At 36.9% G+C, this 57,671-nt stretch carries 48 protein-coding genes, 1 tRNA gene and 1 pseudogene (1 of these 50 running past the window's edge); 23 read left to right on the top strand and 27 right to left on the bottom strand.

Annotated elements, in window-relative coordinates; all coding sequences use genetic code 11:
* Nucleotides 1-62 precede the first annotated feature (62 nt).
* Nucleotides 63-452, bottom strand: a complete 390-nt coding sequence (locus tag FFO06_RS12235) for a hypothetical protein (protein WP_201275452.1) — start codon at nt 450-452, stop codon at nt 63-65.
* Between the two features lie 683 nt (nt 453-1,135).
* On the opposite strand from FFO06_RS12235, the gene FFO06_RS12240 reads away from it, so the two are divergent.
* Entirely contained in the window at nt 1,136-2,488 is a 1,353-nt protein-coding gene (locus tag FFO06_RS12240) for a PT domain-containing protein (protein ID WP_137908291.1), read from the top strand.
* Nucleotides 2,489-2,596: 108 nt separating this feature from the next.
* Here FFO06_RS12240 and FFO06_RS12245 read toward each other — a convergent pair whose 3' ends face one another.
* The 3 genes from FFO06_RS12245 to opgC all read right to left on the bottom strand — a co-directional run bounded on the left by FFO06_RS12245 (nt 2,597) and on the right by opgC (nt 6,668).
* The gene (locus FFO06_RS12245; protein WP_137908332.1) at nt 2,597-3,985 is read right to left on the bottom strand and encodes a DUF3131 domain-containing protein; all 1,389 of its coding nucleotides are present in this window, start codon (nt 3,983-3,985) and stop codon (nt 2,597-2,599) included.
* A 224-nt stretch (nt 3,986-4,209) separates the two neighbouring features.
* Nucleotides 4,210-5,517, bottom strand: coding sequence for a DUF3131 domain-containing protein (locus tag FFO06_RS12250; protein ID WP_137908292.1), 1,308 nt, complete (start codon nt 5,515-5,517; stop codon nt 4,210-4,212).
* A gap of 2 nt (nt 5,518-5,519) precedes the next feature.
* Nucleotides 5,520-6,668: an OpgC domain-containing protein gene (gene opgC / locus FFO06_RS12255; RefSeq protein WP_137908293.1), complete on the bottom strand. Its 1,149-nt coding sequence runs from the start codon at nt 6,666-6,668 to the stop codon at nt 5,520-5,522.
* Nucleotides 6,669-7,171: 503 nt separating this feature from the next.
* On the opposite strand from opgC, the gene FFO06_RS12260 reads away from it, so the two are divergent.
* On the top strand, nt 7,172-10,945 hold the full coding sequence (locus FFO06_RS12260) for a response regulator (RefSeq protein WP_137908294.1): 3,774 nt from the start codon (nt 7,172-7,174) through the stop codon (nt 10,943-10,945).
* 140 nt (nt 10,946-11,085) lie between these two features.
* Here FFO06_RS12260 and aroF read toward each other — a convergent pair whose 3' ends face one another.
* From aroF to FFO06_RS12305, 9 genes are all read right to left on the bottom strand, one after another.
* Nucleotides 11,086-12,135, bottom strand: coding sequence for a 3-deoxy-7-phosphoheptulonate synthase (gene aroF / locus FFO06_RS12265; RefSeq protein ID WP_137908295.1), 1,050 nt, complete (start codon nt 12,133-12,135; stop codon nt 11,086-11,088).
* A gap of 175 nt (nt 12,136-12,310) precedes the next feature.
* Nucleotides 12,311-15,103 carry an Eco57I restriction-modification methylase domain-containing protein gene (locus FFO06_RS12270; protein ID WP_162501195.1) on the bottom strand — a complete coding sequence of 931 codons (2,793 nt, stop codon included), beginning with the start codon at nt 15,101-15,103 and terminating at the stop codon, nt 12,311-12,313.
* A gap of 51 nt (nt 15,104-15,154) precedes the next feature.
* Nucleotides 15,155-15,568, bottom strand: a complete 414-nt coding sequence (locus FFO06_RS12275; protein WP_137908297.1) for a type II toxin-antitoxin system VapC family toxin — start codon at nt 15,566-15,568, stop codon at nt 15,155-15,157.
* A complete protein-coding gene (locus FFO06_RS12280) occupies nt 15,559-15,825 on the bottom strand; it encodes a hypothetical protein (RefSeq protein ID WP_137908298.1) in 267 nt (88 codons plus the stop codon). Before FFO06_RS12280 ends, FFO06_RS12275 begins: the two co-directional genes overlap by 10 nt.
* Nucleotides 15,826-16,012: 187 nt before the next feature.
* Complete coding sequence (locus tag FFO06_RS12285) at nt 16,013-19,285, bottom strand: Eco57I restriction-modification methylase domain-containing protein (protein ID WP_137908299.1); 3,273 nt, start codon at nt 19,283-19,285, stop codon at nt 16,013-16,015.
* Between the two features lie 153 nt (nt 19,286-19,438).
* Entirely contained in the window at nt 19,439-20,020 is a 582-nt protein-coding gene (locus tag FFO06_RS12290) for a Uma2 family endonuclease (RefSeq protein ID WP_137908300.1), read from the bottom strand.
* Nucleotides 20,021-20,236: 216 nt separating this feature from the next.
* Complete coding sequence (locus tag FFO06_RS12295) at nt 20,237-20,710, bottom strand: PAM68 family protein (RefSeq protein ID WP_137908301.1); 474 nt, start codon at nt 20,708-20,710, stop codon at nt 20,237-20,239.
* A 12-nt stretch (nt 20,711-20,722) separates the two neighbouring features.
* Nucleotides 20,723-20,992, bottom strand: coding sequence for a 30S ribosomal protein S15 (rpsO, locus tag FFO06_RS12300; protein WP_028082300.1), 270 nt, complete (start codon nt 20,990-20,992; stop codon nt 20,723-20,725).
* Nucleotides 20,993-21,126: 134 nt separating this feature from the next.
* The gene (locus FFO06_RS12305) at nt 21,127-21,603 is read right to left on the bottom strand and encodes a hypothetical protein (protein WP_137908302.1); all 477 of its coding nucleotides are present in this window, start codon (nt 21,601-21,603) and stop codon (nt 21,127-21,129) included.
* Nucleotides 21,604-21,773: 170 nt separating this feature from the next.
* Here FFO06_RS12305 and FFO06_RS12310 point away from each other — a divergent pair, with 170 nt between their 5' ends.
* Nucleotides 21,774-23,039, top strand: a complete 1,266-nt coding sequence (locus tag FFO06_RS12310) for a hypothetical protein (protein WP_137908303.1) — start codon at nt 21,774-21,776, stop codon at nt 23,037-23,039.
* A gap of 102 nt (nt 23,040-23,141) precedes the next feature.
* Here FFO06_RS12310 and FFO06_RS12315 read toward each other — a convergent pair whose 3' ends face one another.
* Nucleotides 23,142-24,287 carry a SpoIID/LytB domain-containing protein gene (locus FFO06_RS12315; protein ID WP_137908304.1) on the bottom strand — a complete coding sequence of 382 codons (1,146 nt, stop codon included), beginning with the start codon at nt 24,285-24,287 and terminating at the stop codon, nt 23,142-23,144.
* A gap of 96 nt (nt 24,288-24,383) precedes the next feature.
* Nucleotides 24,384-24,455: transfer RNA gene (locus FFO06_RS12320), tRNA-Gln, on the bottom strand.
* 430 nt (nt 24,456-24,885) lie between these two features.
* Here FFO06_RS12320 and FFO06_RS12325 point away from each other — a divergent pair.
* Nucleotides 24,886-26,232, top strand: coding sequence for an ammonium transporter (locus FFO06_RS12325; protein WP_370743736.1), 1,347 nt, complete (start codon nt 24,886-24,888; stop codon nt 26,230-26,232).
* A gap of 208 nt (nt 26,233-26,440) precedes the next feature.
* Nucleotides 26,441-27,649, top strand: a complete 1,209-nt coding sequence (locus FFO06_RS12330) for a 4-hydroxy-3-methylbut-2-enyl diphosphate reductase (protein ID WP_137908306.1) — start codon at nt 26,441-26,443, stop codon at nt 27,647-27,649.
* A gap of 102 nt (nt 27,650-27,751) precedes the next feature.
* Here FFO06_RS12330 and FFO06_RS12335 read toward each other — a convergent pair.
* Nucleotides 27,752-27,898, bottom strand: a pseudogene (locus FFO06_RS12335) (zinc ribbon domain-containing protein); the annotation flags it as partial.
* An 807-nt stretch (nt 27,899-28,705) separates the two neighbouring features.
* Between FFO06_RS12335 and FFO06_RS12340 the strand changes: the two are divergent.
* The gene (locus FFO06_RS12340) at nt 28,706-29,605 is read left to right on the top strand and encodes a response regulator transcription factor (protein ID WP_137908307.1); all 900 of its coding nucleotides are present in this window, start codon (nt 28,706-28,708) and stop codon (nt 29,603-29,605) included.
* Between the two features lie 8 nt (nt 29,606-29,613).
* Here FFO06_RS12340 and FFO06_RS12345 read toward each other — a convergent pair whose 3' ends face one another.
* The 4 genes from FFO06_RS12345 to hpnI all read right to left on the bottom strand — a co-directional run bounded on the left by FFO06_RS12345 (nt 29,614) and on the right by hpnI (nt 33,246).
* Entirely contained in the window at nt 29,614-29,937 is a 324-nt protein-coding gene (locus tag FFO06_RS12345; RefSeq protein WP_137908308.1) for a DUF3082 domain-containing protein, read from the bottom strand.
* Between the two features lie 140 nt (nt 29,938-30,077).
* Nucleotides 30,078-31,022: a 4-(cytidine 5'-diphospho)-2-C-methyl-D-erythritol kinase gene (gene ispE, locus FFO06_RS12350; protein WP_137908309.1), complete on the bottom strand. Its 945-nt coding sequence runs from the start codon at nt 31,020-31,022 to the stop codon at nt 30,078-30,080.
* Between the two features lie 127 nt (nt 31,023-31,149).
* Nucleotides 31,150-31,965, bottom strand: coding sequence for a 16S rRNA (adenine(1518)-N(6)/adenine(1519)-N(6))-dimethyltransferase RsmA (gene rsmA / locus FFO06_RS12355; protein ID WP_137908310.1), 816 nt, complete (start codon nt 31,963-31,965; stop codon nt 31,150-31,152).
* A gap of 159 nt (nt 31,966-32,124) precedes the next feature.
* Nucleotides 32,125-33,246, bottom strand: a complete 1,122-nt coding sequence (hpnI, locus tag FFO06_RS12360) for a bacteriohopanetetrol glucosamine biosynthesis glycosyltransferase HpnI (RefSeq protein WP_137908311.1) — start codon at nt 33,244-33,246, stop codon at nt 32,125-32,127.
* A 37-nt stretch (nt 33,247-33,283) separates the two neighbouring features.
* On the opposite strand from hpnI, the gene FFO06_RS12365 reads away from it, so the two are divergent.
* Both FFO06_RS12365 and FFO06_RS12370 read left to right on the top strand, forming a co-directional pair.
* On the top strand, nt 33,284-34,912 hold the full coding sequence (locus FFO06_RS12365) for a cyclic peptide export ABC transporter (RefSeq protein ID WP_137908312.1): 1,629 nt from the start codon (nt 33,284-33,286) through the stop codon (nt 34,910-34,912).
* Nucleotides 34,913-34,992: 80 nt separating this feature from the next.
* Nucleotides 34,993-35,376 (top strand): DUF2237 family protein, encoded by a 384-nt coding sequence (locus FFO06_RS12370; protein ID WP_137908313.1) that lies wholly within the window; start codon nt 34,993-34,995, stop codon nt 35,374-35,376.
* A 150-nt stretch (nt 35,377-35,526) separates the two neighbouring features.
* On the opposite strand, the gene FFO06_RS12375 is transcribed toward FFO06_RS12370, so the two are convergent.
* From FFO06_RS12375 to FFO06_RS12390, 4 genes are all read right to left on the bottom strand, one after another.
* Nucleotides 35,527-36,561: a molecular chaperone DnaJ gene (locus FFO06_RS12375; RefSeq protein WP_137908314.1), complete on the bottom strand. Its 1,035-nt coding sequence runs from the start codon at nt 36,559-36,561 to the stop codon at nt 35,527-35,529.
* A gap of 104 nt (nt 36,562-36,665) precedes the next feature.
* Nucleotides 36,666-37,514, bottom strand: coding sequence for a hopanoid biosynthesis-associated protein HpnK (gene hpnK, locus FFO06_RS12380; RefSeq protein WP_236097136.1), 849 nt, complete (start codon nt 37,512-37,514; stop codon nt 36,666-36,668).
* A 132-nt stretch (nt 37,515-37,646) separates the two neighbouring features.
* Nucleotides 37,647-39,080, bottom strand: a complete 1,434-nt coding sequence (hpnJ, locus tag FFO06_RS12385; RefSeq protein ID WP_137908315.1) for a hopanoid biosynthesis associated radical SAM protein HpnJ — start codon at nt 39,078-39,080, stop codon at nt 37,647-37,649.
* A 44-nt stretch (nt 39,081-39,124) separates the two neighbouring features.
* Nucleotides 39,125-39,955: a squalene/phytoene synthase family protein gene (locus FFO06_RS12390; RefSeq protein WP_137908316.1), complete on the bottom strand. Its 831-nt coding sequence runs from the start codon at nt 39,953-39,955 to the stop codon at nt 39,125-39,127.
* 710 nt (nt 39,956-40,665) lie between these two features.
* On the opposite strand from FFO06_RS12390, the gene FFO06_RS12395 reads away from it, so the two are divergent.
* The 5 genes from FFO06_RS12395 (at nt 40,666) to FFO06_RS12415 (ending at nt 45,649) form a co-directional block, all read left to right on the top strand.
* Nucleotides 40,666-41,349, top strand: a complete 684-nt coding sequence (locus tag FFO06_RS12395) for a LabA-like NYN domain-containing protein (RefSeq protein WP_137908317.1) — start codon at nt 40,666-40,668, stop codon at nt 41,347-41,349.
* Between the two features lie 298 nt (nt 41,350-41,647).
* Complete coding sequence (locus FFO06_RS12400; RefSeq protein ID WP_137908318.1) at nt 41,648-41,971, top strand: hypothetical protein; 324 nt, start codon at nt 41,648-41,650, stop codon at nt 41,969-41,971.
* A gap of 189 nt (nt 41,972-42,160) precedes the next feature.
* Complete coding sequence (locus FFO06_RS12405) at nt 42,161-42,676, top strand: sterol desaturase family protein (protein ID WP_137908319.1); 516 nt, start codon at nt 42,161-42,163, stop codon at nt 42,674-42,676.
* 101 nt (nt 42,677-42,777) lie between these two features.
* Nucleotides 42,778-44,865, top strand: coding sequence for an S-layer homology domain-containing protein (locus FFO06_RS12410; RefSeq protein ID WP_137908320.1), 2,088 nt, complete (start codon nt 42,778-42,780; stop codon nt 44,863-44,865).
* A 127-nt stretch (nt 44,866-44,992) separates the two neighbouring features.
* The gene (locus tag FFO06_RS12415) at nt 44,993-45,649 is read left to right on the top strand and encodes a hypothetical protein (protein ID WP_137908321.1); all 657 of its coding nucleotides are present in this window, start codon (nt 44,993-44,995) and stop codon (nt 45,647-45,649) included.
* Nucleotides 45,650-45,732: 83 nt separating this feature from the next.
* Here FFO06_RS12415 and FFO06_RS12420 read toward each other — a convergent pair whose 3' ends face one another.
* On the bottom strand, nt 45,733-47,295 hold the full coding sequence (locus FFO06_RS12420) for a DUF1565 domain-containing protein (RefSeq protein WP_137908322.1): 1,563 nt from the start codon (nt 47,293-47,295) through the stop codon (nt 45,733-45,735).
* A 392-nt stretch (nt 47,296-47,687) separates the two neighbouring features.
* Between FFO06_RS12420 and FFO06_RS12425 the strand changes: the two genes are divergently transcribed.
* Both FFO06_RS12425 and thiS read left to right on the top strand, forming a co-directional pair.
* The gene (locus FFO06_RS12425) at nt 47,688-48,737 is read left to right on the top strand and encodes a thiamine phosphate synthase (RefSeq protein ID WP_190372352.1); all 1,050 of its coding nucleotides are present in this window, start codon (nt 47,688-47,690) and stop codon (nt 48,735-48,737) included.
* 10 nt (nt 48,738-48,747) lie between these two features.
* Nucleotides 48,748-48,960, top strand: a complete 213-nt coding sequence (gene thiS, locus FFO06_RS12430; RefSeq protein WP_137908324.1) for a sulfur carrier protein ThiS — start codon at nt 48,748-48,750, stop codon at nt 48,958-48,960.
* On the opposite strand, the gene FFO06_RS12435 is transcribed toward thiS, so the two are convergent.
* Entirely contained in the window at nt 48,957-50,192 is a 1,236-nt protein-coding gene (locus tag FFO06_RS12435; RefSeq protein ID WP_137908325.1) for a glycosyltransferase family 4 protein, read from the bottom strand. The two genes, thiS and FFO06_RS12435, sit on opposite strands and share 4 nt — an antisense overlap.
* A 1,263-nt stretch (nt 50,193-51,455) precedes the next feature.
* Here FFO06_RS12435 and FFO06_RS12440 point away from each other — a divergent pair.
* Genes FFO06_RS12440 through FFO06_RS21545 form a run of 3 tightly spaced genes read left to right on the top strand, consistent with a single transcriptional unit; the run spans nt 51,456 to nt 53,058 of the window.
* Nucleotides 51,456-52,418 carry a DUF1517 domain-containing protein gene (locus FFO06_RS12440; protein ID WP_137908326.1) on the top strand — a complete coding sequence of 321 codons (963 nt, stop codon included), beginning with the start codon at nt 51,456-51,458 and terminating at the stop codon, nt 52,416-52,418.
* A 39-nt stretch (nt 52,419-52,457) separates the two neighbouring features.
* Complete coding sequence (locus tag FFO06_RS22675; RefSeq protein WP_409333610.1) at nt 52,458-52,703, top strand: DUF6888 family protein; 246 nt, start codon at nt 52,458-52,460, stop codon at nt 52,701-52,703.
* Complete coding sequence (locus FFO06_RS21545) at nt 52,693-53,058, top strand: DUF6887 family protein (RefSeq protein ID WP_190372341.1); 366 nt, start codon at nt 52,693-52,695, stop codon at nt 53,056-53,058. Before FFO06_RS22675 ends, FFO06_RS21545 begins: the two co-directional genes overlap by 11 nt.
* A gap of 33 nt (nt 53,059-53,091) precedes the next feature.
* Here the strand turns inward: FFO06_RS21545 and panB are convergent, their stop codons facing one another.
* Nucleotides 53,092-53,865 carry a 3-methyl-2-oxobutanoate hydroxymethyltransferase gene (panB, locus tag FFO06_RS12455; RefSeq protein WP_137908327.1) on the bottom strand — a complete coding sequence of 258 codons (774 nt, stop codon included), beginning with the start codon at nt 53,863-53,865 and terminating at the stop codon, nt 53,092-53,094.
* A gap of 937 nt (nt 53,866-54,802) precedes the next feature.
* On the opposite strand from panB, the gene FFO06_RS12460 reads away from it, so the two are divergent.
* From FFO06_RS12460 to FFO06_RS12480, 5 genes are all read left to right on the top strand, one after another.
* On the top strand, nt 54,803-56,233 hold the full coding sequence (locus FFO06_RS12460) for a form I ribulose bisphosphate carboxylase large subunit (RefSeq protein WP_028090545.1): 1,431 nt from the start codon (nt 54,803-54,805) through the stop codon (nt 56,231-56,233).
* Between the two features lie 70 nt (nt 56,234-56,303).
* Nucleotides 56,304-56,711 (top strand): RuBisCO chaperone RbcX, encoded by a 408-nt coding sequence (rcbX, locus tag FFO06_RS12465; RefSeq protein ID WP_137908328.1) that lies wholly within the window; start codon nt 56,304-56,306, stop codon nt 56,709-56,711.
* 45 nt (nt 56,712-56,756) lie between these two features.
* On the top strand, nt 56,757-57,086 hold the full coding sequence (locus FFO06_RS12470; protein WP_028082366.1) for a ribulose bisphosphate carboxylase small subunit: 330 nt from the start codon (nt 56,757-56,759) through the stop codon (nt 57,084-57,086).
* 147 nt (nt 57,087-57,233) lie between these two features.
* A complete protein-coding gene (locus tag FFO06_RS12475; RefSeq protein ID WP_137908329.1) occupies nt 57,234-57,479 on the top strand; it encodes a type II toxin-antitoxin system Phd/YefM family antitoxin in 246 nt (81 codons plus the stop codon).
* On the top strand, nt 57,476-57,671 hold the beginning of the coding sequence (locus tag FFO06_RS12480) for a type II toxin-antitoxin system VapC family toxin (protein WP_137908330.1). The gene runs 206 nt beyond the window's last position; 196 of the gene's 402 nt are visible here — the first part of the coding sequence; its start codon is at nt 57,476-57,478; its stop codon lies off the right edge, out of view. The genes FFO06_RS12475 and FFO06_RS12480 overlap by 4 nt, the downstream gene beginning before the upstream one ends.

Below are 57,671 nucleotides of genomic sequence, written 5' to 3' on the forward strand. Positions count from 1 at the left end.
TCACACCACCCCCCTTTTAATGATATGTATTCTCATTAAGCTTATTTCTCTTTAATTGATCGTTAGTTATTATGTACTACTATCTCTGCTTTTTTGATCTGTGACAGTTCAGGGTGCGGAATGTGGGATTCAATGGAACGGTTATTCTTTTGAAACTTTGGATATCCTTTCTTTCCAGGAGTTTTAGCTTGACAATTATCAAAAAATCTTTTAATTGCGAATGCGGCTCTTTCGGCTGCTGCTTGTCTAGCCATAGAATTTAATTTATCCGCAAAATCAAATTCATTAGCCAAAACAGCAGTATATTTGTTTAAGTCGTAAGGTTTCACACCTTGATTGTCCATCCAAAACCGTAGACACTTATTCCGAATGAATTGGGTTATTCGTATACCTTCGTTAATATTTTGAAACTGTTGTTTCGTGCCTTTGGCTTTAAATTCTAAAACAATCATAAGAATACCCGGCAAGTGGGAAACTCAGTGGCTTTAGCCCTGAGAGGGAAACGGCACGAGCGGTTTTAACCGCTGTGAATCTTAAAATTGAAACCAGATTTTTGATTGGAATCTGGAAACCAACTCCCTTGCGGGGTAATGTTAGCTTCGACCTGTTATAAGAGCTTGTTAGGCTGGCAACACTGTTTCTGTTACCTTAAAACTGTTTAATTGCCAGCGACAGAGCAGGGAACTAGCTACGCATTCCAGGGTGTCGTGACTCAAATAACGGCTACCATGAGAGTAAACTCAGGGTGGTCTGGTCAGTACGGCTTGCTTGATTACTCTTGCAAGCCCAGTCCCTTTAGGGCTGGGTTACTGACGGTATTTTTCCTTTTCGACTTGATACCAATTTAATCTAACTTAGGGAATTAGTAAACCCTAATTAACAAAAATCAAACTACACTCTGCATGATTAAGTTATACTTAATATCACTTAGAGTCTGTTTAATTTTTGTCTCGCCTTATATCCCCGTCTTATGAAGAACGGGGTATTACGGCGATTTTTGATAAATTGGCAAAGGTATTAATATGAGGTATTAATATGAAAATATTCATTCTCTTCCCTTACGTAACTGTTTTGTAAGATGTTACTCTCAGTGAACTTGCTACAACGAATACTATATTTATTTTTTCCAATAAGTATGATCACTAGTTCCGGTATTAAGTCTGTATCTGCTGCTCCTATTCAACTAGATGAAAATTGGGGTTCAGTCTCACTTGTGATAGAACCCGTTCCTGTGGTTGATAATGTACCAAATTCACGCCAAAATAACGGGGATATTACAGAAACAGATTCCTCTATTTTTTTCCCACTACATAAAAACTTGAACTCATTTCCAGAATTAACCGCACAAATTACAAATTTTGGTATTTTAGAAAACTTAAACATAGTTTTTGACAGCAGCTTTCTTCCTCAGAATTTGCAGTCAATACCAATATTAATTGCTGCACCTGAAAACTTCAATCCTCAGCTAAGGTTAACTTCCCAACAAGTATCTCCTCCGCAAAGACAACCAACTCCTACAGTACAACCAACTTCACAACCAACTCCTACAGTACAATCAACTTCACAACCAACTCCTACTACACCTGTGCAGCCAGCGTTTGTTTTGGAAAGTATCCAAACAGGGTTTCGTACGGACATGAATAGTTCCCAGCAGAAGAATCAAATTATTGAACCAGTCTTTCAATTCCGGTTATTCAATGGAGAGAAAATTAAATTGAAAACTGCCTTTAATAAGTTGAGTCAAACGAAATTTACATCTCTTACTAATATTCCCCTTCAGTTCGGATGGGAAGGCAAAACAGGTAAATATACTCTAAAATTAGGAGCAGGAATTGATCTATTTAATCGCTTACCAATGGCTCTCAATTTCAATGCTCAGATAGATAGACCAATTGCTGTTAAACTCAATCCAGATTATAGCCTCAAGTCAGGTTTATTTTTATCAGCAGTCGTAGAACAAGGTCTTTATAAAACTAGTGTGAAAACACTGGAAAATCAAATTACAGCTATACGCTCTGGTTTCAATACTTTTTGGCAAATTGACCCTAATACTAGCTTTTTTGGCTCCTATCGTGTGGGTTTATATAATGATGGTAATTTTGAGCAACAGATTTTTAATCGCTTGGAACATAAGTGGGGTGAATTTTGGTTTGCTGGTAATGTTTTCGCTTGGAAGTATACAAGCGATCGCCAAGAAAGTAGTGGCTATTTTTCTCCAGAATCTTCTCTAGTTTATAACGGTGAAATCGGATGGGGAAAAAACATTTTTCCTTTTTTAAATTGTCGCTTAAATACCACCTTGGGAAGACAAAGAGTTAATGGTAGTAAAAGTGGAGGTACTGGCTATCAAACTCGCTGTACAGTCAAAATATCACCAAATATAGCTTTAGATTTAGGTTATAGTTTAGGTAAGTCTCACAATCTCATGACTGGGGAAAGTCTGTATAATAATCAGACATTAACAGGCCAATTACAGATAAAATTTTGACCTGTTTTTTTACTGACAACCCAAGATTTTAAAAGTTTAAAAAAGTAAAAGCAGGGAAATCGAAATCATAAATTATCGAATTTCACAGCATCAAAATAAACTTTTACTTTACTCTTTTATTCCAGCCCAAACCGTGAGAGGTTTACCAACTTTTTTATACAGCAAGCTTTCTAAAATTACACCATTATTATTGGCAGTAAGAGCTTTATTTGGCTGATTTAAAGACTCATAAAACCCGTTGTACCAACCTTGATCAGATTTGAGTTGAGTTTGCACAAAATTAAATAATTTGTCTGTGTAAGCAGTATTATAAAGGACGTGCCAACCTACGGCGGCTTTAGCACTGAGAAAACGTAGATCATCATATTTTTTCCCTGTTGCTGTGATGGTTGCCCAAGGTTCTCCATTCACAAATAAGCTACTATAAACAAAGTAAGGAGCGCGATCTAAATTATCTTCCGTGACAGCAGTTAAAAATTTAGTTGTTTGATAACGAGCTTCTTGAGCGGCTAAAATTCGGTCTGAGAATGCTTTAGGTAAAGCTTGAAATCCGGTTTCAATGCCATCTAAAATATAAGGTTCGCTGAGAACATAATTATTTGCACCTGAATTTTGATAATCCCGTCGATCATAAGGAACACCCTGCCCGTAGAGGTCTACAAAGTCTGTATTGGATGTATAATCTAAGGCTTTTTTGACATCTAAACCCCAGAGTTTTAACCCATAAGCTCCGTAATTTTCATAACCTAAACGCCCTTCCTGGGTATACTGTTCTTGACCAGCAATAACAGAAGTACCGTACATTTGCCCGTTTTTAACCAAGCGCTTAATTTGCCAATGTTTCCAGACAGCTTCCGTTGGCGATCGCATTTTGGGATATTTTGTACCAACAATATTCAGCCATATAGCTAAACGTCCTAAATCCAAAGCAGACCAACCAATTTCTTCTCGTTTATCTAATTGACCATAATTTACAGGTATCAATGTTTTTGAATTATAGACTTTATTCGGTAATTCTCCTTTATACAAAGGCATAGACGCTAGAGTTTTTAACATCTGACTCATTTTGCTCTCAAACTCTTCTACGGTAATGATATTAAGTTCTTTAGCACTGACCAAAGCAGCCATAGCAGCGGCTTGGTCCCACATAGTAACAGAGGGAAAATTATTTACAGAATTAACTAAACCAGTTTGATCGTTCCAATTACGTTGGAAGTATAACCAAGCTTGACGCGCCATTGCAGTTTCCTCTGTAGTTAATGTCCCACTTCCTGGCGCAATATAGGGTCTTTTGGCGGTTGTCAATTCCGCAGCGGCAATGGGTTTACCTGCTACAATTGTTAATTTAGTATTCAGCTTGCTAATATTATCAGTATTTATAGTTAAATACTTTGACAAAGAATTGAAACCTATAATTGCAATTACAGCGGTTATAACTCCGCCAAAGGTAGCAAGAAAAGATAGTTTTTTTGATGGTGGCTCAAAATCAGAATTCATCATGGAATTGGTAATTGGTAATTGGTAATTTGTAATATAATTGAAAGTTTTTTCTTGTCTAGTTTTTTTAAGTCAGGACTTACGCAAAATATCTCTCCCTAAGCCCCCATTTCTGTTCCTTGTTCCCTGTTCCCTGTTCCCTGTTCCCTGTTCCCTGTTCCCTGCCCTCACAGGCAACTTTTATGGCTACGCCACGCAGGCTATCAGCAAGCCCTATCCGATGATTAGGGTTGTTTTTCTTTAGCCCAAACTGTCAAGGGTTTGCCCACACGACGATATAGTATTGCTTCTAACACTATACCGTTAGTATTCACAGTCAAAGCTCGATTTGGTTCTTGAGTTTCCTCATAAAAACCTGCAAAAACGCCACGAGTTGGGTCAGCCAGCCAGCGCATACCCTTATAAAGTCTTTCTGTATAGGGAGTTTGAAACAGCATATTCCAGCCTATTGCGGCTTTAACACTACTACCCCGATAAACAAAAGCATCTTTACCAGATGAGTCTATACTTTTCCAAGGTTGACCATTGACAAAAATACAATTGTAGACAAACCAAGGCTCCCGATCTAAATTATCCTCAGACCAAGCGGTGAGTTGATTGGTAGCTTGATAGCGACGTTGTTGAACTTGGAGTAACTTGGCTGCATATTCCGCAGGTAAAGCCTGAAAACCACTTTCCAACCCATCCAAAATATAGGGTTCACTAGTGACATAATTATGATAGGTGCTGCGTTTATCCGCTGGTAGTTCCACACCCATAACATTGACAAACTGAGTTTCGGCTTTGGTATCGAGTGCTTTGGGGGCTACAATCCCAATTTTTTGTAATCTATAGGCTGCATATTGTTCATAACCTAGCCGTCCTTCTTGGTTCCAGGTTTCTTTACCATTTTTAATACTTGTCCCCATTAGCTGTCCATTCTTGAGTAACCGCTTTAACTGCCAACGAGCCGTGACGGCTTTACTGGCCGCAGCGTGTTTAGGGTATCGAGTTTCGATGATATCTAGCCATTGCACTAGTCGTGCTAAATCAATGGCCGAAAACCCAATTTCTTCAGGTTCTGCCAACTTGCCGTAGTTAACCGGGATTAAAGTTTTCGCGTTATAGGCTTTGTTTGGTAACTCATTCCGGTACAAAGGTATTTTGGCTAAGGTGGCCAATATTTCCTCTATCCATTTATCAAATTCTGCTGGCTTGAGCAAGCCTAATTCCCGTGCTGCCACCATACCAGCTAACTGACTACCCACGTCCCACATTGTTGTACTGGGAAAGTCCGCAGCAGAAGAAACTAAACCCGTGGATAACCGATTTTTCTCGAAATAGCGCCAAGCTGTACGGGCTAATTGTATATCTTCTGCATTCAGCCGATTTTGACCAACGGAAGTCACTGGAATTGGGAGAATGTTAGTCTCACGCCATTGTATTCCTTTATGCAATCCAAAACCAACTAAAGCGATCGCCGCAGCGATAATAGTTTGTTTTAATAAACTAGGTTGGATCGGAGTAGGATTGATAGTTGTATCTTGTGTCATGGTTAGCGGGGGATAATATTAAACAACACTTCTTTTTTCACCAGCCACCAGAAGCAGCCCACAGCTACAGCCTGAGCAATAGTAGTGACTATGGGATTACCATCAACTAAAGCCGGAATTAAAAACCAAATCACTGTGACTGGAACGTGAACAATATAGACGTACAAGGAGTTTTGACCCAAACTAATCAACAGTTTCCCCAGAATTTTATGCAACGGTTGCCAAAATGTATCCACAATCATGTACAGCAAAGGGAAGAAACCGATGTGATTAATTAAACGTAAAAAACCCACCCGACTGCGGTCTGTCCATGCTAACCAAGCAACTCTATCTGAGAATTTGGCTGGCCAAACACCAAGCTGAATATCATAATGTGCGGTTATAATTGAGCCAATGACGATTAATACTAAGCATAAGACTAGGGGGATTTTCGGTATTTTTCCCCATAATTGTTGTAGTTTTTGACGATAATAACCTGCTAATACCCCATGCACGTATAAAATTTGCCAACCAGCTAAGGCAAAGTAAGGATGTTCTCTGTCTAAAGGATGGAAACTCAAGGCATAAGGATGTAATTGTTGGATACTCCAAAATGTCCAGGAAATAGCCAAAACAGGCAACCAAAAGCCCTTCCTTAACATCCAGAAAATGGCGGGGGAAAACAGCAACAGCAATACATACAGTTGCAAAATGTCAATGACAGGTGGTGCTAAATGGAATGTAGCTGCCGCTAGTAAGATTTGCCACCAAGTCCCAGGCGCAAAATCAAAGGCAGGACGGGTCCAACCGGGGGCAATTATACTTAATAAACCCAGGACAGACATTAAAATGAGACTGGTGAGATAAAGTTTTCCAGAACGCTCTAACAGTTTTTTCATGGCTTCAGAAAAGCCAACTTTATTGATACGCCCCAATGTCACCATTCCTAATACTAGCCCAGAGAGAAATACGAATCCTTCGGCCGCACTGGCGTAAATATGTCCCCTGTTGATAGCACTGAAATAAGAAGAACTTTCTAAATGATTGAATACCATGGAAACAATGGCAATGCCCCGGAGAAAATCAATCCTTAGATCTCGGTTTCCGTAGAGCGTGGGATCATAGCGCCAGGATACAGGAGGATTGTTTGTTGTAATTGTATTGTTATGCACAGTATATGGTTACTTTCGGTTATTTAACTACTTGGTTCTAGAACAGAAACTAGATATTTCTTTGTAGGGTTTAAACTCTTCTCTGTAATGGAGTACGTGAGGCATTGAGTTTATTCAGAGGGGCAATTTCCCCGCCCCACACTTTTCCTGGAGTCCTGACTTGGTTTACAAGGCTGAACATATACCGATAATCTTAGGCATACCTACTCAGTCTAAATCATAATGTATTTTAGGATCAGAGTTGAAAATTTTTCTTAATATTCAGCACTTTTGCTATTTTGCCTATAATATAATACCCAGAAGCAAGAAATAAAGTATAAAAATCCTGAATTTTCTTGATCTGCTTGCAGCAGCGCTTCGCTATCAGTAGGTAAGTGGTGAATAAGTAAAATAACGCATCAGCCAAATTTACGTAGATATTGTTAGACATTTTGGTGTTTTTACGTCTACATACTCAAAATAGCCAAAATCACAACACTTTTAACTAGGGGTAAATTTTAAATATGAAAGCATTATTACGCAATGACGAAGCTGGAAGAATTGAAGCACTTTTACAGTACAGAATTCTTGATACTCAGTCCGAACGGGAGTTTGATGATATTACCCGTTTAGCTTCTTTTATTTGTGCAACTCCCATGGCCGTAATGACCTTAGTTGATACAGACCGCCAATGGTTTAAATCTAAAATTGGGCTAGAAGCATCAGAAACACCCCGTAGTATTGGTTTTTGCAATCATGCTATCCAGCAACCAGATCCCATGATCATTCCCGATGCTACTTTAGATCCAAGATTTGTGAATAACCCTTTGGTGACATCAGATCCCAATATCCGTTTTTATGCGGGCATACCCCTAATTAATGATGAAGGTTATGGCTTAGGAGCGCTGTGTGTTCTCGATGACATACCAAGAGAACTCGCACCACAACAGATAGAGGCATTAAATATTTTAGGTCGCCAAGTCATGCAACAATTAGAATGGCGGCGTAATTTAGATAGTTTGCTTCTCTCAACGGTATTAGATACAGTTAATGCTTTAGTGATAGTTCTTAACCCAGAAGGGGAAATTATTGGATTTAATCGAGCTTGTGAAGAAACCACGGGTTATTCTTACAATGAAGTTAGAAATCAATGCTTTTGGAACGTATTTACAGAACCGAAACGCCGTCGAACGGCACAATCTATTTTTGAAAAAATTAAATCAAGTAAAGGGTTAAAAGAATATGAAAACTATTGGCGCATAAAAGACGGAAATCTGCGGCTAATTAATTGGTCAAATAGAACGGTTTCAAATGAAAATGGTGAAATTGAATTTATTGTTTGTACCGGCATAGATATCACTGAACGCAAACAAGCTGAAGAGTCTCTAAAACGGCAATTAGCAGCAGTAGAAGCGACCAGTGATGGCATTAGTATTGTTGATAAACAGGGTAATTATCTTTATCTCAATAGCTCTTACGTGAATATATTTGGCTATAGTCATGCCACGGAATTGCTAGGAAAAAATTGGCAACAAGTTTATGAACAAGAGCAGGTTAAATTGTTTGAAAAAAAGATATTTCCTGAACTAATGAAACAAGGTTACTGGCATGGAGAAACAATTGCTCAGAGAAAAGATAGCAGTAACTTTGCCGCAGAAATGTCTCTGACAAAGTTGAAAGATGGAGGATTCATTTGTGTAGGCCGTGATATCAGTAAACGCAAAGAAGCCGAGGAAGAACTAAAATACTTCAACTTGCGATCGCAATTATTAGCTGATATTACTTTAAAAATTCGCGGTTCTTTGCAGATAGATGATATTCTGCAAACGAGTGTTACAGAAGTACAAAAACTGTTGAAAACTGACCGTGTAGTAATTCTAGAGTTGTTGGCCGATGGCTCTTTAACAGCGCGGAAAGAAGCATTAATTCCCGGTATTCCAGTTGTTATGGGGACAAATATTGTTGAGCCTTGCTTGACAAAAAATTACATCGAGAAATATACTCAAGGATGGATTGGTGTGATTAATGATATTGAGAAAGCTAACATTCGGTCTTGTCACGTCGAACTATTACAAAAGTTTAATGTCAAAGCTAACCTGGTTGTTCCTATTTTTCTCAAAGATGAATTTTGGGGTTTACTAATTGCTCATCATTGCACCCAACCCCGTCAATGGACTAACTGGGAAACAGAATTTCTCAAGTCTTTATCTGATCAAATAGGTATTGCTTTAGCTCAAGCTAAATTGCTGCAAGCGGAAATTCTGCAAAGACGAGAACTGGAAATTGCTCGTCATCAAGCTGAGTTAGCATCTCTGTCCAAAAGTAGTTTTTTAGCGAATATGAGTCATGAAATTCGCACCCCCATGAATGGCATTTTGGGCATGACTGGTTTATTATTAGAAACTCCTCTCAACCCAGAACAAAAAGATTTTTTAGAAATAGTTCGCGTGAGTGGGGATGCTCTTTTATCTCTGATTAACGAGATTTTAGACTTATCCAAACTTGAAGCTGGAGAAATGATCATCGAAAGCATAGATTTCGATCTTTGTAATTGTCTGGAAGAAGTGCTAGATTTATTAGCTCCTCAAGCACATCAAAAGGGACTAGAAATTGCCACACTGGTACAACAGAATGTCTATAAATATCTGACGGGAGATGTTGGCCGCTTACGACAAATTATCATGAATTTAATTGGTAATGCTATTAAATTTACCAAAGAAGGAGAGGTATTATTAGAAGTAGAATTGAAGTCAGAAACTCAGGATCTAGTCATTCTCAACTTTACTATTATAGATACAGGAATTGGTATTAGTCTTCAAGATCAAAACAAACTTTTTCAAGCATTTAGCCAAGTTGATGCTTCTATTACCCGTCAATATGGTGGCACAGGTTTGGGATTGGCAATTTGTCAACAATTGGTAAGTTTAATGGGTGGAAAAATTGGCGTAAAAAGTCAGATGGGTAAAGGATCTCAGTTTTGGTTTGAGCTACCTTTTATGAAGCAAAACCAGCCTTCTTGTCAGATTTTGGAGCTTGATATATTGACTAACAAGCGGTTGTTGGTAATAGATGACAATGGCACTAACCGGAGAATTATTTATCATCAAGCTACTCATTGGGGAATGTTGGTAGATGAAGCGGCTTGTGCAAATACTGGTCTTGCAGCTTTACAAAAGGCTGCTACCGAAAATCACCCCTATGATATTGTTCTCATTGATATGCAAATGCCAGTGATAGATGGTCTAACGCTGGGATCACAAATTAAGGCTAATTCTGCCATTAGCAATATTCCTTTAGTTCTATTGACTTCTAGTAATCAAAAGGATGAATCGAAAAAAGCAATCAACATAGGATTTATTAGTTATTTAGTTAAACCAATAAAGCCTTCTCGCTTGCTAGATACTATCATGGATATTTTAGGAAACCAAGCAAAATTAGATAATTTCCAATCTTCTAAAATTGAGCAATCTTCTATAACTGTGTTGGATGAAAAGATACCTGATTCGACAAAATCAAAGTTAAAATTGCTCGTAGCAGAAGATAATCCAGTTAATCAAAAAGTTATCCTCAAGCAACTCCACAGTTTAGGCTATAAAGCTGATATCGTTGCCAATGGCCAAGAAGTTTTGGAAATGTTGGATAACATTGCCTATGATTTAATTTTGATGGACTGTCAAATGCCAATTCTCGATGGTTTAAAAACTACAAAAGTAATTCGTTCTCGGCCAATAAGTTCATTTGTTAATCACCGACAACCTATAGTTATTGCTATTACTGCTAATGCTATGAAGGAGGATCAACAGAGTTGTTTAGATGCTGGTATGGATGACTATTTTAGCAAACCAATTACTAAGGATAAATTAGCAACATTATTAGAGCTTTGGAGTTCCAGAATTATGGCAGGACGACTAGTGACTATTCCTGACCCTGAGCCAGCAGTTTTAATAACAAATAATCCGTTAACAGATTTACCAATTGATTGGGAACATCTACATCAAATCTCAGACAATGATCCAGAATTTGAGTTAGAAATATTAAAAGTTTTTGTGGAAGATAGCCTATTTCATGTAGAGGGAATTAAAGCCGCAATTACCGTTAATGACTTTCCTCAACTGGCCAGGGAAGCTCATCATCTTAAAGGTTCTAGTGGTAATGTTGGTGCTACAGCCATGCGGAAAATTGCAGAAGAACTAGAACAACTTAGTCGCAAACAGAGTTTTGTCGGTGCTTATGAATTGGTACTAGGATTAGTTGATTTTATAAACAAGATTCAAGCATTTTTAATTAAGGCTTGCTGAAATAGTGCTGAAATAGTGCTGAAATAAGTGCTGAAAAAGTTTTTTCGTTCCCTGACAAGGTTATCCATGAAGTCAAGTTGACCGTGGTAGAGACGTTCCATGGAACGTCTTTACATAGAGCCGACTCTTGTTAGCATCCTTTAGCTTTTTTGGTTCGGCCAACGACCGACCGCTTGACCAATTACCGCCAATTCTGACATTAATTGATCAAAAGCGTCCGGTGTTAAAGATTGGGGTCCATCGGATAACGCTTTGGCTGGGTTGGGGTGAACTTCAATCATAAGCGCGTCCGTACCCGCAGCGATCGCCGCCATGGCCATAGCAGGGACAAATTCGGACCAACCCACACCATGACTAGGATCAATCATAATTGGTAAATGGGTGAGTTTCCGCAACACCGGCACAACCGATAAATCTAGAGTATTGCGGGTATATTGACGGTCAAAAGTTCTAATTCCCCGTTCACACAAAATTACATGAGGATTACCCGCTGCTAAAATATACTCAGCCGCCATTAACCAATCCTCAATGGTTGCAGCCATACCGCGTTTTAACAGCACGGGTTTAGGTTGCGCTCCCACTTTTTTGAGCATGGAGAAATTCTGCATATTTCTCGCCCCCACCTGAATCACATCTGCGACTTGGCCAATTTTCTCCAAATCTTCCGTATCCATAACCTCGGTAATAATCCCCAAACCGCTAACTTTCCGGGCTGTAGCTAACAATTCCAAAGCGCTTTCACCATGACCTTGAAAAGCATAGGGTGACGTGCGGGGTTTATAGGCTCCACCTCGCAAAAACTTAGCCCCCGCAGCCTTTACCCGCAGCGCCGTTTCCACAATCATCTCCTCATTTTCCACCGAACACGGTCCAGCCACAACCACCAAAGGATGATGTTCACCAAACACCACATCTCCTTGAGGAGTATTTACCACCACCTCAGAAGCTTCTCCATGACGGAATTGACGACTAGCCCGTTTATAGGGTACTTCCACTCGTAATACTTGTTCAATCCATTGACTCAATTCTTGAATACGGGGGGGGTCTAAATCAGCGGTTTCCCCAACTAAAGCAATGACCACCTTATGTTGACCAATAATTTTTTCTGGAGTTAGTCCCCAGCTAGATAATTCTGTAGTAATGCGATTTATTTCTTCCTGGGGGGAACCAACCTTCATGACAATAATCATTTACGAGTTCCTTTTTTAGTAAATTTTTGATTAACTAACTTGAGATTAACAAGCAAAACCTATGAAAAAAAGCGTTACCCGCAAAGGATAATGGGTGATAATGTATACATTTGTACTATAAGTGGGACAGACATTTAGACCATTACACTGATTTTAGCATTTCGGTAGCTGATATTTAATCATCATCTTCTTCTAGTTCTTTACCCAGGCGATATTTTATATCATAGTTGATGATAAAGTCTAATTCTGCTTCTGTAAATCCATAATGTTCTGCTAATATCTTATCTATTTCATCTATGATAGGTTTGGATAATTTGGGAGAAAAGAACTGAACTTTTAATATACCTTGCTTGACATAATTAATATCTTTCATGATTGAGTTTTTTTGTAAATCTAACATTAATTGTTGAGCAAGTTCTGATAATGAAAGTTTAATACTATTACTCACTTTGTTTAAATTAAACAAAAATCCGTTGACTTCCCGTTTATTAACATTTCTACAATCTGATAAAGATAAAAAATACCAGAAAAATAACGAGGATAAATAAACAGATAAAACAGCATTACAATTAATTTCTAAATCAAAATTTATTGTTTTTAACTCAGAAGTTGTTTGTGTTTTCCCTAGAGAATTTATGATTGTTGGTGGTTGATTAAGGAATTGTAAAAAATATCTTAATTTTCTAGTATGATATAAAGAATACTTACCATTTTGACTTGTTTGTTCACCTAATGTTTTTTGTTCTTTAATAACTTTCTCAAAAACGCTAATCTCTAAAATTGTTCCAAATTTTGGAATAGAGGTTAAGTAAAATAAATGTTCTGGAATAATAACATATTTCAAGAGTTGAAAAAGATAATTTCTTTCTTCATGATACCACCGATAATATTTACTAGAATATACCAAATTATTGCTTATACTTTTTTGTAAACTTATTAAACTTTTTTTTCCAATACAAATACATAAATGTTTATCTACATTTTCAAATAGCTTAGATGGACGCATTGCATAAGTGCTTATCCAAGTTTTTACATAATTTATTTGTACTAAATTACGCAGTAAATCAAATCCATTTGTACTAACAAAAGATATTGGAATAATCATTCCTAACCAGCTTTTTTGATGAGAAATATAAATACTTCTTTCTATTAAGAATGAATATAAATCATTACATTTTTCTGTTTGATAACCTTTAATTTCATAATCCTTTTTGACCTTACTATATTCCACATAAGGAGGATTACCAATAATCACATCAAAACCCCCACGACTAATAATACCATAAAACTCCACAAACCAATGAAAAGGACAATGAGATAATTTCCACTTTTCCCACTCCTGCTTCTTCTTAACATCTATCCCATATTCCCGCGCTAAATACTCATTCAAATCCTCATTTAAAATATTTAAAGTTTCTTGTATCATTTGTTTATTTTTATAAGTTTGATTACAAGTTTGCATTATTTTAAAAGTTTCATAAACTTCTATAAATTGTTGAGAACCTTCAACGGCTTTTTTAACCTGATCATAATTAGCAAAACCCACCAAACTATTACCCGCACGAATATTAAAATCAATATCTGGTAAAGGTTCAATCCCATAATTAGGTAAACTATGATTAGGAGTTACCTGTGCTACTAGTTTTAAAAATAAACGTAATTTACAAATTTCCGTCGCTTCCTCCATAATATCCACCCCATAGAGATTATTTAACATAATCTTTTTGAGAATAAAATAACGTTGGTTATGATGAAATTTCACATCATTTAAAATTTGTTGAAATTGCTTGATAGTCTTATTCTTATTATTGTTATCATTATCCTCTAGAAAACTGGTCATTTTTTCTAAACAAGCATCATAAAGAGGTTCAAGAATATTCAAAGCAGCAAATAAAAAAGCCCCACTCCCACAAGTAGGGTCAAGAATTGACATTTTACCTAATTGGTCATAGATACTATATAAAAATTGCGGATCTTGACAATTATTAATGACATCTTCTGCAAATTGACGAATATTCAAGTTATAAGTAATTAAATCATTGATATTCTTAACCTCTCCATTAACTAGCTTTTCTCTGATTTCTAAATAACGGGTTTTTCTGGTAATATATTCTCTCCAAATTTCCGTAGGTAAACCATAATTATCATCTGCTGGTTGATTCCAATTCTGTCTTTGAGAAACATCATTTAAACCTCTAGCAATATGTTCTGGTAATGGTAAATCTACTCCGGTTTTCACTGCTTCATAAATATAGCGTTCTGGGTAATCTTTTAATAAGTTCCAAAAATCGTAATTTTCACTTTTGACAGCATCAAATAAATAGGGAATAATACAATTTTTACTAATATATTCTGTGATATCTTCTTTAGTATAATATGCTCCCATTTGTTTTTGGTTAATGTACTTTTCAAAGATATAACCTAAAACATCAGGGTTAATTTCATGATCATTTTTTAGTGGTCTTTCATCTAAATACCAATTATACTGATCAAAGAAGTTGAATATTTGAGTAAAAGCGGTATCGGGAATTGTAATTTGAGGATAGGTTTGTTCTAAATAATGGACTGTGAATAAACCCCCGTTTAAATAGGGAACTTTTCCTAAAAGTGCTTCTAATTCGGTATTTCTGTTCTGATTTCCTAAACCTTGATGAAATAATTTTAGCAGGAAATAACGATAAAATGAGTAAAACTGATTATTTTCTTTGTGTTCTTGACATTGATTTAATTTGGTTCTCAAATAATCTAAATCATTGTTTAAAAAACCTTTACGTTGAATAAAGTAAATGAACATTAAACGGTTCAGCATTAAGGAAGCGTACCATTCTTGATCAAATTTCACGGGAATACCATCAATAAAATCTAAAAATGTTTTATATTCTTTCTTGAAGTTTTCATAAAATTTCTTAGTGATTTTATCTATTAATATTTTATTATTTTTTGTGTTAATTATCTCTTTAATTGTCATCACTTTTAATTATGCTGAGATGTTTTAAAAACTTTATTCGCTATTATAGTCCTAAATAAAATCTGCTAAACAACTACCTAATTTTAAATTTTCTATATGTTGAAAATCACTATCATAAGTAAATAAGATTAAATCATGTTGAATTGCTGTAGCTGCGATCCAAATATCATTAGTAGGTATAGGTTTACCTTTTTTTCTTAATTGATGGTAAATTATAGCATAATATTCTGATGTTTTTTCATCTATAGGAAATATTTTTATTCTACTAGATTCTAAAAATTTTTCTAATTCATAACGGTTAGTTTCTTGTTTATTTCCTAAAGCAAAACCTCCTAATAATTCTCCTATAATGATTGTATTTATGGCAATAATATCTACATTTTCAATTATTTCAACTGCTTCATTTTGATGACGTTTAAAAGCAGTATAAGCATTTGTATCTATTAAAATTGATTTTATAGCCATAATTTTTGATCTATTTCATTAAATTGTTTAGTATTAAGTAAAAATTCAATTTCATCTTCTTCACTCCATGTTCCCGCAAGATAATCTAAATCATGATAAGGGTAAGAATTAGAGAGATGTTTTTCTGGGGATGATATAATTCCTTTTTTTACATGATTTATTTTATCTGTAAATTCTTTTATCCACTGATAAAGGTTATTCAGTTCTTCTTCTGGTATTTTGTCAATTTCTGCTTGAATAAGTTCTTTTACAGTCATAAAGTTTACTCCTGTTGTTAATTTACATATTATAACACTTTTATCAATTGTTAATTATCTTTATCTCCTAATTGTTTGTAAATTACTTGACTAGTAATTTTATATAAGTATGAATTGAACGCAGATAAACGCAGATAAACGCAGATAGTTTTGTACTTCATTATACTAGGAAAAGTTATATTAATTATCAATTATCGTCTTCTTCTAGTTCTTTACCCATGCGATATTTTATATCATAGTTGATAATAAAGTCTAATTCTGCTTCTGTAAGTCCATAATGTTCTGCTAATATTTTATCTATTTCATCTATGATAGGTTTGGATAATTTGGGATAATACTCATCATAAATTACCTTACCAGTGGTTTTGTATGATGCTTCTTTGCGAAATGAATTTTTCTGGAAATCTTTCATTAATTTATCTGTTAATGTTATCAGTTGGTTTTTAATATCTGTAGACATTTTATCTAAACCTACAGGGAAATTTTCTATTTCTCTCATGTTTAAATGACGACAATCAGATAAAATAATAAACCACCAATAAAATAAAGAACTATTTAAGATAGCTACTACAGTTAAACTATCTAATTCTGTTTTTAAATATATTGGTTTAACCTGTGATGATATTTTATTTCCTTCCTTTTCATTCCAAAAATAAGGGATAAAATTTATAGTTCTTATCCAATATTGAGGAGCATTATGAAAATAAGCTATATAATCAGAATTTTTGAGAAAATTTAAACTTATTTTTTGATAATTACTAATTTTATTGAAAATGGATAAACCCAAACCATCATTAATTTTAGGAATAGAACCTTTTAGCAAATAATTAGTAATATTTTGATAGCTTATATTATGAAATAAAATATTTCTAGTTTCTGAATACCAACGAATGTAATTAGTTGAATATACTTTTTTATCTTGACAATTAATATTTTGTTGACTAATTACAATTGTAGCTCTAATATGTTCTAAACCATCAAACAGTTTACCAGGACGATCATCAAAATTAGCAAAATACAAATAATCCGAATATTGCATTAAATAAGCTTGTAAAGATATCATTCTATCGGTACAAACTATTGGTAATTGTACAATCATTCCCATATAACTTTTATTAATGGCAATATTACCACTTCTTTCGATAGTTAAACCATACAAATTACCACATTTTTCTGTTTGATAACCTTTAATTTCATAATCCTTTTTGACCTTACTATATTCTACATAAGGAGGATTACCAATAATCACATCAAAACCCCCACGACTAATAATACCATAAAACTCCACAAACCAATGAAAAGGACGATGAGATAATTTCCACTTTTCCAACTCCTGCTTCTTCTGAACATCTATCCCATATTCCCGCGCTAAATACTCATTCAACTCCTCATTTAAACTATCCAATGACTCTTGTAAAAGTTGCTTAGTACCAGTAAAATCACTACCATTAACCGTAGAAGTTTGAATATCTCTAAAAGTTTGATAAACCTGACTAACTCGCTTTGCTTTCTCATCAATTCTTGTCATATCACTAAACAAGTCTAACTTCAATTGTTGAGAACCTTCAACGGCTTTTTTAACCTGATCATAATTAGCAAAACCCACCAAACTATTACCCGCACGAATATTAAAATCAATATCTGGTAAAGGTTCAATCCCATAATTAGGTAAACTATGATTAGGAGTTACCTGTGCTACTAGTTTTAAAAATAAACGTAATTTACAAATTTCTGTCGCTTCCTCCATAATATCCACCCCATAGAGATTATTTAACATAATCTTTTTGAGAATGAAATAACGTTGGTTATGATGAAATTTCACATCATTTAAAATTTGTCGAAATTGCTTGATAGTCTTATTCTTATTATTGTTATCATTATCCTCTAGAAAACTGGTCATTTTTTCTAAACAAGCATCATAAAGAGGTTCAAGAATATTCAAAGCAGCAAATAAAAAAGCTCCACTCCCACAAGTAGGGTCAAGAATTGACATTTTACCTAATTGGTCATAGATACTATATAAAAATTGCGGATCTTGACAATTATTAATTACATCTTCTGCAAATTGACGAATATTCAAGTTATAAGTAATTAAATCATTGATATGATTAATTTCTCCATTAACTAGCTTTTCTCTGATTTCTAAATAACGGGTTTTTCTAGTAATATATTCTCTCCAAATTTCCGTAGGTAAACCATAATTATCATCTGCTGGTTGATTCCAATTCTGTCTTTGAGAAACATCATTTAAACCTTTAGCAATATGTTCTGGTAATGGTAAATTTACTCCGGTTTTGACTGCTTCATAAATATACCGTTCTGGGTAATCTTTTAATAAGTTCCAAAAATCGTAATTTTCACTTTTGACAGCATCAAATAAATAGGGAATAATGCAATTTTTACTAATATATTCTGTGATATCTTCTTTAGTGTAATATGCTCCCATTTGTTTTTGGTTAATGTACTTTTCAAAGATATAACCTAAAACATCAGGGTTAATTTCATGATCATTTTTTAGTGGTCTTTCATCTAAATACCAATTATACTGATCAAAGAAGTTGAATATTTGAGTAAAAGCGGTATCGGGAATTGTAATTTGAGGATAGGTTTGTTCTAAATAATGGACTGTGAATAAACCCCCGTTTAAATAGGGAACTTTTCCTAGTAGTGCTTCTAATTCGGTATTTCTGTTTTGATTTCCTAAACCTTGATGAAATAATTTTAGCAGGAAATAACGATAAAATGAGTAAAACTGATTATTTTCTTTGTGTTCTTGACATTGATTTAATTTGGTTCTCAAATAATCTAAATCATTATTTAAAAAACCTTTACGTTGAATAAAGTAAATGAACATTAAACGGTTCAGCATTAAGGAAGCGTACCATTCTTGATCAAATTTCACGGGAATACCATCAATAAAATCTAAAAATGTTTTATATTCCTTTTTGAATTGATCATAAAATTTCTTGGTAACTTTATCAACATCAAAGGCTTTTTTAGTCTTCTTAGTAACTTCTAATAAAGTTAAATTTTCTTCCTCTTTAATACTAATATAAATTGTTTCTAACTTTTGAATTAAACCCTCCCCCGACTGATGAATATAATAATGATTTTCTCGACTAGTGACGGGTTTTCCTGGTTCGCGTCTTACCCATTGCCAAATTTGTTTTTCTTGACCTTTATCGGTATAAATAATTAAATGTTCTTGACTATAACTAGTAACTTCTATATCAATCTTTTTTCTAATTTGAGAGTTGGGTAAAATCCCATTTTCAGGTAAACAATGATAAACCATTAAACCACGTTTTTGGGAAATAGCTTTTATGGTATAATTCTCCCCATTTACAGATAGATAAATAGGAGAAATATCAGCATAATCCCAACCTAATTCCTCAATAAACAGCGATGTAAAATCCGCTAATTGCAGGTATTTTTTAACTTGACTACGATTGAATTTCATAAAATGCACTCCTGGTATAAATAACTACAGCTTAACCCACCATTTTCAGTGATTTAAGTGATTTATATAGCGATAAAATACCTGTCTTCATCCTGTACATCCTGATTCTGACAGTGGATACTCAACATCATAGCATAGCGAGCCACATTATAGCTACATGATAGCTACATTGATAACATCCTCATATATATCTGTCATTTCTAAAATTAATCCAACAGAATCTAAATGTAATTTATCATCACGATTAATCAAGGTTTGTATAGTCCAATTTCTTTTTTCATCTTGACGATAAACCTCTACCTTAACTTGATCCTGAGAAATCAAAATATATTCTTTCAAACTTGCTAAACTGCGGTAATTAAGAAGTTTTTCCCGTCTATCTATAGTTTCTGTACTTGGTGATAGGACTTCGATAATTAAACAAGGATAATTCAAAAAATAACGGTCTTGATCTTCCGTGTCGCAACTGACGATGACATCAGGATAGTAAAATATAGTTTGATTCTCATTAGCTAAATTTATTCTTACCTTCATGTCTGACATGAAAACATTACAGGAACTACCCCGTAACTGAGAACGCAAACGCGAATAAACATTTCCAGAGATTATATTATGTTCTTTACTACCTCCAGCCATAGCAAAGACCTCACCGGCAAAATATTCATGACGAATATCGCTAGTTTGTTCTAATTCCAGATATTCTTCAACAGTGAAAAAGTAAAGAGGGGACTGCATAATTATAATTTTTTCGGGTATAATTTTTTCGGGTATAATTTTTTCGGGTATAATTTTTTCGGGCTTGATAATTCTCAAATTATGATCAAATCCTTTACCAATTTAACAATATAGCGCCAGGTATTTTTGGCTGCATATTGGGTATAAACCAGAAAAAACTTATTTTCCAACTTACCCCAGATGACAGTTATGACCTGGACGCTGATTATTAGATGATTATGAGACGTTCTTTTTCCGGGTATCACGCCAAACTTCGGCCATCCTTCCCCAGTTAGTGCTAAATTCAGCTAAACCGATCATATTTCCCGGTCTTTCCTCGTCCCAAGAAGCGGAAAGAACACCATAGGTAATTCCTACTACTCCTAAACCAAATAATCCCATATTCACCAATAAAACGGCGATAGGCGGAAGTTGGATATGAGCTAGAGTAACTAGCAGATAGCTAACTACCAAACTAGCAATACCTAAAAATGTAGGAATACCGCAAAAAGCAGCCACTCTGCGAATCATGCGCTGGCTCACCACTTCAGGAATAGCCATTTCTTGTTTAGAATAACGACGTTGCTGTTGCGGTTTTTCCTGGGTTTCTTGGGTCTTAAGGACGGGCTGAGTTATAGCCTTAGCGGGTTTTTGACGCTTTTTGTTTGGTTCAAAAGGTAATTTACTACGTTCTGATTCTTCAGCAGCCATAAGAATTAGTTCCTAACCGCGAATACCGAGACGAGTAATTAAAGCTTGATATTTTTCCCGGCTACCTGCTTGGATGTAGGCTAAAAGACGCTTTCTTTGACCAATCATCTTCAATAATCCTCTGCGGGAGGAATGGTCTTTCTTATTAACTTGCAAATGTTTACTGAGTTGGTTAATCCGGTCAGTGAGCATTGCTACTTGAACATCAGCCGAACCAGTGTCGGTTTCATGAACTTGGTAGCCAGAAATGATTTCTTGTTTGCGCTGTTGCGTCAGAGCCATGATAGATTAGATCTTTATTGTTTGTAAATTTGTGTAGCAGTTTCCTATAATATCACACCCATCCATTCCTGTGGCAACTTCCTGATCAGGAGTCAGGAATGCAGCAATCACCCATTACCGTCAACCATTACCGCTTACTCTGGTGATTTAAGAGCTTGATCTAAAATTTGTCTAGCTTGTTCGGCTTTTGATTTTGCTTCCTGGTAACGGAGATTGGCCTGAGCAAAATTTTTGAGAACCTTAAAACCTTCTTTGAGATTGGTTATTTCTTCCTCGGTGACGGATTTATCAGTAAATAGCACATCAATGGCTTTGCGAATTTCTAAGGCTTCTGTGCGTGATTCTTGGACTTTTAACTTTAAAGAAGCTAAATTACTGAGAATTTGCACCGCTTGGGTAATTTCATCTTCACGACTAGAAGTATCTGTAGTTGGTTCTTTGATTTCAATTAACTGTTGGGGACTAAATCCTGCTTCTAGTTCGGTTGGTAGTTCCCCTGCTTCCATAAGTTCCATTAGCTGATCCATTGCTTTGTCACGGGCTTTAGCGGAATCCTTACCAGGAACAATCAGGATAATTTCTGGACTTTGAGGAATAGTGTATTGAACCATAGGTGTATATATAAATTTCAGCTAATTGGTGATAGGTACGGAATAATGAATTAACCGCAGTCCAGAAACCACTATAAGGTATTATTGTATTTCCGAACCGCAAAGACAAGAAATATTAGTTCAATTATACTTAATAAAGGTAAACCAAAATATAACAAAATGACAAATTTATGACTCCCAATTCCGCCATTATGCGTTCTGTGGAACAACTGGGCTACCGCGTCACCGTTGGTGATGTGGCCACCCAGATAGGATTAAATATAGCTGAAGTCAATCAAGGTTTATTAGCCCTAGCTGCTGACGCTGGGGGACATTTACAGGTTGCAGAATCAGGTGATGTTGTTTACCAATTTCCCCGCAATTTTCGAGATATTTTACGCAATAAATACTTGCAAATACGGTTGAAAGAATGGTGGCAAAAAATCTGGTCTGTGCTATTTTACCTAATTCGGATTTCTTTTGGTATTCTTTTAGTTGCTTCTATCATTTTGATTACTGTGACTATTTTCATTATTATCACTGCTAGTTCAAATCGGGATGATGATAATCGCAGTGGTAGTGGTTCTAGAAGTAATAATTTCTTCTTTTTCCCTGATTTATTTTGGTATTTTAGCCCAAATTATGGCGATAATTACCAAGAACGACGGAGAGAAAAGGGCGAAAATAGTGAAATGAATTTTTTGGAAGCGGTGTTTTCATTTCTCTTTGGTGATGGTGATCCTAATGCTAATTTGGAAGAACGCCGCTGGGAAGACATTGGGGCTGTGATTAGCAATAATCAAGGTGCAGTAGTAGCAGAACAAATTGCTCCTTATTTAGATGATATTGGCGAAAAATATCAACAAGAATATGAGGATTATATGTTGCCTGTGCTGGTAAGATTTAATGGATTTCCCCAGGTAAGTTCAGAGGGTCAAATGGTATATTATTTCCCAGAATTACAGGTAAGAGCTAGTAAAAAACAGCGGCGTTCAATATCTGAATATCTCCATGAATTTTCCTGGAAGTTTAGTGCAGCTAGTTCTGGACAAATTCTCCTCAGTGCGGGTTTAGGCGGAGTGAATTTTGTTGGGGCTTTGATTTTGGGAAATTTATTGAGAGATGGCACAATTGCGGCTCAAATCGGCGGATTAGTTGCTTTTGTGCAAGGTATTTATGGATTGTTATTGGCCTATGGTACAGGGTTTTTAGCCATTCCCTTAATTCGATATTTCTGGATTAAACGGCGTAATGATAAAATTACTACTCGCAATTATCAACGCCAAGAACGAGCTAGATTATTAGCAGGTGCGGATACTTCTTTGCAGAAGAAAATCGCCTTTGCTCGTGAATTTGCAACGGAAAAAATCATTAGTAAAGAAGATTCTGTTTATTCCACAGAAACAGATTTATTAGAACAGGAATTTCAGAATAAGCAAATAGGGGATAGGGGATAGGTGCTAAGCCACGGGGACAGGTGCTACGCCACGGGGACAGGTAATTGGTCACTAACAAATATTTCCCTGCTCCCTATTGCCTATTTCCTCTTGTAAGAGTGCCTATTTTGCTTGAATGGGTGTCAAGGCTACACCTTGATAGTAGTATCCTAAAATTTGTAGATGGTTTGCACCACGTTTTGCTAATTCATAAGCCCCCCATTGGCTCATTCCTAAACCATGACCAAAACCTAATCCCTGGAGGATAAAACTACCATTTGCGTCTTTATTCACAATGAACCGCGTACTTTTAATTTTTAGTGCGGTTCTCACTTCTTCACCTTGGAGAATTTTAGTGCCTTTATTACCGATGATTTTCAGAGTTTTGACACTTCTAAAAGGTGAAACATTTTCGATAATCATCTCTTTGACATTACCAATACCGAAAATTCTCGCACTAATTTCTCTGGGAGTGAAGGTCTTTGTCCAGTTACATTCTTTGATCTTTTGGTCAAAATCGGGAACGGCACGCAAATAAGGTACTCTGGTACTCCAGACATCTTCTACGTTTTCAGTGTGTCCACCAGAACAAGCATGAAAGACGGAAAGAATAATTTGATTATTGTAAGTTAATATCTGGCCTGCTGTCTGGTCTGCTGCGTTGTAGGTTTTGGGAGATTCACTGCTTACACCTTTATAAATTTGCCAACGATCTGGACTATCCCCTAAATCATACACCGGATTTCTTCTCTGTCTTTCGCGCTCATAAAGGGCATAGGTACGGGCTGCTATGGCTTGGGCTTTGAGGGCTTCCTCCGGCCAGCTAGAATTCATTTCTCCACCAATGACGCTGTAGAGATATTCTTCTAAATCTACCCAGTTCACAGCAGTTAAGCCGTTACCTGTGGGTACTACTAAGGTTCTACCACGAAACCAGCGATCGCCAATATAAACATACCCCTTATTTGTCGGTTCAATCCAAAATAACCCTGATTGCCATCTATCTAAAGCCACTCCTCCCGCAACCGCTTGAGCGGGAAAGGGTTTCATTCCTGGTAATTCTCCTAGTGTCTTACCCCTACTATCTTTAACAATAGCGGTTGTGGAAGCACCGACTTTTACCTGTTTAACTTCTCTTGCAATTGCCACACGCAGAATTACAGACGCTTGAGCAGGAGCAAGCAAGACAAACCAGAGCAGTATACCTATCCACCAATGTCTACCTTTAAGTTCAGAAAAAAAACTGCTTAATAATAGTTGAAATTTCATTTTAATTGTTTAATCATAAGCGTCTACTGTTCACCTTCTATATACTTTTATATATTTGTACTTTTATATATTTGTATATATTTGGTTCTTATATAACTGGGGCGCTAGGATTCGAACCTAGGGATGGCGGGACCAAAACCCGCTGCCTTACCACTTGGCTACGCCCCAAGGAATTAACTTTAGATAATATAGCAGTCCTTGTAGGATAATGTCAAGTGTTTTGGAAAAAAATTTTTTTTGCTGATGGGGAATGGGCAGTTAGGGGGTTTTTGAGAAAAAAAATATTTATTTATTACTGATTGCCAAAAAATCGGGAGTTTGTACAATGTGACATTTTCTAAAAAATTGTATTGATAGTAACAGAATTTTCCATGTCAAGATCACTCAGATAGAAATATAAAAAAAGATCAAATTTTTAGTAAAATTTTAGTTAAGCTGATGTTAAGCTGACTAGAAAATTAGAATTTAAGTAACTTTTAAGACAGAAAAAAGTAGCGAAAAATACGAATTGTATTGAATCAGGATCAACATCGTAGACGCAGAGGAAAGAACACAAGTGTTGAAGAAATTAGTTATTACTGGGTGTTTAACTTTATTGATGCTGGGGGGGTTGTTAACAGGGAATGCTTGGGCTGCGGAGTCAACGGCTGCACCACCTCCCGATACGGGAGATACAACATTTATGTTGATCTCATCAGCCCTGGTATTGCTGATGACACCCGGATTAGCGTTCTTTTATGGTGGGTTTGTGCGATCGCGCAATATCCTAAATACGTTAATGATGAGTTTTGTATTGATGGCCATTGTTGGAGTCACTTGGGTTCTGTGGGGTTATAGTCTTTCCTTTGCCCCTGGTTTACCTTTCATTGGTGGTTTACAGTGGTTAGGTTTAAACGGTGTTGGCTTAGAAACAACAGGTTATCTGCAAGGTTCAGCCCCAGCAGAAGTGGTATCCTACGCGCCAACAATTCCCCATCAGGCATTCATGATCTATCAAGCCATGTTTGCTATTATCACTCCAGCATTAATATCAGGTGCGATCGCTGAACGGATGAGTTTCCGTGCCTATTGCCTATTTGTAGTGCTGTGGTCAACGTTAATTTACACACCCTTAGCACACATGGTGTGGGCAAAGGGGGGATTTTTAGGTTTATATGGCGGTATAGGCGCTTTAGACTTTGCTGGTGGGACAGTAGTACATATTAGTTCTGCTGTTTCGGCACTAGTAGCAGCAATTGTCCTCGGTCCGAGAAAAAACTATCCAGATCGTCTGAGTCCTCCCCACAATGTCCCCTTTATTTTGTTGGGTGCCGGCTTGCTTTGGTTTGGTTGGTTTGGCTTTAACGCTGGTAGTGCCTTATCCGCTGGCACGGTGGCCACAGTAGCCTTTGTTGCTACTAATACATCTGCCGCCGCAGGGTCGTTAATGTGGTTGATTCTAGAAGCTACATTACGGGGAAAACCCACCGCTGTAGGGGCAGTCACTGGTGCGGTCGCTGGTTTAGTTGGAATCACCCCAGCGGCAGGATTTGTCACCCCTCTAGCGGCACTTTTAATCGGTTTTATTACTTCCTTCGTCTGCTTCTATGCTGTCAGTTTCAAGCACAAGTTACAGGTTGATGATGCCCTAGATACCTATCCTGTCCATGGTGTTGGCGGTACTATCGGGGCGATTTTAACGGCTTTCTTTGCCACAACTGAAGTTAATTCTGGCGGTAAGGACGGGGTACTCCGTGGTAACTTGAGTGAATTATTTGTGGAATTGGGGGCAATTGCTCTAGCCTATATCATTGCTGGGGTGGGGACTTGGATCATTCTGAAAATTATTGCGGCTACAGTTGGTTTAAGAGTCCCAGATCAAACAGAAAATCAAGGCTTGGATATCCATGAACACGGGGAAGAAGGTTATAACTCCGAGTTCGCAGACCGAATCTCTAATAAGTAATTTAATTTATTAGGGATATTTTAGGGATATTAATGTAGGTAAGAGGTAAGAGGTAGGAAAAATCTAATATCCTACCTATTCCTCTTCCCTGACTGGTGTTGTGAATATTTATGAAAAGAAATATGATTTTGATAAATTAAAATTTCCCATCTCAATTGCCTCCAGGCGCGAGAAAATTAAAAATAGTCATTTTAGTCACCAAGTCCAAATGGATACAAAAGCTTTTAAACGCAACCTGCAACATTCAGCCAATTACAATCGTAAGGGCTTTGGTCATCAAGAGGAAGTTGCTACCCAGTTACAATCGGAATATCAGAGTAACTTGATTCAGGAAATCCGGGATTCTCACTACACGCTCAAGCGCGGTGATGTGACGATTCAATTAGCACAAGCATTTGGTTTTTGTTGGGGTGTGGAACGTGCTGTAGCAATGGCTTATGAAACCCGCCAGCATTTCCCCGCAGAAAGGATTTGGATTACCAACGAAATTATTCACAATCCATCAGTTAACAAACGGATGCAGGAAATGCGGGTAGAATTTATTCCCGTCATTGACAAAGTCAAAGATTTTTCTGTTGTTGGTAGCGGTGATGTGGTGATTTTACCAGCTTTCGGTGCAAGTGTTCAAGAAATGCAAATTCTGAATGATAAAGGTTGTCAAATTGTTGATACTACTTGTCCTTGGGTATCTAAAGTTTGGAACACTGTAGAAAAGCACAAAAAAGGTGATTACACATCAATTATTCACGGAAAATACAAACATGAAGAAACCGTTGCTACTAGTTCCTTTGCTGGGAAATATTTGATTGTTTTGAATTTAAAAGAAGCAGAATATGTAATTAACTATATTCTCAATGGTGGCGATCGTCAAGAATTTTTAACTAAGTTTGCTAAAGCTTGTTCTGCCGGATTTGATCCTGATCAAGATTTACAACGGGTAGGAATTGCTAACCAAACAACCATGCTCAAAGATGAAACCGAAAAGATCGGTAAAATGCTAGAGCGAACGATGATGCAGAAATATGGACCGGCAGAGTTAAATCAGCATTTTCAAAATTTTAATACTATCTGTGATGCCACTCAAGAACGTCAAGATGCGATGTTGGAACTGGTGAAAGAAAATCTGGATTTAATGATAGTAATTGGTGGATTTAATTCATCAAATACTACCCAATTACAACAGATTGCTTTTGATCGGAATATTCCTTCTTATCACATTGATAGTGTTGAATGTATTCAATCAATTAACAAGATTGAACATCGAGAATTAACGGGAGATTTGGTAATTACAGAAAACTGGCTACCAGCAGGGGAAATTAAAGTTGGTATTACCTCTGGTGCTTCTACACCAGATAAGGTGGTTGAAGATGTAATTGAGAAAATTTTTGCACTGAAAACGACAGCAGCTTTAGTTTAAGTCTTGGTGGTAATACTAACCTGCTATATAAAATCTAGACAAAGCTAGACTTTATTTTCTACTTCAATGGGAGCATGGGAGCGGTTATCCCTCAGTAGACTTTCACGCCAAAGCCTGACGCGATAAATTAATTGCGGGATTTAGATCCCTATCCATCTCAAAACCGCAGTTCTCACAATGAAAAGTTCTTTCCGATCAAGAAAGAACTTCTTTTTTGTGTCCGCAGTGAGAACAAGTTTTACTTGATGGATTAATATTTCTTGGGTTTTATTTAACTTGAGTTTTGTCTTGATGGATAAAAGCATTGGCCGATTTCAACACTGTATTTGATCATTTAATTCTGACACATTTTGCCTAGTTTTTTAGCTAACTCATGAGAGTTATACATCAAGTAATGGGAGGCTTTGTCTATATTTGTATGGGTTTATCCATTAAATAAATTGTCAACTTAGGACAAGCTCTAGTATAAAAAAGAGGTTAGTATGGTAAATCATCATGGGCTAAAGTTTGTGCCATCACAATTGGTAATTGTTTACATCCCCCATTAGTATGATTACTGCCAGCTAATTTTATGAAAAACATACTCCTGATGACAGATGACTACTGATATTATTCCGTAGTTAAATTTTAAATACAGAGAATTTACTGAAATCAGGTAAAAAACTCACAGTTTACTTATTTATCAAATCTCACGAACCAAAAATACTCAAAAATACTCAAAAAGATTAATTGACAATATTGCCTTTTTATGCTTATAAGTTCAAATCTCAGGGTAGCTCGATTGGAAAGCAATAAAAAAAACAATTATTTGTTTCATGCAACTAAATGGAAAGTATTTATTTTTTGTTGTTAAAATCAAGTTTATTCAAACTTAAATGTCAAGCCGCCAAAAACTAATTACTAATTGAGATTATAGCAATTATTAAGATTGTATGAACTCTTTACTCTAATTTTGTATTAATTATTGCTGACATTATATCTAGATTTGTAAGTGATTTATTCCAGAGTTTAGTAATAGTTAAACACCCGAAAATTTAGTGATTGGAATAATTAATTATGTACGAAGAATCAAAAAAAATTATCGTCATTGATAATGATGTTTTTAGTCGCAATTTTATATTAGACTGTCTTCAATCTGAGGGTTATGATACCATAAGTGCAGAAAATGGGATGATGGGACTAGAGTTAATAAAACAATATTTACCTGACTTGGTAATTTGTGATGTGGTCATGCCAGATATGGATGGTTATACTGTATTAAGTAACCTGCGGGAAGATTCATTGACAGCAATTATTCCTTTCATTTTTTTGACTGCTATTAATACAAAGGAGTCTTTACGAAAAGCCATGGAATTGGGAGCAGATGATTATTTAACTAAACCTGTAACAAGGAATGAGTTACTGCGGGCTATTGCTGTTAGATTACAAAAACAAGCTCTTTTTAGATATTGGTATGCTACAAATTCCCATCAATTAGCACCAGCGCAATTCTTGACTACATCAGTAAATTGTCAGTCAATTTTTCCAATTATTCCCCGTCTGAAAAATGTTTTTGATTATATTGAAGCTAATTACCAAGAAGGAATTACTTCCTCTGATGTTGCAGAAGCTGTGGGCTATTCTTCTGCATATTTAACTAATCAAGTTGCGAAACAAACAGGAAAAGCAATAACTGCTTGGATTATCGAACGACGAATGGTAGCAGCACGGGCTTTATTAAAAAATACGCATCAGACAATTGAAGAAATTGCTGCTAAATTAGGTTATCAAAATACTTCTCATTTCTCCCGACAGTTTAGCCAACATCATGGTTTATCTCCCGCCCATTGGCGGAAAAAACATCAGTTAACTTCAACTTCAAAAAATACCAAGTTGCAATTTATCAAAAATGAAAATAATTCACCATTAGCTAAACCTGTACCTGTAGTTAGTGGGAGAGGGACAAGTTTTAAATAAAATTAAAATTAACTACTTTTAGGATTAGTTAATTGCTGAATAATCAGTTGAATTGCTAAGGCTAATAAGCCCAAAGCAACTAATCCAAATATTCCCATTCCCAAGGCGACTACACCTACTACCAAGGTACGCACAGCCGAACCAATGTTAATTACCATTTGGTTATCGGAATGGATGGGTTTACGGGCAAAAGTAGTGGCGATTGATATCATCAGAGAATAAGCCGCAAATGCAAATCCTCCTGACATAATTGCCCCGGTTAGACAGCGTAAAGGGGTGGGTGGTACTTGAGTGGAAATATCTGCTGATGGTGTTTCTTTTGGTTCATTCATAACAATTTAAAATCGAAGCTGAATAGGTTTTAAGCTGTGAGACGACTGGAAGCCGCTACTAAACTGTACTGCATTGAATTTGTATAATTATAGCGGGCAAGATACCCGCACCACAAGATTTAGCCATATTAATGATCCAATTAACCTATTTTAATTCCATGTTTAATTGTCCGCGTTACAAACAATTCTAAATCTTGATCAGGAATAGCTTCACGTATTCGCTGCTTGACTATTTCTCCTTGATTTTGAGATTCGACAATAGCAAACACTGAAGGGCCAGAACCGGACATCATTGTCCCTAAAACTTCTTTTTGATTGGCGAATAATTCTCGTAATTGCAATACTTGGGGGTAAGCTGGTAGTACAACTTTCTCTAAATCATTATGTATTTTTTGGGCAATCTCTTCTGTATTTCGATGTAAAATGGCCTTGACCATGGCTTCTGAATGAAATGCACTAGCACGAGTCGCAAAAGTATCTGCATCTTGCACATAGTTAATGCCAAATTGTTGCCGATAGGTTTTATATGCCCAAGGTGTGGAAACTTCTAAACTGCGATATTTTGCTAATACTATATGTAGATTATCTAAACTTTGCAGGGGTGAAAGTTTTTCACCTCTACCAGTGGCAATAGCTGTTCCTCCACCAATACAAAATGGTACATCTGAACCGAGATTCGCGCCTAATTCTTCTAATTCTGATTGGGTTAATCCCAAATCCCAAAGTAAATCTATTCCCACTAATACGGCTGCGGCATTGGTAGAACCTCCAGCTAAACCAGCAGCAACCGGAATCTTTTTTTTGATGGTAATATCAACACCGCCAAAATTACTAAAAGCCTGGGGAAATTCCTTGGCCATTAATTCCGCTGCTTTGTAAACTAGATTGGTTTGATCTGTGGGTACTTGGGGGTGATTACAGTAGATACGAATATTTTCAGTGCTGGCAGTCTGGATATCAATTTGGTCGGATAAATCTATGCTTTGGAGTATCATTGCTAATTCATGATATCCGTCAGTACGACTGCCGATAATTTCCAAATACAGGTTGATTTTGGCCGGTGCAATTAAACTATAAGAACGCATAATGTTTATTGATGTCTATTTGAACATTCATCATATTTGTGAGGGCTGGTAATGGGTAATTGGTAATGGATAATTGGTAATTGGGAAAATTCCAGAGTTAAGACCAGTATTTTGATGATCTCTCCGGCTATTGATTCCCTATGGTATTTACCAGTGATACCCATTGTATAACGCTGAGGTCTTCAGCGCGAACTTGGGGATTTATTTCTAATTCTTCCAGAAATTGTGTCAAGCGATCGCGGTCAATGACTGATTGTAAATTATTTCTTAACATTTTCCGTTTTGATCCAAATCCCAATTTAACTAAATTTTCTAATTTTTGGGGGTCATGGGCTGGAATTGCTATTTTTTTAGGAGTCAAGCGCACTACAGCCGAATCTACCTTTGGTGGTGGTACAAATGCAGCAGCGGGAACTGTACAAATTAACTCACAATCTGCCAAATATTGCACCCGTACGGACAAGGCGCCAAAAGTTCGAGAACCCGGTTTAGCATATAATCTTTCTGCTACTTCTTTTTGCACTAATAAAACAATAGAATCAAAAGGTTTTGGGTTAGGATGAGAAATAGTGCCAAGTAACTTTTCAATAATTGGACCAGTGATATTATAGGGAATATTCGCAACAACTTTATTCTGGTTTTGGAAATTAGCAAATGCTGTTAATTGCGACGGTAAATCAAGAGTCAGAAAATCACCTTGTAAGAGTAAGAAATTTTCTTTTTCACCTATTTGTTTGACAAGTAATTTACACAAATCCCGATCAATTTCTACCGCGAGTAAAGATCTCACCAGTGGTAATAAACGACGGGTTAAAATTCCTGTACCAGGTCCAATTTCCAGAATTTTATCACTTTCTTGACAATTAGCGGCTTGGACAATTGCGTTAAGTGCTTTATCACTTTTTAACCAATGTTGAGCAAACTGTTTACGGGGTTGAATCATGTTGTTAAAAGGGAACAGGGAACAGGGAACAGGGAACAGGGAACAGGGAACACAGGAAGAAAGACAGAATTGATACCTACTGAGTCTTGTATGGCTACGCCACCCAAGCTATCAAAAATCAAATAGGAGTCCTATACTGTAATACTGTTAAAATATTCTCTAATAATCAATCATTTTTAATTTACCATCTTTAACTAATTTAAACTTTGTTCCTCGCCATTCAATAGTATTACCAAAAAAGCCACAACACCAAATTATAAACCTCACTATATCCGCAAAGGGAATTAACCAGAAAAACTTTTTAGTTACTGGGTCATTTAGGACTTTTACTCCTACCACCCAAGCCATAATTAATCGCATTACCAAAGTTATGGCTAAAACCAACCAAGAGAAAATAGCAGCACTACTTGTTACCAACAATAGTAAACTGGAAATTGTCCCAAAAGTAAATACTAATCCCCGATAACCCCAAGGACGAGAAACGCGAATACAACGGGCCCAGCGAATTTGACGATTAATAGAACCTAATAAACTACTATGTCCTAGTGCGTGTTCTACGATATAGTGAGATAATGCAATTTTATCACCTGCTTGGGTTGGTAAATAACCGAGTTGATAATCATCTGCTAAATAATCGGCCACTGCTGCAAAACCGCCAATTTTTGCTAATGTTGTTTTACGGATAACAATGGTTGATCCCAAAGCAAATTTTATCCCCTCTAATTGTTTGCTGACTAAAATACTGGGTTGAAAATCTGTAGCTGTACAAATAGCTTCTAAAATGGTAGCTATTCCCTGGGCTGTGGAACGATATAAACAGGTAACAACACCAATTTTTTCATCTTGTAATGGTTGAATGACTGTTTTTAAATATTCCGAACAGACACGAATATCACTATCAGCAATTAATAAAATATCATATTTAGCAATGGTGACAGCATTAGCTAAATTACTAATTTTCAAATTTGCGCCCAGAACATAATCATTTATGACTAAAGTAATATCTATTTCTGGAAATTGTTGTTTGAGTTTGTCAACTAATTCTATACTAGGATCTGTAGAACTGCGAACACAAAAAATAATTTGATATTGGGGGTAATCTTGTTGACAAAATGAGGCTAAGTTAGTGTAAGTCCCTTGATCAACACCACAAAGGGGTTTGAGAATGGTGACAGGGGGATGAAATTCCGGGTTTATGGGGGGAGATTTACGCAAAAAAGCGATCGCTGTATAAACCCCATAGATGTAAAATAAAATAGCAGATAAACAGAAGATCAACATAAGCAGGGGAAATTGTTTTCCTAATGACTAATAACCAATGAATCTAATTTACTTTCTTTTACGTTCTGCTTGGAAAATGGTAGCAATAGCCATTATTACAGGTTTTTTGAGTGGTGGTAGTAGTGCGGGATTAATTGCTTTAATTAGTAGTGCTGCGAGTCAAAGCAATACTTCACCCCTGACAACTATAGCCTGGGGTTTCGTTGCTTTAGTTCTCGTTGCTTTAATTACCGGCGTAATTTCCCAAATCATGTTAATTCGCTTATCTCAAAATGCTGTTTTGCAATTAAGAATGCGGTTAAGTCGGCAAATATTAGCATCGGAATTAAGTCATTTAGAACAACTAGGAAATCCGCGCTTATTAGCAACTTTAACAGAAGATGTTCAAGCGGTAGCCAATGCTGTCTATGTGATTCCCTTTTTATGTATTGATATGTCCATGGCTTTAGGATGTTTACTATATATAACTTGGCTATCTTGGTTAGTGTTTATCATGGTTTTGGTTTTAATGCTATTAGCTATTACTAGTTGTAAATGGTTATTAGATAGAGGAGAAAAATTATTAGCTTTAGCGCGGGAAGATCAAGACATTTTATTTAAAAATTTTAGCACGATTACGGCAGGAATCAAAGAACTCAAACTGCATTATCAACGGCGGCAATTTTTCTTAACTCATCGTCTAGAATCCACAGCTAGTAGATTTAGAAATCATAATGTACAAGGTTTAACTTTATTTGCCACAACTACCAGTTGGGGAAAATTAATATTTTTCTTTGCCATTGGTTTTGTCCTTTTCATTTTACCATATTTATTCGCCATTGATGCCGAAACTCTATCTGGTTACATTCTCACATTTACTTATTTAATGTTACCTATGGATAATATTTCCAATAATTTACCATTAATTAGTAAGGCCAGCGTAGCGTTACAAAAAATTGAATCTTTAGGTTTATCTTTAGCTAGTCGGGCTGAAGTTGCCACTACACCTCCTAATTCTCTCACAAATTGGCACAGTTTACAACTCAAAAATGTTACTCATGCTTACTACACAGATCAAGAAGATAATAGCTTTATTCTTGGTCCAATTAATCTTACTCTTTATCCCCAGGAGTTAGTTTTTATTGTTGGTGGAAATGGTAGCGGTAAATCATCTTTAGCTAAACTAATTACTGGGTTATATATTCCTGACAATGGGGAAATTATCTTAGATCAAAATCCGATTACCGAAGCCAACCGCGAATGGTATCGCCAACATTTTTCTGTAGTATTTTCGGATTTTTACTTATTTGAAGAACTGCTAGGATTAGCAAATCATAACTTAGATATTCAAGCCCAAAAATATTTACAGAAATTGCAACTGGATCATAAAGTCAAAATCGAAAATGGGCAACTTTCCACCACAGCCCTTTCCCAAGGACAACGAAAACGCCTCGCATTATTAACAGCATATTTAGAAAATCGCCCAATTTATCTATTTGATGAATGGGCTGCTGATCAAGATCCATTATTCAAAGATATATTCTATACTCAATTATTACCAGAATTAAAAGCACAGGGAAAAACAATTTTAGTCATTAGTCATGATGATCATTATTTTCATTTAGCTGATAGAATTATTAAATTAAACTATGGCAAAATTGAATTTGATAAACTCCCACAAACTTAGGAATCATAACCAAGAATACCTTAATGGTACAAGTGACCGTGAAATCAATCTAAAATCTAAAATCTAAAATCTAAAATCAAATGACAGAACCTAAAAACGTACTGGGAACAAAATTAGAAATTTGCTGTACTTCTCCCATGACTGGCTTTTACCGCGACGGATTTTGTACTACCGGTGGTCAAGATGTGGGAATGCACGTCGTTTGCGCTCAAGTGACAGAGGAATTTTTACAATATACTAAATCCCAGGGTAATGATTTGAGTACACCTGCACCTTATTTTAGCTTTCCTGGCTTAAAACCCGGTGATTGTTGGTGTTTATGCGCTGCCAGATGGCAAGAAGCCCTAGAAGCTGGTGTTGCACCGACCGTAGTTTTAGAAGCTACTCATGCTAGGGCGTTAGAAGTTTGTAATTTAGCAGATTTGCAAAAACATCGAGTAATTCGTAATGAGAAAAATGGTTAATTAATAATTATTAGCAAATACAGCAGTTCCCGATATTATGAAGTACAGATATTAATAATAAAACTTTTGTGGTGCGGGCATCTTGCCCGCACAAGGTGTACCTCACTCAAGCTGAACTTGCTGTATTTTAGCAAATCTGAAAATTATTTGCTAACTAAAATTCATCATCTCCCCAAATTCTTCCATCATTTTTTCCAGTAGGTCTTCCATCATATCCTCCCGATTAGAACGGAGACTTTCTGGACCTGCGAGAAATTCTTTAATGGTTATTTTCTGCTCTTTAAAGTCTTGAACAAAATCACGAATCCCCGCAACCAACTTAATTTGAGCTTGCATGGTTTCTAGCATTAATGCAATACAATCAACACCTTGTTTGGTTGCTTTTTTGTAATCAGCAACCATTGTTCCTTCTGGGGTATTTTTTGCTAACCGGAGTTCTTGCTTCAATTTATCGTACTGATTTTTGAGAATTTCATTTTGTTGTGCTATGGTTTTGCATTTACGATTTAAATCATTTTCGCTATTATTATCAATTATTTCTCCTACTTCATACTTTCTTTCAATTTCTAAAAGTCTCGCTAAATCCCCCTCTTGGTAAGCTTTATTAATTTCTTTCATAATTTCTGTGTGAGTCATTTGGGTTTCATTGTCTTTAACCTTATCAGGGTGAAATATCTCCGCTAACCGCAAAAATATCTGTCGTACCTTTCTAGATTCATCTGTTTTACCCACAGGGGATTCTGAATTTATTTCTGCTTCCCAATATTGACGACTTTGATGATTTTCTTGAAAGTTATCATTTTCAGATAATTCCTCTAATTCTTGATCTTCTTCAGTGGCTTTATAACTAATAATTCCTCCCATTTGCAAACTTCTGTACAAAGATTCTATCCTTTTCTGAGTTTGTTTTCCCAGTTTTCTTGTAGTGAAAATTTCCGCAAATAAAGCATGAATTTCCTCATCTAATTCTGCCATTTTTTTCATATTAGGACTGGCTTTATGAAATACCTCTTTTGTTAAAGAACGCATTTTTTCAATAAAGTTATTTAATTCTGCACGCTTTCTTTTAATTTGCTTTAATAGAGATTGGTGTTCTTTTTCTAAACCCTCTAACTGAAGATGTAAGTCAGATAGTGCTAGGGGAGTTACTGTAGTTGAGGATGCTGTTTTTGTTTTGCGTGGCATGGCAGATACAATTAAGCTTAGGGTTGATAAACGAACACAAATAATATTATATTTATTATATTTTATATATTTATGTTTATACAAGGTTTATACAAGATTTTTAATTAAATTAACTGGTGATAATTACTCAACTCAAACCCCTTCACAGTCAGCAATTCCCGCACTTTATGACTTAACAAAGCTTTTAATTCTATTTCACCACAGTTATTTGTATCAGTATTCACCAAAGCAGGATGAGCATAAATCTCTACTAACTCGGCTTCAATTTGCGGTATCAAACTCAGTAAATATTCTTCACTTATGTTACCAGTTTGTAACAATCCATAAACCCTATCAGCAAAGTTAATATGATGGGCTTTTAATAAACCTTCTCCATAGTGTCGTAATTGTCCAAAGACAATAGACCAAATTATTTTAGTGAGTAAATTACGTCTATCAATTTTGAGATTTTTGGTCAATTCTTCTGAAGGTAAACGAATGAATTTAATCTTAAATTCTGCTGCAAATTCTGTTAAAATATTCAAAATTACAGGATGTACATGAAGGTGTAAATGTCCATCAACATGAGCCAGATTTAAACCAGAATCACGGAATTTTTCTAATTGAGCAGATATTTCTAACCGCAATTCTGCACGGGTAGCTTGATTAAATTGATAATTTAATCCGGCTTGGGTGGGGTTATGGGAAAAATTACCCTGAGAGTCTACTAAATGGGGAATTTGTGCTGGTGGTAAAACAGATTTACCGCAAACTAAAACCAGATGTAAACCAACCGCTAAATGAGGATGATTTTTTGCTAAAGCGATCGCCTCTTGTGCAGCATCACCAGTTACCATTAAACTAGTGCTAGTTAAAATACCTTCTTCGTGAGCTTGAATAATCGCTGCATTCACATCATGAGAAAATCCGAAATCATCAGCATTAATAATTAAATAAGACATTGGTATATACATAATTAGGATTAAAAATGTCAGAATCAGGATAACCAGGATTAAAGGATTAACAGGATTATTAAATCAAATCCTGAACATCCTTAAATCTTGTAAATCCTGATATGGCTACCTCACGCTACGCTATCAGACGATTTACCTAGCTAAAGCTTGAGTCCGACGTTCACTTAAATAAGCAAAGAACTCCTTACCTTCCCGCAAACGACGCACTAACATTTGTCTATCTCCCAGCATTTCCCGCACTATGGGAATAATCGCTTTGGGACGGAAGTAAAACTTACGATACATTCTTTCTACTGCGTCTTCAATTTCCCCACTAGAAAGGCTTGGATATTGCAAAGTTGAAGTTTGAATACCGGAAGTTGCTACTAAAGATTCATTCGCAAACCAACCATTTTCTCGCGCTTGGTCATACAATTCTGTACCTGGATAAGGTGCAGCAATAGAAACTTGAATTGTATGGGGACTCAATTCACAAGCAAAGCGAATTGTTTCTTCTACAGTTTCCTTTGTTTCTATTGGTAAGCCAATAATAAATGTCCCATGGACAGTAATACCCAATTTGTGGCAATTTTTCATAAATTCTCGCGCCACTTCCAACTTAATACCCTTCTTAATATTATTCAGAACTTGTTGATTACCAGATTCAAAACCTACTAATAACAACCTTAAACCATTATCTCGCAAGGTTTTGAGGGTATCATAATCTAAATTAGCACGGGCATTGCAACTCCAAGTTAAATTCAGTCGCTTCAGATGTTGACTAATTGCGATCGCTCGATGTTTATCAATGGTAAAAGTATCATCATCAAACATATACTCCCGCACGTTGTCCCCAAACAAAACCTTGGCTTCCTCCATTTCTCGTCCTACCGCATCCGGGCTTTTATGACGGTATAAATGTCCGCCAATGGTTTGTGGCCACAAACAAAAAGTACATTTTGCTGGACAACCCCGCCCAGTATAAAAAGATATGTAAGGATGTTGCAAATAACCAATGAAATATTTACTAATATCCAAATCACGGGCGTAAACTGGTAATACACTGGGCATAGCATCCCAATCATGAATTAAAGCACGTTCCTCCATGTGGTGAATATTACCCAACTTATCCCGATAACTCAAACCCTTGATTTCATCCCAAGGTTTCCCCTCTGCTAATTCTTTGCAGGTATAATCAAATTCATTGCGACAAACAAAATCAATGACCGGATTTTCCTGTAAAGTTTCCCCTGGTAAAACAGCAACGTGCGCTCCTACAAAGCCAATTTGCACACTCGGATTTTGTGCTTTTATCGTCTCCGCACACTTAACATCATTCGCTAAGGACGGTGTACTAGTGTGCATAATTACCAGTTCATAATCCTTGGCAATTTTCAGCACATCATCCACCGTTTGCCCATGGGGAGGTGCATCAACTAACCTACTACCAGGCACTAAAGCCGCAGGTTGTGCTAACCAAGTCGGATACCAAAAGGAGGTAATTTCTCGTTTTGCTTGATACCGCGCTCCTGCACCACCATCAAAACCATCAAAAGACGGTGGACTCAAAAATAAAGTAGTTTTCATGAATATCTCTCACACGCAAATTTTTTACTTTGGTCAATTTTTACCTAACTAGCCTTAGCATTTACACTCATCAAGTTTTCAATCAGTGAAACAACATCACTACGACTGAGCTTTTCCTTGCCATTTGCTAAAGCATCAAGAGTACCATGAGCTAAAGCCAGAGGAATTTGGCAAAATTGCAAGGCCGGTCCTTTTGGCAAGGATTTGGTATAAGCATCTGCTAAGATCAAATTGCGACGAGCATATTTTTGGAGATTGTCCTTATTCCAACCCGCTGGGAAAAAATTTACCCCACGAGTTAAATCCTCAGAATTGTTACGGAGAATATTTACCGCTTGTAAACCCCTACCAAATCCTATGGCTTGAGTCCGGTTGCTTTGGGTTCCATCATACCAGTTCCATAAATCTGAGAGTAACAACCCTACCGCACCCGCTACTCCAAATGTATAACGGTCTAATTCCGCTTCAGTTTCTATTTTCCAATTTCTATCTGCCCAATAAGCCATTCTATCGGCCATTGCGGCCGTTGCATCCCAAATCCGTGGAGCAATACTTTCCGGTGCTAATATTGACCATTCTCTAATGCGTAAACTGACTTCTTCCAAAGAATTTTCTTGTCCCTTAAACACCATAGAAAAGGCATCAAGCGGAAAACCATCTACTCCAGATTGTAATGTCAGGCTAATATTTTGCAACAAGCGTTTTTTGGTCTTATGATCCAGAATTGGATCATCTTCGATTTGGTCAATGGCTCGCATACACAGGTATGCCGATGCCACTGCTTCTTGCAATCCTGATGGTAAAATACTAATTGGGATATAAAAAGTTCGACTAGTCTCTTTGAGGATTTGCAACGCATCTCCACGTAAATCCATTTTGTTCACTCCTTGATTTTCACACCACACACAATTTTTGATTTTTCTTTGATTTTTCAATGATACTGGATTTAGTTTTTACTAAACCTTAAAAACCATAAATATCCTAGTATTTAATCTAGGAACTAATAGTTTATCGTGTCTTACTTAACACAAATCTGAAGTTTATCAAAGTTTAGTCTAGTATATAAGGTTTTGGTGACAAGAATTTTTGCTACAGGAGTAGATATCAACAAACCTAATTTCTGAGTATCACAGTAAACTCTTACTACTTAACACTAACTAATGTTAATTCACTGCTAATACCCTGGGAAAAAATTATCGGAAATATTGGGTAAGTTTACTACCATAAATTTATGTCTTTTTAAAGACTAAGTTTAATAACAATCCTACATAAATCCCATCTGATCTTAATTTTTTGTAATAACGGCCTGCATATCTACTTTCCTCTTGCAGCCTCGCTGATTCCCTGGTACATAATATATAAAATATTTAATAAATAGTAAATTAATAGTAAATTTTTCCCAAAAGCGTGCATTTTGTGTAAAATAAATGCAGGTAAATCGCAAAATATATATTTACTTGCAAAAAATTGCCTAAAATATACCTGATAACTGTTAATTTAACTAGGGCAGTGTCAATAAATTAGTCAAGATTGTACTACTTTCGATTTACTCCTAACATCCCTATAATAACATCTAGAGGTATCAATGCAGTTTAATCATCTTAGCAAAAAAAACAACGAATATAAAGAACTTAAAGAAAAACCTCAAAGGTATTGTCCAACTACTAAAGGCACTATTAAAGGGAAAGAATCTAATCCAGTCAATACAGTCAACAATACTGCATTAAATGATGATGAAAATCGTGGTCGCGTTGCAATTTTCATTGATGGATTAAATCTATTTCAGACCGCGTTGCAATTGGGAATTGAAATTGACTATGTAAAATTGCTTTGTAGTTTAACTAAAACCTCTCGTCTATTACGGGCATTCTTTTATACAGGATTGGATATTGGCAACGAAAGGCAACAGGGATTTCTATTATGGATGCGTCGAAATGGCTATCGTGTAGTTACTAAAGATATGAGTGTAGTTGTAGATAATTACAAAAAACCAAATCTGAATGTGGAAATTGCCGTTGATATGATTACTTTAGCACCTTATTATGATACGGCTATCTTGGTCAGTGGAGATGGAGATCTATCCTATGCTGTCAATGCAGTTAGCGGTATGGGAGCTAGGGTAGAGGTAATTGGTTTACAAACAACAACTAGTGACTATCTTATTGATGTAGCTGATGAATTTACTGATTTTGACAGTATTAAACAACATCTTAAAAAGGATTCTTGTATCAGCTGTAGTTATCGAAGTTCTTCTAATTACCAGTTTTAAATTCCCAATAATTTGTGAATTATCGTTTCTAAATAATTAGACATTTATTATACTAACTTTGAATTTTTAACTTGGAGGGTATCTAATTTTTCATTTTATTTGCCACTTTTTTAATATCTATGCTATACCAGTCTAGAAACGGCTAATTAACATTAATAAGCATAATCACCATACTCTAAAATGCAGCTTTAAATCAAGTATGATTGCTGATTAATGTGTTTTTAGCACTCAGTCAAAATGTATCTTAAATAGATATATTTATGAGAACTTAACTTATATTATTAAAGGAGTAAGTGCTGTGAATCAAATCCAGTTAACTTTATTTATTAGCTATTTGCTAATGACTGCATATTTTTTTACTAATTGGTTAACTTTTTCCCTCCGTTCCCCTACATCTTCTCCAGAGGATAAATTTTTATCATTTATGATGTTCATCATTACTACAATCTTCTGGCCTGTAGCTATTGTTATCTCTTGCTTAGAAGTAGTTAAAAAAGGCAAATTAGAATTTACTGTTCTATTTCCCGTACTTTTAGCAATATTCGCTGTTGGTATTTCCTACTATTTAAGTTCAGTACATGAAGATTGGCTGTGTTATCATGATTTATTTTGTCATATTTAAATTCTCAGCGGCAACAATCTAGGAATTTGAATTTTAAGACCTATTCCCTCAATAGATAATTTAACCTAAATTTATACTGATGTTAACTCAATCTTTGTTCTCTGGTTATGCCGTTAGTGATAAAATCACAAAGATAAAATAAAAAAATATAGTATATCTATCAGCTTATAGATGTATACAGGATATCAAATGATTGAGGCTATTGCTGTCTCTTGGCTACTACTGATTTTGGGGGATTTCCTTTCCACCTTTTTCTATCATGTACCTGAACACGTTTTTGGTAGCCTCCACCTGACAACTCACCACTCCTCGAAAAAGAATTTCCGCCACTATGCCATTTTAACATTTAATCCCCACGTGGTTTTAGATGGGATTTTGGGAGCTTTACCTTATTTACTGATAGCATTCTGGTTATGGGGTTTATCTCCCATTGGCGTAATTTGTGGTTTATTGTTTGGTCAGTTCCATGTGTGGTGGAGACACGTAACTTCCTTAGGGAGGCAAACACCTCAAGCTGTAATTGTTTTGTGTAGGTTATTGTTTATTACTACACCAGAACAACATTGGTTACATCACCAAAAAACTAACTTGGGCTTTGGCGATATTTTCACGTTTTTTGACCAACCTGCGAGAATTTGGATGGGTTGGTTACGTCTATTAAGAATTAATTGGCGTTCTCACACAGAAACTCACATTTCTGGATAAACTAGATTTTGACTAAAATTATCAACTTGAAATTTTCAGTGTGTCAAAAGTATGGTTAATTTATGGATGTCACCATTTAAACCATACGAGTTTGACAACCAATGGTTAATTCTAGTCTTATTGCTACAATTTATGTGAATCCTGCTACAGGAAAGGATAGTAATACTGGTTCTCGTCTCAATCCCTTGAAAAGTATTACCTGCGCCCTAAAACAGGCAAAAACATCAACAATTATTCAGTTGGCCAATGGAACTTATGGAACAGCAAATGGAGAGGTATTTCCCCTCATCATTCCACAGGGGGTATTGGTAGTAGGTAATGAAGCCAATAAAGGCCAGGAAATTATCATTTCTGGCAGTGGGGAATATCAAAGCTCTAGTTTCGGGTTACAGAATATCACTTTACTATTACGAGGTGATGCCAGTCTCTTAGGTGTAACCGTGATTAATACCATAGCCAAAGGTACTGGTGTTTGGATTGAATCATCAGTTCCTACGGTAGCCAATAGTACATTTAAGAACTGTGCTAGAGAAGGAATCTTTACTACTGGCAATGCTAAACCGGGTATTATGGATAATTTATTTATTAATAATCAATTCAGTGGGTTAGTCATGGCTAGGAATAGCAAAGGGGAAGTGCTGCGGAATTTATTTCAAAACAACGCTTTAGGTATAGCCATTAGTGACTTTGCAGCCCCTTTAGTGGCAAATAATAAACTTTCAGCAAATGGGACAGCGATCGCCCTTGCTCGTGATGCTAGACCCGTATTACGACGAAATCTGATTGTCGGTAATACCCAAGGAGGTTTGTTAGTCAATGGTAATGCCGTTCCCGATTTAGGAAATCCCCAAGATCCTGCCGACAACATTTTTCGGGAACAGGGGAAATTCGATTTACAAAATGTTACAAATCAAAAAATCATCTCCGTTGGTAATCAGTTAAATCCTGCCCGGGTGATTGGATTAATAGACTTCATAACTGCTACTGTTGATACCCCCAGTCAAATAGGAGTTAGTAGCAGATTTGCCGATTTAGAAGGACATTGGTCCGTTGCTTTTGTGGAATCCCTGGTTAGCAAAGGTTTTATTAGCGGTTTTCCCGACGGGACTTTTCAACCAGCCACACCGATTAACCGCGCTCAATATGCGGCTGTGATTACTAAGACATTCCAACTTCCTGAGAGTAAGCAACTAGATAGATTCAAAGATGTTAAATCGAACTTTTGGGCGGCCAAAGCCATAGCCAGTGCTGCTGAGAACGGCTTTTTGACAGGGTTTCCCGATGGGACATTTCGACCAGAAAATAATTTAACAAAAATTCAAGCTTTAGTCTCCATTGTCAACGGTTTAAAATTGAGTGGTGGTAATCCTAACATCTTAATGGTATACCGCGATCGCGCCCAAATTCCCAGTTATGCCACCAAGATCGCTACCGTAGCTACCCAAAAATTATTAGTGGTGAATTATCCCCAACCAGATCAATTAGAACCGCTGCGGGAAATTACCCGCGCCGAAGTAGCCGCCCTAATTTACCAGGCATTACTAGCCATAGGCCAAGAAAATCCCCTCCCTTGTTCCTATATTGTCAAACCAGAGACAGAGATTCCCTCCTTCTGTGATATTGTCGGACATTGGGCAGAACCATTTATTCGGGCATTAGTTAGTATGAACTTAAGTCAAGGTTTTGCTGATGGGACTTACCAACCAGATCAAGCCATGACCCGCGCCCAATACACGGCTTTAATTGCCACGGCCTTTAACCCCCCTGCTAAACGCCCTAGCCCCGAATTTACGGACATACCCAAGGATTTTTGGGCGGCTAAGGCCATTGAAATAGCCGCCAGGGGTGGTTTTGTGGGCGGATTTAGCGATCGCACCTTCCGTCCCCAGCAAAAGGTTCAACGGCTACAAATTATCGTCTCCTTGGTCAATGGACTGGGACTCTCAGCCACTAATCAAAAGACTTTAATCTACAAAGACCAGAATAAAATTCCTGAATATGCTCAAACAGCAGTTACTATCGCTACCCAACAAAAAATTATTGTTAATTATCCAGATCCCAATTTGCTTGCACCTACTAGGGAGGCCACTCGTGCTGAAGTGGCGGCCATGGTCTATCAAGCATTAGTAGCTACTCGACGGACAAAAATTATTAACTCACCTTATATTGTTTTGCAGATCAGCAATTGACAAGTAGAATAAAAAACATTGCCTATCAATTTTGCCGCTGGTGAAAAACCACTCATGTAGCTAAAAGTACGCTAGGCTAGATGCGATGGGTGAAATGTTTATGCCTATTGCCTGCAATTTATAGCCCATGTTAACAACATCCCCCGTTACTCAAACTTTTGCGGCTCCTGCCGAATTAGCAGCTAAATTATTAACTCACTATAGCTTTGATCTAAATGGATATAATGCTAGTGAGTTAATTGACCGCTGGCAAGTAGAATATCCCATTCATTGGTTACACCTGGCGGTAATCGAGGCTTTGTATCAAGGTCGTTATAAAGCTATATCTGTACAGCAAATCTTGACCTTTTGGCGGCGAAAGGGAGAGACAACGTATCATTTTAACATGGAATTTGAGCGCATGATTTGTAGCAAATTTCCTGAACGCCTCACGTCCCTCTCCTTACCAGTTTTACCACCTGCTAAACAGGAGATCAGGACTGAACAATATCAACATCCTCAATTTCCTCAAATATTACCAGCTAACGTTAGTTATAATTACCAAATAAATCATGATTTACCACCAGCAGCAGAAAACTGGGATACTGAGGCAGAAAATACAGAAGTAAGTCAACCAGCAATTATTGCGGACATTTCACCTCAACCAGCACAACAGTTGCCCCCACAACAAACTGCCAATAATCCCCCTATTGGACAGTTTACCCCCCAAAAGAGCGATCGCACTGAATCCTTGACATCCAAACTCAAAGCCCTCACTGGTGAAAACTTGGAGTTGGCATTTTAGTCTGTTCTCTGTTCTCTGTTCTCTGTTCTCTGTTCTCTGTATTTCTGCTTTTACAAATCATCAATCAACCACTACCCATTACTTTACTTCTCAGAGTCAATAACTGCTTTTAAACCTTTGCTATTGAAGATGTTAACCACTTCAGAAGCACTTTCTTGACTACTAAATACTCCCACTTGCATTACCCTTCGTCCTTGCCAAACTTTATAAAAAGCACCAGTAGTCAAAGAAGTGACTAAATCCTCTTGCTGCTGATTTGCAACAAATACAAGCACCCGATAACTGACATTTTTCTCAGTAACTGTATAACTTTGCGAGACTGAATTACGAATATTTCCCCCCCTTACGGCTTGAGGGGCAACAAATTCAATAGCACCTGAGTCAAGTCTCACAGAATTAAATTGGGGTGAATTAGAGTTATTTGGTGATTCTGGCAATTTATTGGAATTAGGGGCAGTTGTCACCCTTAAAGGTGTTATATTTCTCTGATGAGGAGAATTGGAAACAGTGGGCGCGGAAAAAGTGATTGGTGTCTCCCCTGAAGTTGCTGTTGGTAAAGGATTAGAAGGAGAATTTCCGTCCGTAGGTGCGCTTGTACCTTGAAGATCTACTTTACCGCTAATACGATTACTAACCAGATTGTTCCCAGCGGCAGAAATTACCAATTTAGCAGTTTTGGCATTGATATCATAACGACCATTATTCCGAAATACATTTTTCCCTGGATCATAATTACTACCTAAATCTGGTCTACCTTGGGCAATAACTACTAGACCATCTTCTTTGTTACCTTGAATAAAATTATTCCTGAATAGTGGTGTAGCATTTGCTTGGACAATAATACCCGATCTATTGTCCTGAATTTGGTTAGCTACTACTACCGGAGCAGCATTTTGGGCAATGTTAATCCCAAAACCAGTTTGTTGAAAGACATTTTCCCTGATTTCCGGGCGAGCATTCCCAGAAATAGTTATACCATTAGCACCATTGGCAACAAAATAATTTTTGCTAATACTAGCTGTACCATCACCTGTGACAGCAATTCCATCTTGAATATTATTAGTAAAGGTATTTTCCCGAACTATAATATTACTCGATTCAATCCATAACCCATAACCACGACTATTGGAGTTAGTAACAGTGACACCACTTAAACTAGCTTGGTTAGCACCGACAATGGACACATTTTGACCGCCAAAACTGCGACTGAGGTATTCACCACCTCCAATAATTGTCACAGTTTTGCCTTTATTGCTAATATCCCCTTGAATGGCTACACCAGGTTTTAACATTAAAGGAAATATTTCGCCAGTTTTGGTACTATATGTACCAGGAGTGAGGATAATTAAAGTGTTAGCCTTTGATTTTTCTAAGGCTTGACTAATTGTTTGCCAAGGTGCGCTTTCACTACCATTACCTGTCTTGTCATTTCCTATACTTGGGTTGACAAAAAACTGGTTAACCTGAGATATTGTTTTCTCGTCTGGCAGCTTTTGTTCTAATCCTGTGGGTATTTGAGCAAAGGCGCTATGGAAACTGGTAGTTAAGAGTGTTAGACTTGTAAATCCTAAACTAACTGTTAAACTGAAAATTGAGAAACTCACGGAATTATTAGGGGTGTTAACAGATTTTTCTGGAATTATCATTTCTATAAGACTCCTGTAAAACACATACTAAGCATAGTATATCAACTGCTACTGCTATACAATCAATTTTTATACTATTAATTCATAGTAGTATATCCACGATGTTACTTGTACCTTGACCGAAAAAAATCGGATACAAGCCCCGTCCTTCTAGGACGACTTTATGGTAGACTAAGTATAGTCGCCACAGGGCATTGGGAGACTATAAACGGACACTCCAGACCGGATAAGACTACTTTTCGGTAGCACCAGTCAGTGAAGTGTCAAGGAATCCTCGCTCATGAAAGGACGAGGGGTATGTCAAAATAATTAGTTAGCAAATATTTAATCATCAAACATAATGAATCAGGCCGGCTATTACGATGAATAGCAATAAAAATGAGGTTGCTGTAATGGTTTCAGCCCACAGCCACACGCAGCAAACTGTTTATCGCATTTTAGATGCTAATTTAGATCGCGCTCGTGAGGGTTTGCGAATTATTGAAGAATGGTGTCGCTTTGGTTTAAATAATTCCCAGTTTTCAAGTATATGTAAACACTTACGTCAAGAATTGGGGACTTGGCATACGGCGGAAATACGAGCAGCAAGAGATACACCTGGAGATCCGGGAACTGATTTAAGCCACCCCCAAGAGGAAGAAAGGGCTGATATTACATCTCTATTACAGGCTAATTTTTGCCGTGTGCAAGAAGCACTCAGAGTCCTGGAGGAATATGGTAAGCTTTATAACCCTCAAAAGGATATGCAAATGGGAACGGTCTGTAAGCAAATGCGTTATCAGGTTTATACCCTGGAAAGTAATTTGATGGGTTATCAGCGTCATCGTTTATTATGGCAATCGCATTTATATCTGGTAACATCTCCTATAGACAACTTATTGGCAATTGTGGAAGCGTCTCTTCAAGGTGGACTAACTCTGTTACAATATCGAGAAAAGACCGCTGATGATTCGGTGCGTTTAGAACGGGCTATACAGTTACGGGAGCTATGTCACCATTACGGAGCTTTATTCATTATTAATGATCGGGTGGATTTAGCATTGGCTGTAGATGCTGATGGTGTACATTTGGGACAACAGGATATACCCATTGCTGTGGCTCGTCAATTACTGGGAAATCAGCGCATTATCGGCCGCTCTACCACAAATCCGCAAGAAATGCAAATGGCAATTACTCAAGGTGCAGATTATATTGGTGTGGGACCTGTGTATGAAACACCAACTAAAGCAGGTAAAGCCGCAGCGGGTTTAGAATATGTTAAGTATGTTTCCCAAAATTGTCAAATTCCCTGGTTTGCAATTGGGGGTATAGATGGGAGTAATCTGAATGATGTCATGAATGCGGGAGCGCAGCGGGTAGCGATAGTGCGATCGCTCATGCAATCGGATCAACCTACTTTAGTAACACAGTATTTTCTCTCTCAACTCCATCGAGTCAAATAAAAACGGTTTTATGTCTGATCAAATTAGTCTCCAAGTCAATGGAGAAACTCGCAATTGTTTATCCCCAACTCCTTTACCAGAATTACTTCAACAACTAGGTTTTAATCCTCGTTTAGTTGCGGTAGAATACAATGGTGAAATATTACATCGTCAATTTTGGTCAGAAACTGAAGTTAAAAATGGTGATTGTTTGGAAATAGTCACCATAGTTGGTGGTGGTTAATTCAACAAACAAGAGGAAGAAGATTCAGGAGTATATAACCAGCGATGATAGTTTTTCCGTTTTGCTAATTCCTTACCTTGACGGCCAAGTTTTTCTCGTAATTGTGAATCTCGACACAAACGATTAAAAGTTTGCAGAACTTCATAGCCAGAATTAGGATTTACTAATAAACCATTTTCTTCATGATGAACTGCATCTAAAACACTTCCCAAACGAGGAGCAATTACAGGTTTACCAAAATAACCTGCTTCTAAATAAACTAAACCAAAGTTATCTATAGTGTTATCATCATGATCATCTGAATTTAACATAGCGAAAATATCACAAGCTGCATAATAACCGGCTAAATCTCGTTCTGGTACATAGCCAGCAAAATGAACCTGTTTAGTGATTCTTAGTCTTTGGGCTTGCGATTTTAGCTGGTTTTCACAAGATCCTGCACCGCAAATAATACAATGAACATCGAAACCAATAGTTAGCAATACAGGAATATTATCTATCACCCGATCAAAGTTTTGATATTTAACCAAATTACCAACAGAAAGAATAACAATTGCTGTTTCTGAGATATTGTAAGTTTGACGAATGCGGTTACGTAAATCATCAATATGACTAAAACTAGTAGGAGTACCAAATCTTTCTGGCCTGACTACTGGATTAATCACATGAGTTGGAGTATCTAGACGAAAAGTATTTCTTAAAGAATTGCGAATATGAGAACTATTACAAACAATTCCATCAGCCCGTTTGAGAGTTAATTTTAATAGCCATCTCCATAAAGGATTAGTAGCTATACGAAGTAAATCATGACCATGTAAATAGATAAAAAAGCGAATTGGTAAAATATAACTGAGTACCAACAAAGCTGGGAAATCATAACCATGACACCATTCAATGTAGCGGTAATGATAGCGAAAATATAATTTAATAGCTAGTAAAAAAGCAGCAGTAATATTCAAGCCAGATTGGAGAATATTTCCTAACCAGTTATCGCACCAAGCAGGAAAATAAAACCAACGATAAACCGGAAATTGCTGGGATTTATCAAATTTTTTATCCCCAGCACAACCACCAGCTAAGACAATTACCCGGTCTGGATCTTGTAAACAACGATTATAGACATATTCACCAATTACAGCTTCTTGTGGCCGGAATATTCGGGAAATAACTAGGATATCTGGATAAGCTGTTTTATCTCTAACTTGTAACCCTAGTTGCGATATATTTTCCATAATTAAGCCTCATAAATTAACTAGAATTAAGGCGTTATCTTGAATTAAATTCACCAAGATTCATTACTTACTGCTCAATAGCCATCTGAATAAATTGCTAAAACTATCTAACTGGTAATTTCCACAGATTAGTGATTACAGAAATTGAGATTGAGATAATCATTTTTGAGAAATTTAACAACAGAAAGGAGGTAGAAATAGGGATTTTTTAATGCTGGATATGAGCAAAAAATTTGCGATATTAAAATTAGGTATTGACATTTTTGCTGATAAGTAAAACTCTCACTTTCTAATTAATACACAAGATCAAGATGAATTTATATTATGAAACACCTTCCTGACAAAACTATAAATTTATTACCTATTTTGTTGCCAATTATTATTGAATTTGCTCAATGTTATCAATGCTGGACAAGTTATCTGCATCATCAAAGATAGCTATGATTTATCATTGACACTTCCAAGAGATTACTCAGAAACTACTTGGAAAATTGTTCAATCTAACTATTTCCCCTATAATACCCTAAATATTGGCTATTTTCGTGCCAGATCGCCAGAAAATAGCCAGCAATTTTGTAATCTGCATGATAGCATTTACTGCCAAATAATGATTTAATAATGCCCATTATTTTTACCTTTGTTGCTTACATGATTTTCATCAAAATTCAGGGTATCAATCATTGCATTTACCCGCCATTAATTTGAAAATATTTAGGCGTTAATCATAGCTAGATTTGCTACATTACAACCTATATATGAACAAATTTTTCAACTTGCCCCTATACTTAATAGGTAGTAAATGTAAAATTTTAATTGTTACTATGCTTACATCATTCATTAAAAGTCAAACCCCCTGGACTATAGGTGCTACATATTCCGTCTCTATCCGGAAAAAATTAGTTAGTAGCAAAATTATGAATAGAAAAAAATCCAATCATTTAAAACACTTTTGCAGAGCGGTAGCAAGATTCACACTTAATCAATAAGTGCTAAAATACTAAATTAGAATTATTAGTGATACTAATGAATTTTTTAGCACTAAGATTATTGAATATGGCATTGCTGGGAAATAGAAATAATTAATTAATTCCAAAGTTTTTTGGGAGAGAGGAGATTTCACGGTACGGTTATCAACGTCAGAAATCCCCCCTAATTTCCTGGCTAACCAACATCAGAAGCGTTAGATTGAAGGTAGTGCTATAGATTGCGCTGCTTTTCCCAGAAGAGCCAGTGTAAAAATACAGTTGTCGTCATCCATGAGTTATGAATAAAAAATTACAAGGATTTCTCAAGCCCCTATTTAAAACCGTCTTTATTCTTAGCTTAGTGCTAACTTTAGCCTTTAGTCATACCAGTGATGCCCTAGCAGCCCGTTCTGGTGGTAGAATTGGTGGTGGTTCTTTTAGAATGCCTTCTAGCCGTACTTATGCACCCCGTCCCAATATGCCGAGTAGTGGCGGTTACTACGCCCCTTATGGCGGTGGTTTTGGCTTTCCCTTTCTTTTACCCTTGTGGGGTTTTGGAGGCGGTTTTGGTGGGTTGTTTGGAATTTTAATCTTGTTCGCTATGGCGAATTTTTTAGTCCAAACCTTCCGCCGTGTTACCAGTGGGGAAACGGAAGAAGTAAGTTATAATAGTAACGCTTCCGTGTCTGTGACTCGTTTACAAGTTGGGTTATTAGCTCAAGCCAGAGATTTACAAACTGAACTGAATCACATTGCGGAAACTGCTGATACCAATACTCCAGAAGGAAGAAGCGAAATTTTACAAGAGGCTAGTTTAGCTTTACTGCGTCATCCTGAATACTGGGTATATGCGGGTAGTGGAACTCAACAAGCAAAGTTAAATGCCGCCGAATCCCAATTTAATCGTTTATCTTTGGCTGAACGGAGTAAGTTTAGCGAAGAAACTCTCTCTAATGTGAATAATCAACTAAAAGCTGTTTTGAGCAAACAAGCTTTATCAGGGGAAGATAACCCCACCCGCTTAATTAGCGAAGGTCCAGGGGAATATATTATTGTCACCTTGTTAGCAGCGACTTTAGGTAAATGTCAAATTCCCGCTATTAATACTGCTGATGATTTGCGTCAAGCTTTGCGTCAAATTGGTAGTCTTCCCAGTGAACAACTGTTAGCAATTGAAGTTTTGTGGACTCCCCAAGCACCAGGGGATACACTGACATCAGATGATTTGTTTGCGGAATATCCTGATTTGAAATTGGTTTAATTGGGGATTAGGGCTGAAAACAGTTAGAAGTGACTGGTAATGGAAAATTGCGACATTAGTTTTAAGATTATTGATGTCATAATTGAGGAAACTACCATTTTTAATCCTACTGCTGTACAAGCCCTAACCTGTCTCAGGGTTTGCCAGATGGTCTCTAACAGCTTTCTAGACATCCACTTAATTCGGTTTAATGAAATTAAGGGATATGTATACATTCTGGCAGGTGATGAAATGGAAATTTTAATCTTTCCTGAAGGAAATTGGAGGTTTATTGATGAAACCTAATTTTGATCAAATGCCAACAGATGATTTGAGAGCTTATGTACGGAGAAACCATGATGACTGGGAGGCTTTAGATATTCTGGTTAGTCGTCGTACTCCTGATTCAGAAGCTACATGGTATGCGCCAATGGTAACAGCAGAAGGTGTACCAATAGAAGAAAATATCCGGTTAGGGGAACAAGCTATTCAGGAACGAATTGCCTTAGAGCGCGAAAAGCAGTTAATTAGGACTGACATAGAAAGGGAGACGGAATATAAACGTTTGATTGAATATATGATTATTGCAGCAGAAAAATATATGAAACTTCCTTTGATAGAAGAAAAAAACAAAATCAATCAAGAATCTCAGAATCAATAGCCTTTCATAAAGCTATTCTTCCTAGAATATTAACTATTTAGGAAACTCTCCTTCTCGCACTTCCACAGCGTAATCTTGTACAGCTTTGGTAATTGTTTCTCGTAAGTTAGTATAAACTTTGGCAAATGGTGGTTGTTTTTCCGAAAGTCCCAAAATGTCAGAAGTGACTAATACTTGACCATCACAGCTAGAACCTGCACCAATACCGATAGTGGGAATACGGATTTTTTGAGTGATTTCCATTGCTAGTTTGGTGGGAATATGTTCCAATACTATAGCAAAAACACCGGCCTTTTCGAGAGCGATCGCTTCATTAAAAATTCTCTCTCCTGCTTCCTGGGTTTTTCCTTGTTGTCGTAACCCTAATTGATGAATTGATTGGGGTGTTAAACCGACATGACCCATAACGGGAATCCCCGCTTGAACTAGTCTAGTAATGGTGGAAACCATTGCGGGATAGCCACCTTCTAACTTTACCGCTTGCGCTCCTGTTTCTTTCAAGACCCTACCAGCAGAGTGCATAGCTTGGGAAATACTTTCTTGATAAGTCAAAAATGGTAAATCAACCACGACCAAAGCGTTTTTAACACCACGACGGACGGACTTAGCGTGATGTATCATTTCATCCAAGGTAATTGGTAACGTAGTTTCATAACCCAAGATTACCGCAAGAGAATCACCAACCAGGATCAAGTCTACACCAGATATATCTAAAAGTTGAGCGATCGCATAATCCCAGGCAGTTAACGCAACAATCGTCCGTCCCTGTTGTTTCCACTGAGTTAATTGTTGAGTAGTAACTGACATAAATAATTGTTTAATTGTTAATTATCACCTAAATATTCCATTTCTCACATTTTACAAAAAATATACTGGAGATAAAGATTGTAGAGTCGAGAATCCCTAGATGAGCAACGTCACTACAAAAGTTTCAAGTCGTGGCGAAGCCGTATTATACTAGTCATCAAATTTTAAAACATACTCTAAAATGTAGACATCTGCTAACTCTCTTCCTCTGTGTTCTCTGTGCCTCTGCGGTTCGATAAAAAAATATATCTACTTATGCGTAAAATAGCTAATACAGCCACAGGGGTTAAAGACCTTGCAGACACAGCAATACTCAGATATGCACATTTGTAAAGTAGATTTAACAAAATGTTAAATCTTTCTATAATAGGAAAATTAAATAAGTTAGTTAACAAAACTTCAGAAATAACTTATTGAATTTTGATCTATTGTGGGGTAAGCTACAAATTCAGTGATGTGCAGTTTTTTCTCCCTTGCTCATCCCATGACTAAATCGGTCTTCAGAGAAAATGCTTCATGACCAATCTTTACCCGCTTGAGGTGGATAGATCAGGAAAAAAGAGAATTGCAGCAAACCAGGTTAATATCTGGAATGTAATTTTCCGGTAAAGTTCCGCAGAAGACCAATAAAGGCCAGTTAATCTTAATCAAATCGGTTGAGTGGGATATGCTTTCCTCAAGATGAAAAGATTTTGTATTGCTGGGACGAAAAACAACAGCGTCAAAAGAGTACGTCTGAACCATGGTAAAAAATGAGTTATGGTAATTGTGACTATAACTTAATTTATGCAGCCGCACTGCCACCATAGAAACTAATCGCCCCAAAATATAAGCAAAACTTATGATCTTATTAAGAATGAATAAAGAGTAAGAATGAGAAGAAGTTGCACATAACGTGATTTGATAGTAATAAAGAAAGACTTCTTGGAAGAAAAATATGTCTTACGCGCAAACTAAGACTCAGGCTAAGTCTGGGTATCAAGCTGGGGTTAAAGATTACAGACTAACTTATTACACACCGGATTACACACCCAAAGATACAGATTTACTAGCAGCATTTCGGATGACTCCCCAACCTGGAGTTCCCCCCGAAGAAGCTGGTGCGGCTGTAGCTGCTGAGTCTTCCACTGGTACTTGGACAACAGTTTGGACAGACTTGCTCACCGACCTAGATCGCTACAAAGGTCGTTGTTATGATATCGAACCAGTTCCCGGTGAAGATAACCAATACATCTGTTACGTTGCTTATCCTTTGGACTTGTTTGAAGAAGGTTCTATCACCAACGTATTGACATCTATTGTCGGTAACGTATTTGGTTTTAAAGCTTTGCGGGCTTTACGTTTGGAAGACATTCGTTTTCCAGTAGCTTACATCAAAACCTTCCAAGGACCTCCTCACGGTATTCAAGTTGAGCGCGACAAATTGAACAAATATGGTCGTCCTCTGTTGGGTTGTACAATTAAACCCAAATTAGGTCTTTCCGCTAAAAACTACGGACGTGCTGTATACGAATGTTTACGTGGTGGTTTGGACTTCACCAAAGACGACGAAAACATCAACTCAGCACCATTCCAAAGATGGCGCGATCGCTTCTTGTTCGTAGCTGAAGCTATCAACAAAGCCCAAGCAGAAACCGGCGAAATCAAAGGTCACTACCTGAACGTTACCGCTCCTACCTGCGAAGAAATGTTGAAACGGGCTGAGTACGCTAAAGAACTCAAACAGCCCATCATCATGCACGACTACCTAACCGCAGGTTTCACCGCTAACACCACATTGGCTCGTTGGTGTCGTGATAACGGTATTCTGTTGCACATTCACCGTGCTATGCACGCTGTAATTGACCGTCAGAAAAACCACGGTATCCACTTCCGCGTATTAGCTAAAGCCCTCCGCTTGTCTGGTGGTGATCACATCCACACCGGTACAGTTGTTGGTAAATTAGAAGGTGAACGCGGTATCACCATGGGCTTCGTTGACCTATTACGTGAAAACTACGTTGAGCAAGACAAGTCTCGCGGTATTTACTTTACCCAAGACTGGGCTTCTCTACCTGGTGTAATGGCCGTTGCTTCCGGTGGTATCCACGTATGGCATATGCCCGCGTTGGTGGAAATCTTCGGTGATGACTCCGTACTGCAATTCGGTGGTGGTACTCTTGGACACCCATGGGGTAACGCTCCCGGTGCTACAGCTAACCGCGTAGCTCTAGAAGCTTGTATCCAAGCTCGTAACGAAGGACGTAACATGGCTCGTGAAGGTAACGACATTATCCGCGAAGCTGCTAAGTGGTCTCCTGAGTTGGCTGTTGCTTGCGAACTGTGGAAAGAAATTAAGTTCGAGTTTGAAGCAATGGATACCGTCTGATCATTTAAGATTTGGGATTTTGGATTCATAAACAATCCAAAATCTAAAAATCTCAAGGGCTGGGTCAAGCATGGATTTAAAGCAAATTGCGAAAGAAACAGCCAAAACTCTCCAAAGTTACCTGACTTATCAGGCATTAAGGACTGTATTGGCGCAGTTAGGCGAAACAAATCCACCTTTAGCACATTGGTTGCAAAACTTTTCCGCCGGCAAAATCCAGGATGGAGAAGCTTATATTGAGGAACTGTTTCTAGAAAAGTCAGATTTGGCTTTGCGGATTATGACTGTCAGGGAACACATAGCGGCGGAAGTGACAGAGTTTTTACCAGAAATGGTGATCACTGGTATTCAGCAGGCCAATATGGAACAGCGTCGCCAGCATCTCGAACGTATTACGCAATTAAATTTATCAAGTCCCAGCCTCGAAACTGAAAGACAAACAATATCTGATTCTGATTTAGATAATTTATCTAATTAGTCAGTCAACCAAGTAATAAAAAATCTCCCCCACTTATCAAAAACTATGCAAACTTTACCTAAAGAGCGTCGTTACGAAACCCTTTCTTACCTTCCCCCTCTGTCTGACGCGCAAATTGCCAAGCAAGTTCAATATATTTTGAACCAAGGTTACATCCCCGCCATTGAATTTAACGAAACTTCTGAACCTACAGAACTTTACTGGACAATGTGGAAGTTACCTTTGTTCGGCGCTAAATCTACTCAAGAAGTATTGAGCGAAGTTCAAGGTTGCCGTTCTCAGTATAGCAACTGCTACATCCGTGTTGTTGGTTTTGACAACATTAAGCAGTGTCAAGTTCTTAGCTTCATCGTTCACAAACCCAGCAGATACTAAAATCTGATTTGGTTTAATTAAGCTTATTTATACCCTGGTGAGAGGTAGAGTTTTCTATCTCTCTTTTTTAGTTTTTAGTACAGAATATCCTTGCAGAATCGCCATAGCTAGACTAGACTTAGTTCACAAACCTAGTCCATTAAAATCATGGCAACTGTAAATATTCATCAGGCTAAGACAAACCTTTCTCGACTACTTTCCCGTGTGGAGCTTGGAGAGGAAATTATTATTTCCAACCGAGGTGTTCCAGTTGCTAAACTAGTTCCATTTCGGACATCGTTAGATCGTCGTTCTAGCTTAGGTCAAGATCGAGGAAAATTTATTGTTCCAGATGATTTTAATGCTCCTCTACCCGAAGATATTTTAGTTGCATTTGAAGGCGGTGCAGAGTGAGGCTTTTATTAGATACTCAATGCTGGTTATGGTGGTTTTCTCAACCAGAAAAGTTGAATGAGAAGGTAATTGAGCAAATTGCGGATGAAACCAATGAAGTATGGTTCTCAGTTGCTAGTGTTTGGGAGATAGGAATTAAGGTTTCCATCGGTAAGTTGCCACTACCGGAACAAATAGAAGATTATATTTCCA

Origin of the sequence: Dolichospermum planctonicum, assembly GCF_005402965.1 — a bacterium.
GTDB lineage: Bacteria > Cyanobacteriota > Cyanobacteriia > Cyanobacteriales > Nostocaceae > Dolichospermum > Dolichospermum planctonicum.

Excerpts from the sequence above, each read along its gene's own strand:
- FFO06_RS12250 (WP_137908292.1), bottom strand. The coding sequence starts at position 5,517 with ATGACACAAGATACAACTATCAATCCTACTCCGATCCAACCTAGTTTA.
- rsmA (WP_137908310.1), bottom strand. The coding sequence starts at position 31,965 with ATGATTCAACCCCGTAAACAGTTTGCTCAACATTGGTTAAAAAGTGAT.
- FFO06_RS12235 (WP_201275452.1), bottom strand. The coding sequence starts at position 452 with ATGATTGTTTTAGAATTTAAAGCCAAAGGCACGAAACAACAGTTTCAA.
- FFO06_RS12420 (WP_137908322.1), bottom strand. The coding sequence starts at position 47,295 with ATGATAATTCCAGAAAAATCTGTTAACACCCCTAATAATTCCGTGAGT.
- FFO06_RS22675 (WP_409333610.1), top strand. The coding sequence starts at position 52,458 with ATGGAAAATTGCGACATTAGTTTTAAGATTATTGATGTCATAATTGAG.
- rcbX (WP_137908328.1), top strand. The coding sequence starts at position 56,304 with ATGGATTTAAAGCAAATTGCGAAAGAAACAGCCAAAACTCTCCAAAGT.
- FFO06_RS12315 (WP_137908304.1), bottom strand. The coding sequence starts at position 24,287 with ATGAAATTTCAACTATTATTAAGCAGTTTTTTTTCTGAACTTAAAGGT.
- FFO06_RS12425 (WP_190372352.1), top strand. The coding sequence starts at position 47,688 with ATGGTTTCAGCCCACAGCCACACGCAGCAAACTGTTTATCGCATTTTA.
- FFO06_RS12280 (WP_137908298.1), bottom strand. The coding sequence starts at position 15,825 with ATGACTGTAAAAGAACTTATTCAAGCAGAAATTGACAAAATACCAGAA.
- FFO06_RS12260 (WP_137908294.1), top strand. The coding sequence starts at position 7,172 with ATGAAAGCATTATTACGCAATGACGAAGCTGGAAGAATTGAAGCACTT.
- FFO06_RS12415 (WP_137908321.1), top strand. The coding sequence starts at position 44,993 with ATGTTAACAACATCCCCCGTTACTCAAACTTTTGCGGCTCCTGCCGAA.
- FFO06_RS12440 (WP_137908326.1), top strand. The coding sequence starts at position 51,456 with ATGAATAAAAAATTACAAGGATTTCTCAAGCCCCTATTTAAAACCGTC.
- FFO06_RS12345 (WP_137908308.1), bottom strand. The coding sequence starts at position 29,937 with ATGAATGAACCAAAAGAAACACCATCAGCAGATATTTCCACTCAAGTA.
- hpnI (WP_137908311.1), bottom strand. The coding sequence starts at position 33,246 with ATGTTGATCTTCTGTTTATCTGCTATTTTATTTTACATCTATGGGGTT.
- FFO06_RS12330 (WP_137908306.1), top strand. The coding sequence starts at position 26,441 with ATGGATACAAAAGCTTTTAAACGCAACCTGCAACATTCAGCCAATTAC.
- FFO06_RS12325 (WP_370743736.1), top strand. The coding sequence starts at position 24,886 with ATGCTGGGGGGGTTGTTAACAGGGAATGCTTGGGCTGCGGAGTCAACG.
- FFO06_RS12290 (WP_137908300.1), bottom strand. The coding sequence starts at position 20,020 with ATGCAGTCCCCTCTTTACTTTTTCACTGTTGAAGAATATCTGGAATTA.
- FFO06_RS21545 (WP_190372341.1), top strand. The coding sequence starts at position 52,693 with ATGAAACCTAATTTTGATCAAATGCCAACAGATGATTTGAGAGCTTAT.
- FFO06_RS12245 (WP_137908332.1), bottom strand. The coding sequence starts at position 3,985 with ATGAATTCTGATTTTGAGCCACCATCAAAAAAACTATCTTTTCTTGCT.
- FFO06_RS12305 (WP_137908302.1), bottom strand. The coding sequence starts at position 21,603 with ATGGTTCAATACACTATTCCTCAAAGTCCAGAAATTATCCTGATTGTT.
- FFO06_RS12460 (WP_028090545.1), top strand. The coding sequence starts at position 54,803 with ATGTCTTACGCGCAAACTAAGACTCAGGCTAAGTCTGGGTATCAAGCT.
- aroF (WP_137908295.1), bottom strand. The coding sequence starts at position 12,135 with ATGATTATTGTCATGAAGGTTGGTTCCCCCCAGGAAGAAATAAATCGC.
- FFO06_RS12285 (WP_137908299.1), bottom strand. The coding sequence starts at position 19,285 with ATGAAATTCAATCGTAGTCAAGTTAAAAAATACCTGCAATTAGCGGAT.
- FFO06_RS12365 (WP_137908312.1), top strand. The coding sequence starts at position 33,284 with ATGAATCTAATTTACTTTCTTTTACGTTCTGCTTGGAAAATGGTAGCA.
- FFO06_RS12270 (WP_162501195.1), bottom strand. The coding sequence starts at position 15,103 with ATGACAATTAAAGAGATAATTAACACAAAAAATAATAAAATATTAATA.
- FFO06_RS12475 (WP_137908329.1), top strand. The coding sequence starts at position 57,234 with ATGGCAACTGTAAATATTCATCAGGCTAAGACAAACCTTTCTCGACTA.
- hpnJ (WP_137908315.1), bottom strand. The coding sequence starts at position 39,080 with ATGAAAACTACTTTATTTTTGAGTCCACCGTCTTTTGATGGTTTTGAT.
- FFO06_RS12275 (WP_137908297.1), bottom strand. The coding sequence starts at position 15,568 with ATGGCTATAAAATCAATTTTAATAGATACAAATGCTTATACTGCTTTT.
- FFO06_RS12295 (WP_137908301.1), bottom strand. The coding sequence starts at position 20,710 with ATGGCTGCTGAAGAATCAGAACGTAGTAAATTACCTTTTGAACCAAAC.
- FFO06_RS12375 (WP_137908314.1), bottom strand. The coding sequence starts at position 36,561 with ATGCCACGCAAAACAAAAACAGCATCCTCAACTACAGTAACTCCCCTA.
- FFO06_RS12310 (WP_137908303.1), top strand. The coding sequence starts at position 21,774 with ATGACTCCCAATTCCGCCATTATGCGTTCTGTGGAACAACTGGGCTAC.
- FFO06_RS12395 (WP_137908317.1), top strand. The coding sequence starts at position 40,666 with ATGCAGTTTAATCATCTTAGCAAAAAAAACAACGAATATAAAGAACTT.
- FFO06_RS12470 (WP_028082366.1), top strand. The coding sequence starts at position 56,757 with ATGCAAACTTTACCTAAAGAGCGTCGTTACGAAACCCTTTCTTACCTT.
- thiS (WP_137908324.1), top strand. The coding sequence starts at position 48,748 with ATGTCTGATCAAATTAGTCTCCAAGTCAATGGAGAAACTCGCAATTGT.
- FFO06_RS12340 (WP_137908307.1), top strand. The coding sequence starts at position 28,706 with ATGTACGAAGAATCAAAAAAAATTATCGTCATTGATAATGATGTTTTT.
- FFO06_RS12370 (WP_137908313.1), top strand. The coding sequence starts at position 34,993 with ATGACAGAACCTAAAAACGTACTGGGAACAAAATTAGAAATTTGCTGT.
- FFO06_RS12240 (WP_137908291.1), top strand. The coding sequence starts at position 1,136 with ATGATCACTAGTTCCGGTATTAAGTCTGTATCTGCTGCTCCTATTCAA.
- FFO06_RS12435 (WP_137908325.1), bottom strand. The coding sequence starts at position 50,192 with ATGGAAAATATATCGCAACTAGGGTTACAAGTTAGAGATAAAACAGCT.
- FFO06_RS12390 (WP_137908316.1), bottom strand. The coding sequence starts at position 39,955 with ATGGATTTACGTGGAGATGCGTTGCAAATCCTCAAAGAGACTAGTCGA.
- FFO06_RS12405 (WP_137908319.1), top strand. The coding sequence starts at position 42,161 with ATGATTGAGGCTATTGCTGTCTCTTGGCTACTACTGATTTTGGGGGAT.
- hpnK (WP_236097136.1), bottom strand. The coding sequence starts at position 37,514 with ATGTATATACCAATGTCTTATTTAATTATTAATGCTGATGATTTCGGA.
- rpsO (WP_028082300.1), bottom strand. The coding sequence starts at position 20,992 with ATGGCTCTGACGCAACAGCGCAAACAAGAAATCATTTCTGGCTACCAA.
- FFO06_RS12410 (WP_137908320.1), top strand. The coding sequence starts at position 42,778 with ATGGTTAATTCTAGTCTTATTGCTACAATTTATGTGAATCCTGCTACA.
- ispE (WP_137908309.1), bottom strand. The coding sequence starts at position 31,022 with ATGCGTTCTTATAGTTTAATTGCACCGGCCAAAATCAACCTGTATTTG.
- panB (WP_137908327.1), bottom strand. The coding sequence starts at position 53,865 with ATGTCAGTTACTACTCAACAATTAACTCAGTGGAAACAACAGGGACGG.